The sequence below is a fragment of the Pseudomonas sp. F3-2 genome, from assembly GCF_038804275.1.
GTDB lineage: Bacteria > Pseudomonadota > Gammaproteobacteria > Pseudomonadales > Pseudomonadaceae > Aquipseudomonas.
On sequence record NZ_CP152388.1, the window covers coordinates 802,093 to 856,901 of the forward strand.

Sequence of the window (54,809 nt, forward strand, 5' to 3'; positions counted from 1 at the left end):
GATCGCGTTGCGCAGGCTTAGGTTTTCCGGATGCGGTTGCAGGTAAACCTGTAGCGCGATGTAAGGGTCCGGGTGTTGACGGAAATGGTGCTTGAGCAGTGTCAGTGGCACGACCAGAGGCACGATCCCCTGGTGGTACTGGTTGATGACGGCTTGGATTTCTTTCTTGTCCGAGGCGCTGATAGTCTGGCGCAGGTACCCGCACAAATGCTGCAACACGTTGGTATGAGTGCGACGTGTGGCGGGCTTTTTCAGAGCGGCCATCAACTGAGAGAAATAACGCGGCGCGATTTCGCTGGGATCGTTACGGCCCATGTTGCCCAACAGGTTGCCCAGCACTTTGTACTGGATAGGGTCGTTGGCCATGAGCTGGTATTTGTAGCGCGAGTGGAACTCGGTGAGCGCGCGTCGCGTGATGCCGCCCTTGAGCACCTGTTGCCAGGCGGCGTAGGCAAACACGCGCGTAATGAAGTTCTCGCGCAGCACCGGGTCGTTGAGTCGGCCATCTTCCTCGACCGGCAGATCCGGATGTCGGGCACAAAACGCATGAGCGTAAATACCGCGTCCGCCTGCGTCGAAGGGTGCACCGTTGTCGCGGTAGACCTTCACCCTTTCCAGGCCGCAAGACGGAGATTTCTGCATGAAAATGTACCCGCAGATATCATCCATTTCCTGCGCCATGTGTTCGCCGTAATCGGCCAGCGCCTGGGTGACATTCATATCGGTGTGAACGGTGCCAACGGCTTGCGGGTTTTCCGGATCGCCGACCAGGCGAATGGCTTCGCGGGGGATTCCCATGCCGATGGCCACCTCAGGACATGCCGGAACGAAGTCGAAATGTTCACTGAGCGCGCGCGTCAGCAGGTGGGATTCTTTATGCCCGCCGTTATACCGGACTTCGACGCCCATCAGGCAGGCACTGACGCCGAGCTTGGGCTTGGATGCATGTTCCGGTAATGGATCGGATACAGCAGACATGGCAAAACCTCGATAAGCGACTTGTACAGAAAGTAATGCCTGTACAATATTTGTTCATCATAGGTTTGCGGTTGTACAAGTCAAATCATTTGTACAAGGTTGAAGCTACTTCCATCCCATTCGCCAGCTCTGATCGTGGGTCAACGCCTGCCATGCCATTCGTTCGCCGCGTTTGGTCAGCACGGCCTGCAGTTCGATCTCAAGCACGGTGCCTTCTTCGTCACGGAACAGTTCAGTGACCAGGAAGTGCTTTTCGCGGTTCTGGGGATGGGCTGCTGTCCATTTCGACAGCAGCAGCTTTTGCGGATTCAGGCGATTCACTTCAGGTGTTCAAGCAAGCGACGGGCTGCTTCCTGACCGCTGAGCCATGCGCCTTCGACGCGGCCCGACAAGCACCAGTCGCCACACACATAAAGGCCCAGATCAGGATCGGACAGCGCGCCGACTTCGCGCCCTCCGGCAGGTCGCGCGTAGAGCCAGCGATGCGCCAGCGTGAAAGCCGGGGCCGGGACCGCGCAGTTGATCAGCTCGGCGAACGCGCCGTGCAGATGGTCGATGACCTCTTCTTTCGGCATGTCCAGATGCTGACGGCTCCAGGCGCTGGTCGCATGCAGAATCCAGGTGTCCAGCTTATTGTCGCGCCCCGGTTTGCTGCGATTACGGGCGAGCCAGTCGATCGGGCTGTCCTGCACGAAACAGCCTTCCAGCGGGGTATCCAGCGGCGTGTCGAACGCCAGCGCCACCGCCCATGTCGGCTCCATCTTCACACCGGCCACCACGCTTGCCAGCTTTGGCGCGGCAGCCAACAGCGTGGTTGCCTGGGGTGCTGGAATGGCAATCACCACCTGGCTGAACGGGCCGTGACTGCGGCCATCGGCATCCAGCAGGTTCCAGTGCTGCTCGCCATGAAAGACTTCAGTGATACGGCAGGAAAACGTGACCGGCATGTCGCCGAGCATGGCCCGCGTGATCGCGCTCATGCGCGGCGTGCCCACCCAGCGCACTTGCTCGTCGGGCGACAGGCTCAGTTTTGCGCCGTGATAGTTGTAGAGCACAGGTGCCCATTCGGCGACGTGGCCTTGCGCCTGCCATTGCTGAACGGCGGCGGCGAAGCGGCGGTCGCGTGCGGTGAAGTACTGCGCGCCCATGTCCAGCGCGCCTGCATCGCTGCGCTTGCTGGACATCCTTCCGCCGCTGCCGCGGCTCTTTTCGAAAAGGTGGATGGCATGCCCGGCGGCTTGCAATGCGCGGGCAGCAGAGAGTCCGGCGATACCGGTACCGATGATTGCGATAGGTACAGTCATAGGGGCCTCGTTACCTTGTCTGCACAGACTACGCCGTAGTTAAAACCTGTACAATGCTGTTTTTCGGTATAACTTGTCGTCCTTCGACGTTCAGGACGATGGCCTTGCTCAAGCCTCAATGTTGAGGCTGACGCTTCACCCGAATCGTTCAACCCTCCGAACGGATAAATCGAACCGCGTCAGCAAGACCGTTCTCTATAGCGTGGCCTATGGTTCAACTGTTCGCTTCGTTCACAAGCGCGTTGTTTGTGAAGAAATAGACTACCGATTTGCGACGAACGCCACGCGAGGAACTCACTCATGCACATCTTGCTGACCGGCGGTACAGGGTTGATAGGTCGTCGTCTGTGTCGACACTGGCTTGATCTGGGCCACCAATTGACGGTGTGGAGCCGCAGGCCCGATGAGGTGCCAAGGCTGTGCGGGGCTGGTGTGCGAGGCATTGCCCATCCGGACGATCTGGGCGCGCAGCAGGTCGATGCCGTGGTCAATCTGGCGGGCGCGCCGATCGCCGACAGGCCCTGGACCCGCAAACGCAAAATGCTCCTCTGGGACAGCCGGATCACGTTGACCGAACAGCTCGTGACCTGGCTCGAGCGGCGTGAGCAAAAACCTGCGGTGCTGATTTCCGGCTCGGCAGTGGGCTGGTACGGCGATGGTGGCGAACGCGAGCTGGACGAAACGTGCGCGCCGGTCAGCGAGGATTTCGCCAGCCGACTGTGCATTGCCTGGGAAGAAACCGCCCAGCGTGCCGAAGCGATGGGCATTCGCGTCGTACTGCTGCGCACCGGTCTGGTCCTGGCCAGCGAGGGCGGCATGCTGCAGCGGCTTCTGCCGCCGTTCAAACTGGGCATGGGCGGCCCGATCGGGAACGGACGGCAATGGATGCCGTGGGTTCATATCGACGATCAAATCGCGGCGATTGATTTTCTGTTGAACCGGGACGACGCCCAAGGTCCTTATAATGCCTGTGCGCCATCACCGGTGCGCAATCGCGATTTCGCCAAGACACTGGCGGCGATTCTGCACCGCCCGGCCTTCATGCCTATGCCCGCGGTTGCGTTACGCCTGCTGCTGGGCGAGTTGTCGATATTGCTCCTGGGTGGCCAGCGTGCCCGCCCCGGTCGCCTGCTACAAGCAGGTTTCACTTTCCGATTCACCGATCTGCGCGCGGCCCTCGAACAACTTTCAGGCCGCCACTGACATCAAGGTGTTGCATGACCGATCACGCATTATTGCTGGTAAATCTGGGTTCTCCTGCGTCTACCGAAGTCGCCGATGTGCGTCGCTATCTCAATCAGTTCCTGATGGACCCTTACGTGATCGATCTGCCGTGGCCGGTGCGCCGCTTGCTCGTCTCGCTGATTCTCATCAAGCGTCCGGAGCAGTCGGCTCACGCTTACGCTTCGATCTGGTGGGAAGAGGGCTCGCCGCTGGTGGTGCTGAGCAAGCGCCTGCAACAGGCGATGACCCGGGAGTGGACTCAGGGCCCGGTCGAGCTGGCCATGCGTTACGGCGAGCCATCGATCGGCACTGTGCTGACCCGGCTGGCCTCTCAGGGCATCAGGAAAGTCACCCTTGCGCCCCTTTATCCACAGTTCGCGGACAGCACGGTCACGACCGTGGTCGAGGAAGCCCGGCGAGTCATTCGCGAGCAGAAACTCGATTTCGAACTCGCGCTCTTGCCGCCGTTTTTCAATCAGCCCGAGTACCTCGATGCGCTGGTCGAAAGCGTGAGGCCGCATCTGACGCAGGATTACGATCATCTGCTGCTGAGCTTTCATGGCCTGCCTGAGCGGCACATCACCAAGCTCGACCCGACGGGCAATCACTGTTTCAAGAACGGCAACTGCTGTGAGAACGCGACACCAGAGGTTCTCGCAGTCTGCTATCGCGCGCAGTGCATGCGTTCGTCAGCCGAGTTCGCCAAGCGAATGGGCATCCCGGATGGCAAATGGTCGGTGTCGTTTCAATCGCGTCTGGGCCGGGCCAAGTGGATCGAACCTTACACCGAGGCGCACTTGGCCGAGTTGGCAGGGCAGGGCGTCAAGAAGCTGCTGGTGATGTGCCCGGCGTTCGTGGCGGACTGCATCGAAACGCTGGAAGAGATCGGCGATCGCGGCGCCGAACAGTTCAAGGAGGCCGGAGGCGAGGAGCTGGTGCTGATCCCTTGCCTCAACGACGACCCGAACTGGGCCAAGGCTCTGAATACGTTGTGTGAGCGGGCGCCGGCGATGATTGTCTAGGCTTGCGTGCAGGCAGTGCGCGGGCTCGCGATGAGCAAGCGTAGTGGCGCGGGGAGCAGCAATCGGGCATAAAAAAACGGCGCGCCAGTGAATGGCGCGCCGTTTTTCTTTTGCCGGCCGACGCTACGGCAACTGGTCATCCAGATGCTCGTTCTTCCAGCCGTCGTTGCCCGGCAGAATCAGGTTCAGCAGGATCGCCGTGACGGCGCACAGCGCGATGCCTTTCATGCCGAAATCGTCGGGGCCGTTGCCGGTGCCGATCAGCACGCCGCCGATACCGAACACCAGTGTCACCGACACGATCACCAGATTGCGCGCTTCGGCCAGGTCGACCTTGTGGCGGATCAGCGTATTCATGCCGACCGCTGCGATGGAACCGAACAGCAGGCACAGAATCCCGCCCATCACCGGCACCGGGATGCTCTGCAGCAGAGCCCCGAACTTGCCGATGAACGCCAGGGAGATGGCGAAGATCGCCGCCCAGGTCATGATTTTCGGGTTGTAGTTCTTGGTCAGCATCACTGCGCCCGTCACTTCGGCGTACGTCGTGTTGGGCGGGCCGCCGAACGCACCGGCGACCGTCGTTGCGATGCCGTCGCCGAGCAGGGTGCGATGCAGGCCTGGCTTCTTCAGGTAGTCGCGGCCCGTCACGCTGCCCACGGCGATCACGCCACCGATGTGCTCGATGGCCGGCGCCAGCGCCACCGGAACGATGAACAGGATCGCTTGCCAGTTGAACTCAGGCGCCGTGAAGTGCGGGATGTCCAGCCATGGCGCCGCAGCGATTTTCGCCACGTCCACCACGCCGAAGTAGAACGACAGCGCAAAGCCCACCAGTACGCCTGAAATAATCGGCACCAGCCGGAAAATGCCTTTGCCGAACACCGCGACGATCAAAGTGGTCAGCAGCGCAGCCATCGAAATGATGATCGCAGTGTGATACGGAATCAGCTCGGCGGCGCCATCGCCGGTACGGCCCATGGCCATGTTGGCGGCAATGGGTGCCATCGCCAGGCCGATCGAGATGACCACCGGGCCAATGACCACCGGCGGCAGCAAGCGATCGATGAAACCGGTGCCTTTGATTTTTACCGCAAGGCCCAGGAAGGTGTAGACGAAACCGGCCGCCATCACGCCGCCCATGGTCGCGGCCAGACCGAATTGACCCTTGGCAAGAATGATCGGGGTGATGAATGCAAAGCTCGACGCCAGAAACACGGGCACCTGACGGCCAGTCACCAGCTGAAAGCACAGCGTGCCAAGGCCTGCGGTGAACAGCGCGACGTTGGGATCGAGCCCGGTGATCAGCGGCATCAGCACCAGCGCGCCGAACGCCACGAAGAGCATTTGGGCGCCCGACAGTACGGTACGCCACAGTGGATCGTTGAACTCATCCTGCTTCATCAGGCGTCCTTTTGCTTGGTGCCGAAAATCTTGTCGCCGGCATCGCCCAGACCCGGAATGATGTAACCGTGTTCGTTGAGGCGTTGATCGATGGAGGCGGTGTAAATGTTCACGTCGGGATGAGCCTTCTCGACGATGGCGATGCCTTCCGGCGCGGCGACCAGGACCATGGCGCGGATATCGCGGCAGCCGGCTTTTTTCAGCAGATCGATGGTGGCGACCATCGATCCGCCGGTCGCCAGCATCGGGTCGATGATCAGCGCCAGGCGCTGGTCGATTTCAGGGGCAAGCTTTTCCAGATAGGTGTGCGCTTCGAGGGTTTCCTCGTTGCGTGCGACGCCCACTGCACTGACCTTGGCGCCAGGAATGAGGCTGAGCACGCCTTCCAGCATGCCGATGCCCGCGCGCAGAATCGGCACGACGGTGATTTTCTTGCCTGCGATCTTTTCGACCTGAACGGTGCCGGCCCAACCCTGAATGTCGTAGGTTTCCAGCGGCAAGTCCTTGGTCGCTTCGTAGGTCAGCAATGCGCCGACTTCCTGAGCCAGTTCACGAAAGTTCTTGGTGCTGATATCGGCACGGCGCATAAGGCCGAGCTTGTGACGGATCAGCGGGTGGCGGATCTCACGAATGGGCATAAGGGGAAGGCTCCAGCGGGCGGGCAAAAAAAACGGCTTAGATTAATCTATTCAGCTGTAACTTGTCTCAGGGTCTGCTTCTGTCTCATCGCGGGCCGGGCAGGACCTTGATGAAACGGGAGCAGACCCTTTGGTCAAGTCAGGTTTCGTACATTAATGGGACGCTTGTGCAACGTTAGTCCAGAAAAGCTTGCCCTGGACTTGGCTCATGCGTACCTTTGCCCGCTTTTCCTTACACTGCCCCCCTGGAGAGCGTCATGTCCGCTGATCTCGAGCATATCCGTCAAGTCATGCACGAGGCTGACTGCCTGTACACGAACGACGAAGTCGAGGCGTCCATCGCTCGCGTTGGTGAGCAAATCAACAGCGTGCTGGCCGATCGCAATCCGGTCGTCTTCTGCGTGATGAACGGCGGTCTGATTTTCGCTGGCAAATTGCTGACGCATCTGAACTTCCCGCTGGAAGCGTCCTACCTGCACGCCACGCGTTATCGCAACGAGACCAGCGGCGGCGAGCTGTTCTGGAAGGCCAAGCCTGAAGTCTCCTTCATTGATCGCGACGTGCTGATCATCGACGACATTCTCGACGAAGGTCACACCCTGGGCGCGATCATCGACTTCTGCAAACACGCCGGCGCCCGCGCTGTGCACACCGCCGTGTTGATCGACAAGGATCACGACCGCAAGGCGCGACCTGACCTGAAGGCCGATTTTGTCGGCTTGCCATGCATCGACCGCTACATCTTCGGCTACGGCATGGACTACAAAGGCTACTGGCGCAACGCCGCCGGGATCTACGCCGTGAAGGGTATGTAAGCAGCGTTTGCCTTTTCTGTAGGCGTGAGCTTGCTCGCGATGACGTTGGTACATCCGACACACTCGTATCGTCTGGCGGATTATCGCGAGCAAGCTCACTCCTACACGATTTCTGCGGCGTCGCCTGGTATTGGGTCAAGCACAAAGCCTGTGGGAGCGCGCTTGCCCGCGAAGGCTTGATGCACTACCCGTAGGAGCGTGGCTTGCCCCGCGATCGGCGACGAAGTCGTCGTAAAGCCCGGCCATGCACTCTGCCTGACATACCCCGTCCGATGCTGCTGCCGCTGCGCGCCAGATCGCGGGCAAGCGCGCTCCTACAAGGGATTTGTGGGGTTGCCAGGTGTGTGGAGCAGGCGATATCTCTCCGGCGAACATATTGGCCTCATCGTGAGCAAGCTCACTCCCACAGGGATCTCCGGGCATTCCCGATTCTCCTCCCAGACACGAATCCTGTGGGAGCGCGCTTGCCCGCGAAGACTGAATTCCAGACGCTGCATCTGCACGGCATGCACCGGCCTCTTGCCGGCTGAAGCCGGTCCTGCAGACGCTGCACGTTTTCCGTAGGACCGGCTTTAGCCGGGAAGGCGCTAGGTATTACGCCGTTGATCGAAGGGGCGTTAAAGACAGTTGGCTCACTCCTACAGGTCCCGGTTTCGCCCATGTTAGAGTGCTTGCCACTTTTTCGGGAGGCGCCCATGACGTTATCGTTTCGTAGCAAGACTGCGTTGTTGTTGCTCTTGATCCTGCCACTTCCCGCCCTCGCAGAACCCATGCATGCCCAATATCTGCCGCCTGACGAGCTGTCGGTGCGCGAAGGTGAGCCCGAGCAGCAGCAATTGCTGCAGGTCACGGAGTATTCAGTCGTGGCCGGGAGTCAGCGCCAATCCAATCAGACGCCGATCCCGGTGACGTCGCCGCTGGTGCTGCGTCTGAAAGGCAAACCGATGAACAAGGGCGCAACCATTTCTCAGGTGCTGGTCCATTTCGACGGTGAAAGCAAAAGCCTGAAGAAGCCGGCCTATGACGAGCCATCCCGGACGCTGACGCTTTATTACCCTGCAACGCAATACCGCGTATTGGTGGATCTGCTGCGCAACGAGAAGGTTTACTGTCAGTTTCTCAGCTACGCCAATGGCCACGTCTGGGCCGATCTGCACACCGGTAGCGTACGCGCGCGTTGAGCACGCGGCCGGGCGGGGGGTAAACTGCCCGCCCGTGAAATGTCCCCGCAAGTCAGTTGGAGTCAGCAATGCGTAAAGATAAGAAGCAGGTGATTGGCGATGAAATCGGCGACGCCCAGATCAAACTCTTCCTGGATTTCGAGCCGGTCGATGCCACTTCCCCTTCGCTGCACAAGCTGATCAAGGCCTACCGCGGTCTGCGTGTCGACGATTTCGAACGCTTCCTGGTGTTTTTCAAAGAAGCCGGCTACGACCTGGATGGCAAGGATGAGCACGGCAACGACTTCATTGGACTGATCAAGGATCAGCGCAACGCAGAGGAATACATCGAGTTGATCGAAAAAGCCCGGTCCTGAATCGCCCTCCGCGCGTCAGTATTTTCGGCTGACGCACTGTAACCGCGAGAAACTTCATCAGCGGATCTCGCGGTTTCGCTACCTCCCTGCAAGATGTCTCCTACTGCTTGACTCCGCTTCTTCCTCTTTCTGAATCACTCTGTATCGCCATACTTGAAGTCGTGAAATCACTCACAACATTGTCGGGCAGGACGCTCGATATGCCTTCAGGAAATGGAGTTCAGACATGCACAGCAAAATCAGGATCTCTGTCAAAGCGATGACCGCGACGGCCCTGCTGTCGGCGGCTACGGGCGCCAGCGCCGCCTACCCGAAGAGCATGGAGGTCGGCATTGAACTGTGGAATCACGCCAATACAGAACTCGCGCTGGCGTCGGCAAGCTGGATGCCGAAAAACGCTGATTTGAGTGTTTATACCGTGCCTGCCAATGTGCGCACCTCGGCTGCTCAAATCGTGCTGAACAATGCCAGGAACGACTCGGCGACGTTTCGCCTGCGCGGGGGAGACAAGACCTGTGAGTTCAAACTGGCTCACGAAGTGACGTTCAGCTGGATTTCCATCAACCCCGCGCCGCAGAAGTCAGCAAGTGCTGCATCGGTAGGGAAAGTGGCGGCTGAATGTGGCGCGTCCGTTGTCAGCGGAGCGGATTCGATGAAGACGTATACGGTCAGGTTTGTAATGAAGTGATCGGGCACATCGATTCAAAACTGAAAACCCCGCTGCGTGGGCGGGGCTTTCAGTGATCTCACTGATTCAGGGCAAGCCCTGGATCAAGCGAAGCTTGCCGCCTGGCTGCTTGGGACCAGGTCCAGGCTTTCGTCGCTCTGGGCACTGATGCGCTGATACAGCTGCGCATCGGTTTCCAGGGCTTTTTCACGAGCCGGGAAGATCTCATTCAGCTTGGCGGCCCATTCGGTGCGAGCCTTGTCCGGGAAGCAGCGTTCGATCAGGTCGAGCATGATCGACACCGTCACCGAGGCGCCCGGCGAAGCGCCGAGCAGTGCTGCGAGGGAACCGTCTTTGGCCGAAACCAATTCGGTGCCGAACTGCAGAACGCCGCCTTTCTTCGGGTCCTTCTTGATGATCTGCACGCGCTGACCGGCCACTTCCAGGCGCCAGTCCTCGGCCTTGGCCTCTGGATAGAAACGACGCAATGCTTCCAGACGCTGCTCCATGGATTGACGCACTTCGCTGATCAGGTACTTGGTCAGGTCCATGTTGTCCCGGGCCACCGCCAGCATCGGCGCAATGTTGGCTGCGCGGATCGACAGCGGCAGGTCCATCAGCGAACCGTGCTTGAGGAATTTGGTGGTGAAGCCGGCATAAGGGCCGAACAGCAGGGACGTCTTGCCGTCAACGACGCGGGTGTCCAGATGCGGCACCGACATCGGTGGCGAGCCGACCGCGGCCTGGCTGTACACCTTGGCCTGATGGCGTTTGACGACTTCGGGGTTATCGCAGCGCAACCATTGACCACTGACCGGGAAGCCGCCGAAACCCTTGCCTTCCTCGATGCCGGACATCTGCAGCAACGGCAGTGCCGCGCCGCCTGCGCCGAGGAACACGAATTTCGCGTCGATTTCGCGGGTGCTGCCGCTGTTGACGTCCTTGATGGTCACGCTCCAGCCGTCGCCCTTGCGGGTCAGGCCAGTGACGCGTTTGCAGTATTTGACCTGCGCATCAGGTGCGCTCGACAGGTGCTTGAGCAACTGGTTGGTCAGGTTGCCGAAGTTGACGTCGGTACCGTGCATGACGCGGGTTGCCGCGATGGGCTCATCGGCCGGGCGGCCAGGCATCATCAACGGCATCCATTCAGCCAGCGTGGCTTTGTCTTCGGTGTATTCCATCGAAGAAAACGCGTGGTGCTTGCGCAGCGCCTCATAACGTTTCTTCAGGTACGCCATGCCTTTTTCGCCCTGTACGAAACTCAGGTGCGGCACCGGCGTGATGAACGAGCGCGACGAACCGAACGTGCCTTTGCGCGCCAGGTAAGCCCAGAACTGCTTCGACACTTCGAACTGCGTGTTGATGTGAATGGCTTTTTTGGTCTCGATCGAGCCATCGGCGGCCTCGGGCGTGTAGTTCAGCTCACACAGCCCGGCGTGACCGGTGCCGGCGTTGTTCCATGGGTTGGAACTCTCCGCCGCACCGGAATCCATCAGCTCGACGACCTCAAGCTTGAGGCCAGGGTCGAGCTCTTTGAGCAGTACCGCGAGGGTGGCACTCATGATGCCGGCCCCGACAAGTACTACATCGACTGCTTCGTTATGCGCCATTAACGCGTCTCCAAAATCTGCAGCACCAAATTGACGGCATGGGTTCCCGTGGTCAGTTGCCAGGTGCGGGCGGCGCTTGAGTCGCGCATTGCCTCGAACACCCCGGCCGGGATCGTCATGTCCGATTCTTCGCAATTTTTTGCATTTCAGCGCACGCCTCGAACGGGCCTGGTTGATGCTTTTGTAAGGCAAGCATGAACGCATTTTCTGGCCCGGAGAGCCATTCGACTATCGTCAAGGCATCCGGTCGTGCGGCCAAATCCGTCGTGGACAGGCATCAGACTCCGGTCAGGGAGACTGCGCTGCAATGGGTCCTTTGCAAGGGGGCTGGGTCAGACGCTAACGGTGCATGTACAAACGCGTAACTATTCATTTGCTCGCCACACTCTTGTGAAGTTGTGAAAACCCGTTTTTTTCACGCTCTTTTGGAGACGCGAACCTCAAAAAGGGCTGCGCGATGGCAGCTCTGCAGATCAGGTTCAATCACGATGTGGGGCAAGGGCATGCGCAAAAGGTTCGAAACAATCAATCGATCTGCGCCTGCACAGCGATCACATCGCGCTGCACATGTCTGTGTGGAAGGCTCTCTGTGGGCGATACGGAGGAGTCGGCAATGCTGTCGACGATGCTGCGAGGCCCGATCAGGAGACGTCCTTATAATCGGGGGGAGATTATAGCGATGAAACGCGCAGAATTGATCCAGAAAAAATGACTTTTATTCGCCGTTCGGTCAGATGCTGAGCAATTGTCGGGCGGTAATCGCACGTTCACGTGACGCAACCCGGGCGCTGGCGGGCAGGGGCTGATGCAGCCAGCAGAGTTTGGGTTCGTGAACCTGGACCCAGTCCTGGCCCTGAGGCGGCGTGGCGCAGTGTCTGAAGGCCAGGCAAACGCCGGATTGATCGACTCGAGCGTAATGGCGGTACCGGCGGCGCAGGGCGAACAACGACCAAAGAAAATCCATGACAGGACTCCTGGCTGGGAAGTTGTGAAAAGTATGTCGAGGGGCGATGACAGTGCAGTGACGCTGACGTTGCGCAATTGTGTTCGGGAGGGCGAGCGGCGGAACCGGGGCAATGGCACTTTGTCGTATCTTTACGCTAGTGAGCGACCTCGCGAGGTCGTTATACTGCCGCACAATTTGTGCCTTGGCCCATGGAGAGATGAGCATGTTGCGTCGCGTTTTGTTCGGTTTGCTTGCTGTAGGCAGTCTGACGCTGGTGGGCTGTGCTCACAGTCCGCAATCCCTTAACCCGCAACCGAAGTTGAACAGCCAGCTGGCGCCGGTCGGGCATGGTCAGCAAGTGGTTGTCCGGGTCGTCGACGGACGTCCTTCGCAGACGCTCGGCACGCGGGGTGGTCTGTACCCTGAAACCAGTTCGATTTCCGTCAATGGCCAGCAACTGGTGCCGCAATTGCAGGCACAGGCTGAAGCAGCCGTGCGTTTGATGGGTTTCACGCCTGTGCAGGGCGGCAACGGCCCGCAACTGACCGTCACGCTGGCGGACCTCAAATACCAGTCGCCCAAAGAAGGGCTGTATGTGACCGAAGCCAACATCAGCTCCACGTTCCGCGCTGACGTGCAGAACAACGGTCGCAGCTACAGCGGTCGTTATGCAGCCTCCCTGGACCAGCGTTTCGGCATGGCGCCGAACGAGGAAACCAACACCAAACTGATCAGCGACGTACTCAGCGATGCGCTGACCCGCCTGTTCCAGGATCAGACAATCGGTCGTCTGCTCGGCCAATAATCCTGGCGGCATGACGAAAAGCCCCCGGTTTCGCGAGAAACCGGGGGCTTTTGTTTTTCAGGTCGATTTCGGTTGCGGGGTGCTGGTTCAAGCCGCCTGATAGAAATCCAGAAAACTGTACCCCGTCACCAGATCCACTTCCGGCAGGTCGTTGTGGGCATGCCCGCCCAACGCGCAGTACACCAGCCAGTGCCGGTCTTGAACATTGAACGCCAAGGCATCGATCAACGCTTCCTGCTCGTCGCTCGGCGCGATCAGGTAAAGGCGATCCTGGTTGTGGGCATGCAGCATGACGGGCTCTCTTTTCCGGGTGGTCAATTGAAGGGTGCTACACAGTGACCGGTTCAGGTGACGTTAAGGTGACACTCGTTACCTTTGCATCACCGCATTGCTCAGGTACACCGTGTTTAAACGGTAGGACCGGCTTTAACCGGGAAGGCGCAAGACTCACGCCGCGAGATTGGAGGCCGTTCGTTCAGGCCTCTTCCCGGCTGAAGCCGGTCCTACACCGGATTTTCCCGTGCGGCGCCGTCCGACCAGGCGCCATCGAGGCCTCATGTCGCTTATCCAGCATTCCCCTGGCGTGGTCATCAACCTGTTTGCACTGCTGGCGGCGAGTCCCGGCATCTGGTTGCTGCACACCACGCGCAGTCGCGAGCAGCGAGTGAACGCCCGTCTGCACAACCTTGCCGAAAACGCCCCGATTGACGAACCCATGCACTTGATGGATGGGCCAACCGTGCGCATGATCCGGCTGAGCTACCGCATCGGGGCGGCGTGTCTGGTGTTTGCGCTGTTGCTGTCGTGGGTGAGCACGAAACTCTGACCGGCCGCGCACCTTCGGGCCATGCACGCCCATCGGGTGGTGTTTCTGGGGCTGTAAGCGTCATGCAAAAAAAACGGCGCCTTGTGAGCGCCGTTTTTGCTGAGTGCCTTAAAGCGGCAACCCGGCCTTGACCCGGTACTGGTTGCGCACCGGCGTGGCGTATTGCAGAACCAGATAAGGACGATGTTCTTCAGGGCAACCGTCGAGGCGGCGCTGCCATTCTTCCTGCGCACGCTCCAGTTCGTCAGCCGCGAACACCTCCGCGGCAGTGGGCACATTCAGGCTCGGGTCGGCATCGGCCCACTGTGCGTACGCCAGGTAATGCACGGGGAACAGGCGATAGCCACCCAGAATCTGCTTGTCCATCTCGATCGCCAGCTGCTTGGTGTCCTCGAACAGCCCGGTGACCGGTGGCGCGAAGTTGACGTGCACACGCCCTTTGTAGCCGGTGATGCCCAGCGCAATGCTGACATCGTCCTCACCCGGCGCCTTGGTGTAGCTGCCGGTCGTGGCGCGAATGTACAGCTCTCGCGCCTTGGCGTGGTCGCACGGATCGTATTCATAGCTGATCGACACGGGCGTCAGGTTCAGCGACTGAATGACCTCGCCGAATGGCTCGTCCTTGCGGCTCATGTGAAACATCTTGAGGATGGCCGACTCGGTGCGATCGTCGCCGTCTTTGGCGCGGCCTTCGGCCTGGGCGATCCAGATTGAGGCGCAGTCATTGCGGATCGAGTGATTGATGTACGCCGACAGCAGCTGATACGCCGCCATTTTCTCCCGACGCCCGGTGATCGAGCGGTGGACGATGAAGCTCTTGTTCAGGCGCATCAGGTCGCTGACGAAGGGCTTTTGCAGCAGGTTGTCGCCGATGGCGATACGTGGCGTCGGCAACCCGGCGTGATAGACCGCGTAGTTGACGAACGCCGGGTCCATGACGATATCGCGGTGATTGGCCAGAAACAGATAGGCCACCCCGGACTTGAACTGCTCGACGCCGGTATAGGTCACACCATCGGTGGCACGCTCGATCGTATGATCGACGTAATGCTCGACTTTGTCCTGCAGGGCCGCGACCGAATCGATACCGGCGAACTGACGGCGCAGCTTGCGCGCGATGGCAGGCTGAAGGATCCAGCCCAACGAGCCGGCCAGACGTGGAAAACGGAAATGCGTGAGGATCGCGAGGAACGCCTTGTCACCGAGCAGCCGGTTGAGTACGGCTTTTACTTCGGAGTCGTTGTAAGGTCGGATGGCATCGAATTCGCCCATCATGCTCTCTTGTTGGAAACGGCTAGGGTAAAGGTAGGTCGAGTCCGGCGTGGCGCCCGGATGTCGAGAAATAAAGCTCGACCCGCAAACAAGTCGGCGATTATACGCAAAACTGCTCTCGGAGACTGTGATGCACGAAATACAACCTGCAGCCCCTTATGAGTGCCCTTATTGCGGCGAACCGGGAGAAACCGTCCTGGACCTGTCTGAAGGCGATCACAACTTCATCGAGGATTGCCACGTCTGCTGTCGGCCCATCGAGTTTCATCTCGAAACCGACGGCGAGCAATGGGACCTCGAGGTCCGTGCCGAGAACGATTGATGCGCAAAATCTATGAGCCGGAAAACATGATGGAAGGCGAGTTGTTGCAGTCCATGCTCGCCAGTGAGGGCATCGAGGCGCATATCACCGGGCGCCATCTGCTCGGCGGCATCGGTGAGCTGCCGGTCTCCGGCCTGCTAGGGCTTGCGGTCGAGGACCATCAGGCGGAGCGGGCGCGGCAGCTGATCACTGAGTACAATGGTGCCTTTCCGTTGTCGGGCGATGAGCCTGACAGTTACCCCGACGTGTTGTTGTGCTGAACGCCGTTCAGCCCCGCCTCATCCGCTTTCCAGAAGAGTTGCCCCAAGCCCATGTGTGGACGTTATGCGCTGTTTCGTTGGACGCCCGCCTTCGCGGCCCTGCCCGGATTCCCGACCGATCAGCAAGCGCAATGGAACATCTCCCCGGCCGATGCAGTGCTGATGCTGAGGGCGGGGCAGGGCGCGGACGGCGGACGAGAAGTGGCCAGAGCCCGCTGGGGCCTGACGCCGCCCTGGCTGACCGATATGTCACGCACGCCAGCCCATGCACGGGCCGAGACCCTGGCCGAGCAACCGATGTTTCGTCAGGCGTTTCGGGAACGGCGGTGCCTGCTGCCGGCGAACGGGTTTTACGAATGGCGCGGTTCGGTGCGCAAGCGGCCTTTCTGGCTCACGCCCGCTGAAGGGTCGACCCTGTTTTTCGCAGCCATCTGGGAAGCCTATCCCGTAGAAGGCCACACCTACCTCAGCGTGGCGGTGGTCACGCAGGCGGCGATGGGGCAGCGCCGGCCACTGATTCTCGATGAGCAAGGTCAGGCGCAGTGGCTCGACCCGGAAAGCTCGCCGGTCACGCTGCAATCATTGCTGGCCGCACCGCAGATGCAATTGCGCGAGCGTCCTCTGGCCAATCTGGTCAACGACCCGAAACTCAACGCGCCGGAATGCCTGACGCCGCTCTGATGCTCCGCCTGCGCGCCTATAGGCCAGCATTGAGCGCGTGGCGTGTCAGGCACATGCGCTCGCCTCTTCAAACCCTGAACTGATTGATCAAGCGGCGCTGTTGTTCCGCCAGCTTGGTCAGTTCGGCACTGGCCTGGCTCGACTCGTCGGCGCCACCAGCCACCTCGTTGGCGACCTGACCGATGTTGATCACGTTGCGGTTGATGTCGTCGGCGACCGCGCTTTGCTCCTCGGCAGCGCTGGCGATCTGGTTGTTCATGTCGTTGATCACCGACACCGCTTTGGTGATGCTTTCCAGTGCCTGCGCTGCCTCGGCGGCATGGCCCACGCTCTCGTCGGTCTTGCTCTGGCTGTCTTCCATCACTTTGACCACCTGACGCGTGCCGTTCTGCAGCTGCTGAATCATGTTCTGAATTTCTTCGGTGGCCTGTTGGGTCTTCTGCGCCAGGTTGCGCACCTCGTCGGCCACCACGGCGAAGCCGCGGCCCTGTTCACCGGCACGCGCCGCTTCGATGGCAGCGTTAAGGGCCAGAAGGTTGGTCTGCTCGGCGATGCCACGAATGGCAGTCAGGATGGCGTTGATGTTTTCGCTGTCCTTGGCCAGGGCTTGCACCACGCCGACGGCGCGGCCGATTTCCACCGCCAGTTCGCTGATCGAATTGGACGTGTTGTGGACGATGCGCATGCCTTGGCTGGCCGCGTCGTCTGCATGGTTCGCCGCTTGCGCGGCCTGCGTCGCGTTGCGGGCGACGTCCTGCGCGGTCGCGGTCATTTCGTGCACGGCGGTGGCGACCAGATCGATTTCGGCCATCTGCTTGTGCACGCCTTTGTTGGTGCGAATGGCAATGTCTGCGGTGTGTTCGGACGAGTCGCTGACCTTCTGCACTGAGGTCACCACTTGGCTGATCATCACCTGCAGCTTGCTCAGGAACGTGTTGAAACCGCTGGCGATCGAGCCCAGTTCGTCAGCGCGATCGCTGGTGAGGCGGCGCGTGAGATCGCCTTCACCCTTGGCGATGTCGTCGAGCATGGCGACCATTTGCTTGAGCGGGCGGGCGATGCCTCGGCCGACGAACCAGACGATCAACAGCCCCAGCGCGGCGATCAGCAGACCGACCACCATCATGCCGAAGATATCGGCCTCGCGTTGATGCTTGAGGTCTTTCTGCAACTGCTGAAGGTCGGCCATGACCGCGTCGACAGGCATGCGCATCATCAGGGTCCAGCGTGCGTCGGTGTTGCCGATGCCGAAAGGCAGGTACAGCTCGATGTGGCCGTGAGCCTTGTCGATGTCGTAACGCACTTCGCCTTTGGTGATCGTGCTCAGGTTGGCGACTTCGTTGGCATCGAGGATGTCGCTGGCCTTTTCGCCGAGCTTGCTCGTGTCCTTGGTGTAGGCGACCAGGCGGCCGTTGGTGGCGATCAGGGCCATATCGCCAGCGCCGTCGTACAGCTTTTTGTCAGCGTTCTCGAGCATGTCCTGAATGAAGTTCACCGACAGGTCGGCGCCGACGATCCCCTGGAACTGGCCGTTGAGCATGATGGGTTCGATGAACGAAGACAGCATGACCATCTTGTCGCCGACCTTGTAGGGCGCCGGGTCGATCACACAAGCCTTGCGCGTCTCCCGCGAGCACAAGTAGTACTCGCTGGAGCGGATGCCGGTCGACAGGATTTTCTGATCCTCAAGGCTGGCCAGCTTTTCCAGATTGAACGTGCCGTCCGGCTTGCGATACCACCAGGCCATCATGCGGCCATCTTTTGGATCGACGCCGATCATCGACGAGCCGACGTAGGCCGCGTCGTTACGGTCCAGCGCGTCGTGTTCCCAGCCGATGTAGGAGCCGAGGATCTTCGGGTTACGGACGACGGTTTCGTGCAGCACATTGAGCAGTTGCTCACGGCTGAGGGTCAGCGACGGCTCACCTTTGGCGTCCTTCATGCCCAGCAAGGCGTTGGTCGTGGCCAGCGCGGCGGCGGTCTGCAGCGGCGCTTCGAGTTCGCGCTGGATTTCACTGGCCTGCGTGCGCGCAATGGCGCTCAGGCGCTGCTCGACCGCTTGCTCGAACTGCGACGTCGTGCGCTGCTCAACCATGTCCTGAGTGCGCGCGCCTGAAAACAGGGCAAACAGTACCAGAGCAACCACGACGCTGAGGACGATGGCGCCCGCCAGAGCGGCAACGGAAAACTGGATCGACTTGAACTTCATAGGAACTCCGGACGTGGAATTACGCCTGAAGTGGATATCGCCTTGGGGCCGCGAAGCATGAGATGGATCCGACGAAATGGGCGTTTTTGAACGGGTTTCGTCGTTGCTGGATAAGTCGAGCGCGCGCCCCGGATATAAAGGGCTGCAGCGGTCCTGCGAGGGATCGGAGTTGTGTTTCGAATCTGTTACGAATGTGTGTTTATTTAGTGTTGCGGCACATGGCAAACGGCTGGCATCTGGTGCTCCGGCCGCGCAGCCCCTAGGATGAGCGCCATTGTTTCAATGGAGATACGTGATGCGTAGGACTTTTGCCCTTTGTGCCGTCGCAGCAGCCCTGCTGGTTGCAGGATGTCAGGCGGTCAACACCACCAGCGGCGACTCGGTCGGTGTCGAGCGCAAGCAATACATGTTCAGCATGCTGTCGACCGATGAGGTCAACCAGATGTATGCCCAGTCTTACCAACAGACGGTCAGCGAGGCGTCGTCCAAAGGTGTGCTGGATAACAGCAGCGCAGAGGCCAAGCGTGTTCAGGCCGTGGCGAAGCGGTTGATCGCTCAAGCCCCGAAACTGCGACCTGATGCAGCGCAGTGGCAATGGGACGTGAACCTGATCAAGAGCGATGAGCTCAACGCCAACTGTGGTCCGGGTGGCAAGATCATCGTCTACAGCGGACTGATCGATACGCTCAAGCTGAGCGACGACGAGCTGGCGGCGGTCATGGGGCATGAAATTGCTCACGCTCTGCGCGAGCACGGACGTGAAGCCATGTCCAAGGCGTACGGCATTCAAATGGCCAAACAGGGCGCCGGTACGCTGCTGGGATTGGGCCAGGACAGCCTGGCGCTGGCCGACACGGTCGTCAATTACAGCCTGACCCTGCCGAACAGCCGCGCCAACGAAAACGAAGCCGACCTGCTGGGGCTGGAGCTTTCAGCCCGTGCCGGTTACAACCCCAACGCCGCGATCACCTTGTGGCAGAAGATGCAGTCCCAGGCCGGGGCTTCCCAGCCTGAGTTCATGAGCACGCACCCGGCATCGACCAACCGGATCGCGTCGCTGCAAGCGGCGATCCCCAAGGTCATGCCGCTGTATCAGCAGGCGCCGAAGTCTTGATTCAGCGCTGATCGGGCACACTCTCGCAGGGATGCGGCGTTCGGGTTACACCCAGCCGCTGACCTGCATCGCTTTGTACACCGCCACGATGGCCAGAATGAAGAACGCGCCCGCCGCCAGGCGACGGATCAGGGTCAGCGGCAACTTCTCTGCGGCGAAGTTACCGGCCAGCACCACCGGCACGTTGGCCAGCAGCATGCCCAGCGTGGTGCCCAGAATCACCAGCCACAGATAAGAATATTGCGCCGCCAGCATCACCGTGGCGATCTGCGTCTTATCACCGATCTCAGCCAGGAAGAACGCGATCAGGGTGGTCATGAACGGGCCGAACTTGCGTGCGGTGTTCGCTTCGTCGTCGTCCATCTTGTCCGGCACCAGCGTCCACAGCGCGGTGGCGGTGAAGCTTGCAGCCAGCACCCAGTGCAGCATCGCGTCCGAAAAGAAGCTGCTGAACCAGGCGCCGACGGCACCTGCGGCAGCATGGTTTGCCAGCGTGGCCGCGACGATACCGCCGATGATGGGCCAGGGCTTGCGAAAGCGTGCAGCGAGAATGAGCGCGAGGAGTTGGGTCTTGTCACCGATTTCGGCCAATGCGACGACGGCGGTGGGGACCAACAGGGATTCCAGCATCAGGGGTTTCCTAAGGGGCGGGTCGACACGGCTATGACACGTACAGCCTCCCCGCCCCGGGTCAGGATGTTCGTGTCATAGGTCTTGTCAAACCACCGATCCGTCTGGGGCGGATCTGGGGTCGCACGCACCATGGTCTGTGGACCAAGTATGTTGATGCGCGCCGGACGAGCATGGCGCTCGCGGGAGACTACTCCCCTAGGACGGTGCGGATTCTGCCTACACGCCTTGCGTTCGGCAAGCGGTAATTTTCACGCACGTTTGGCGCGGTAAATCCGGAAACCCTGACCCTCCGACATGATTGCACACGGTCCGAGATGGGCTTCGATAATCGGCTGATAGCGCAGGAAACTGTTGGCTACCAGACGCAGTTCGCCCCCTTTTTTCAGATGTTCGCGCGCTTTTCGCAACAGGTTTTCGGTTGCCGCGTAGTCGGTGTGAACCCCGGTGTGGAAGGGTGGGTTGGTCAGAATTGCATCAAGATGTGCAGGCGCTGCATCAATGCCATCGCCGGTCAGCACCTCAGCTTCAAGGCCATTGGCGGCGAGCGTCAGGCGGCTGCTGGCGGTGGCGAACGCGTCGACGTCGAGCATCGTGACGGTCATGTCCGGATTGCGACGTTTCACCGCAGCCCCCAGTACGCCGGCGCCGCAGCCGAAATCGAGCAAGTGGCCGCTCGGCAGACGGTCGATGTTTTCCAGCAACAGCGCAGAGCCACGGTCCAGTCGCCCATGGCTGAACACGCCGGGCAGGCTGACGACTTTCAGGGGGCCGCCGTCCAGGTCGATGTCGAAGTGCTTCGCCAGGCTGTCGAGCGCAACAGCCTGCGGCGCGTTTTCCACGGTGACCTGCCACAGTTGGCAATGACGAGCGCTGTCGAGCTTGCGCGCCCGCCCGTACGGACTCAATTGCCGGGCTGCCGCTTCGATGCCCGCGCGCTTTTCGCCAACCAGAAACAGCTCGCGACCTTGCAATCTGGACGCCAGTGCGTTGAGTAGATAGTCAGTCAGGTCCTTGGCTTTGGGCAGAAACAGCACAGCGGCTTCGAAAGGTTCGACGGGTGCCTCGGTGCCGAAGTGCGTGCGCCCGGGGAATCGGGTATCCAGCGCCGCAAAATCTCCGGCATGCCAGCTCCAGCCCCGAGCGTTGGGGAGCCTGCCCGGCAGATCATCGGCGGGCAAGCCGGTCAGCAACAAGGAGCCCTGAAACAAATCGGCCTGACGGAGTAACACTTCACTGCGCGGATCCATCTTCGGCTCCTCGAAAAAAGGGCGAAGTTTATCAGGAGAACGCAGCGAAGACAGTGAGCGCCCAGTGAACGGGCAAGTGCGCGCTGCGCGAGGCTGCACGCTCGCGAAGGTGACGTGCCACGTTCAAACCATCAGCCTCGTCGCGATGAAGCTCGCTGCGCCCTGAACGGTGGTGGTCCTCAGCTGACCACACGCAGGGGCTGTCCGGCATAGAACGCCTGAGCGTTTTCATTCACTTGCCCGACGATTCGCTGCCGCGCTTCCTGGCTGCCCCAGGCGCTGTGCGGCGTGATGATCAGCCGTGGAATATCGCCGGACAACAGCGGATTACCATTGACCGGAGGCTCGACGGTCAGCACGTCGGTGGCTGCGCCGCCCAGATGACCGTTGCGCAGGGCGTCGGCCAGCGCCTGCTCGTTGATCAGGCCGCCGCGCGCGGTATTGACGATGAACGCCTTCGGTTTCAGCAGGCTGAGTTCATGGGCGCCAATCATGTCGCGGGTGTGTTCGTTGAGCGGGCAGTGCAGCGTCAGCGCATCCACCTGCGGCAGCAACTCATGCAGCGGCACGCGATCCGGCCGGGCAGGGCGGCCGGGAATCTGTCCCAGGACGACGCGCATCCCGAAGGCTTCCGCCAGTTTCGCCACCGCCCCGCCGAGCTCGCCGTGCCCCAGCAGGCCCAGGGTTTTGCCCTCCAGTTCGACGATCGGGAAATCCAGCAGGCAGAACTGTTTCGATTTCTGCCACTGCCCCTGATGAATCGCTTGTTGGTAATCCGGCAGACGCGTCGCCAGCGCCAGCAGCAACATCAACGTGTGCTGTGCCACCGACGGCGTGCCGTAACCCTGACAATTGCTCACCACGACGCCATGTTCGCGCGCGGCCTGCAGGTCGACATTGTTCACGCCCGTCGCGGTCACCAGCACCAGTTTCAGATCCGGGCACGCGGCAAAGGTCGCGGCGTCGATCATGATCTTGTTGGAAATCGCGACCTGCGCGCCCTGTAACCGCTCGATGACCTGCTCGGGTGTCGTGCTGGCATGCAGTACCAGTTCGCCAAAGGTCTCACGCCAGGGAGTAAGGTCCAGATCGCCCAGATCCAGAGAGGTATGGTCCAGGAAAACTGCTCTACGTTGACTCGACATCAGCTGTACCTTTTTCTGGGTTGACAGGAGGCGTAAGGTAGCGAGCCTACCAGAGCCTGCCGCTCACCAAAACGCCTGGAGCCCTTCATGTACTGGACGGAATTTCTCACCGTTGCGCTGATTCACCTGCTCGCTGTCGCCAGTCCCGGCCCGGATTTCGCCGTGGTGGTGCGCGAAAGCGTGACCCACGGGCGCAAAGCCGGCACCTACACAGCCATGGGCGTGGGCACCGCGATTTTCCTGCACGTGGGGTATTCGTTGCTGGGGATCGGCCTGATCGTTTCGCAGTCCATCGTGCTGTTCAATGCGCTGAAATGGGCAGCTGCGGCATACCTGCTGTATATCGGCTTCAAGGCCCTGCGCGCCAGACCTGCCGGCTCCTCCGACGCGCCTGTCGATATCGCCAAGGGCGAGCGGACGGCGCGCGGAGCCTACACGGCAGGGTTCGTGACCAATGGCCTGAACCCGAAAGCCACGCTGTTTTTCCTGTCTTTGTTCACTGTGGTGATCAATCCGCATACGCCGATGCCGGTTCAGGCCGGGTACGGTGTGTATCTGGCGTTCGCTACAGGCGTCTGGTTCTGTCTGGTGGCGCGTCTGTTCAGCCAACCTCGCGTGCGCGCCGGGTTTGCCCGTATGGGGCACTGGTTCGACCGCGCCATGGGCGGGGTGCTGGTGGCGCTGGGTGTAAAACTGGCGCTGACCGAGATGCACTGATCGTGCAGCGGGAGTGAGTGCGCTCACTCCCGCTGTGCCATATGCACCATTTGCAATCACTCGATTTCCTCCTTCTGCCGATTCCTGCAGGCCGTTTCACGACCGATTTGCCCTTTCAAATGGCGTTATGCCTGTAGGGTCATTCGTCCACAGAATCATCCCTTTGGCTGATTTGACTGGCGAGCGAAGGCCCTAGAGTGCATATTTTCAGCACCGCCTATGCATCTTGAAAAGGGATTCCTATGCTGCAGACTCGCGTGATTCAGCCCGCCGATGGCGCGTACCAATATCCGCTGTTGATCAAACGTCTGCTGATGTCCGGCGGGCGCTATGAAAAGACACGGGAAATCGTCTACCGGGATCACTCGCGCTATTCGTATCTGACGCTCAACGAGCGGATCTGTCGGCTGGCGAATGTGCTGACCGAGGCGGGGGTGAAAGCGGGCGATACAGTGGCGGTCATGGATTGGGACAGCCATCGGTATCTGGAATGCATGTTCGCGATCCCCATGATCGGCGCGGTGATCCACACCATCAACGTGCGCCTGTCTCCGGATCAGATCCTCTTCACCATGAACCACGCCGAAGACAAGTTCGTGCTGGTCAACAAAGAATTCCTGCCGCTCTATAAGTGCTTCGAGAGCAAGCTGACCACGGTCGAAAAGACCTTGCTCATCACCGACACGCAAGACACCAGCGCCGACTTGCCCAACCTTGTGGGTGAATACGAAACGCTGCTGGCGGCTGCCAGCCCGACGTATCAGTTCGAGGATTTCGACGAGAACTCGGTGGCCACCACTTTCTACACGACCGGCACCACCGGCAACCCGAAGGGCGTGTATTTCACCCATCGTCAGTTGGTCCTGCATACGATGGCGGTGGCGACCATCATGGGCAGCGTCGAGGGCATGCTCGGTGGGGACAAGGTCTACATGCCCATCACGCCGATGTTTCACGTTCATGCCTGGGGCGTGCCGTACGCGGCCACGATGCTGGGCGCAAAGCAGGTTTATCCCGGGCGCTATGATCCCGAATTACTCGTGGAGCTGTGGCGCAAGGAGAAGGTGACGTTCTCGCATTGCGTGCCGACCATCATGCAAATGGTGCTCAACGCCAAAGCGGCCAAGGACGTCGACTTCACCGGCTGGAACATCATCATCGGCGGCAGTTCGCTCAACCGTTCCCTGTATGAAGCCGCCAAGGCGCGTGGCATTCAGCTGACGGCTGCGTACGGAATGTCCGAGACCGGCCCGCTGGTATCCGTCGCGCACCTGAATGACGAACTGATGGCGGGCAGCGAGGACGAACGCACGACGTATCGCATCAAGGCTGGCGCGCCCGGCGTGCTGGTCGAGGCGGCAATCGTCGATGCCGAGGGCAATTTCCTGCCCTCCGATGGCGAAACTCAGGGCGAACTGGTGCTGCGTGCGCCGTGGCTCACCGAAGGGTATTACCGCGAGCCGGAAAAGGGCGCCGAGCTCTGGGCCGGTGGCTGGCTGCACACTGGCGATGTCGCGACGCTGGACAGCATGGGCGGCATCGACATACGCGACCGCATCAAGGATGTGATCAAGACCGGCGGCGAGTGGGTGTCGTCGCTGGAGCTGGAAGACCTCTGCAGTCGTCATCCGGGAGTGCGCGAAGTGGCAGTGGTGGGCATCGCCGATCCACAGTGGGGCGAGCGGCCTTTCGCACTGCTGGTTGCCCATGAAGGCCACGTCATCGATGCCAAGGCACTGAAAGAACATCTCAAGCCATTCGTGGAGCAGGGCCACATCAACAAATGGGCCATTCCGAGCCAGATCGCCCTTGTTACCGAAATTCCCAAGACCAGCGTTGGCAAGCTCGACAAGAAGCGCATCCGCTTGGACATCGTCGAATGGCAAAGCACCAACAGCGCTTTCCTCTCCACCCTCTGAGCTGATTTTTGCACGGACATTGTCAGGGTTTTCGGCCCTGACAATGTGCCGCGAAGGCTCTCGCCCGCCGTCTTGCTTGCCAAATTCTCAAATTCAGCCATCCTCCCCCTGCCGCTGAGCCGGTACGCCGAAATCGGCGTGTTAGAGGCTTCGACGCTGCAAATCACACTTTAGAGGGATCAAGTCGTCCCACCTGCTGGATATAGTCGGCAGTAGGTTGAAACCGGAGAAAAACGCCGGATCGTTTCGCAGCTTTACATGGGCTGCCCGATCAGCGTTGACAACCAGGCACTGCGGACACATCCGCCTGAGTCGTTTCTGGAAGCACCCACTGCCAAAAAAAATAAAAGCACATGGAGTAGCGTCGATGACATCAGCAAACCTGTTCTGGCGCCGGGCAAAACTGCCTCTGGCCGTCAGCCTCGCTTCCACGCTCGCCGGCCCTGCATTCGGCGTCAGTTTCAACATCGGTGAAATCGAAGGTAACTTCGACTCGTCGCTCTCCATCGGCGCCAGCTGGTCCACCGAGAATGCCAACAAGAACCTGATCGGTTCCAATAACGGCGGTCATGGCCTGTCGCAGACGTCCGACGATGGCCACCTGAACTTCAAAAGCGGCGAGACGTTTTCGAAGATTTTCAAGGGTATCCACGATCTGGAGCTCAAGTACGGCGACACCGGCGTGTTCCTGCGGGGCAAGTACTGGTATGACTTCGAGCTCAAGGATGAAGGCCGCGACTTCAAGGACATCAGTGATTCGGGCCGAAAAGAGGGCGCCAAGTCGTCAGGTTTCGAGCTGCTCGACGCGTTCGTCTATCACAACTACTCCATTGCCGATGAGCCGGGTTCGGTGCGTCTGGGCAAGCAAGTGGTCAACTGGGGTGAAAGCACCTTCATCCAGGGCGGCATCAACAGCATCAACCCGGTGGACGTCTCTGCGTTCCGCCGGCCTGGCTCGGAAATCAAGGAAGGCCTGATTCCGGTCAACATGTTCTACCTGTCCCAGAGCCTGACCGAAAACCTCTCTGCCGAGGGTTTCTATCAGCTGGAATGGGACCAGACGGTCGTCGATAACTGCGGCACCTTCTTCTCCCAGCCTGACGTGATTGCCGACGGTTGCTCCAACAACCTGGCGGTGTTGCGCAGTCAGGCCGGCCTGAACACCGCGCTGACCAATGCCGGTCTGCCGGCACCTTTGCGCGGCGCGGTATTCAACACGCTGGGCCAGCAGGGCGTGAACTTCGGCAACCCGGATGAGGGCGCCGTCGTGCGTCGCGGCCCTGACCGGGATGCTCGCGACAGCGGCCAGTATGGCTTCGCCATGCACTACAACTTCGAGCCGCTGGACACCGAGTTCGGCGCCTATTACATGAACTACCACAGCCGCCTGCCGATCTTCAGCGGCAAGGGCGCGCCTGCCGGTGCCTACAGCCCTGCAGCGCTGGCCGCCGCGCTCGCGGGCAATGGCGTGCCGGGTATCGCCATTCCGGGGCTGGTCACTCAGTTGCTGCCAGTGGTGGTCGCCGCCAACTCCAGCTACTACGTCGAATACCCTGAAGACATCCACCTGTTCGGTCTGAGCTTCTCCACCACGTTGCCAACCGGCACAGCGTGGAGCGGCGAAATCAGCTACCGTCCAAACGCGCCCGTCCAGCTCAACACCACCGACATCCTGTACTCAGGGCTGTCGCCGCTGAACCCGAACGTCTCGCTGTTGCAGGGCACGCCAGGCCAGGATCAGAAGGGCTATCGCCGCAAAGAGATCAGTCAGGCGCAGACCACCTTCACGCACTTCTTCGACCAAGTGATGGGCGCCGAACGTCTCACGGTCGTTGGCGAAGTGGGCTGGACGCACGTCGGTGGCCTGGAAAGCACATCCAAACTGCGTTACGGCCGAGACCCGAGCTACGGCCCCGGCCCGCTGCCTAACGGCCAGTGCCAGACCCTCAACGCTGGTACGCTGGCAGGCGCTGCGCTGAACAACCTTAGCCGTTACTGCGAGAACGACGGGTTCACCACTACCGATTCGTGGGGCTACCGCGCCCGCGCCATCTGGGACTACAACAACGTGTTCGCCGGTGTGAACCTCAAGCCGAGCGTGGCCTGGTCTCACGACGTCGACGGTTACTCGCCAGGGCCTGGCGGTAACTTCGAAGAAGGCCGCAAAGCGGTCAGCCTGGGTCTGGAAGCGGAATATCAGAACACCTACACCGCCAACCTTTCCTACACCAACTTCTTCGACGGCAAGTACACCACGGTGGATGACCGCGATTTCGTGGCGCTCAGCTTCGGTATGAACTTCTAAGGACAATTATGAAAATGAAAATCTCGAAGGGTCTGTTGCACGTCGGCGTACTGGGTCTGTCCCTGCTGGCGACCGGGGTGATGGCAGCCGTTTCCGAATCCGATGCTGCCAAGCTGGGCACGACACTGACCCCAATGGGCGCCGAAAAGGCAGGCAACGCGGCGAACACCATTCCGGCCTGGAGCCCGATGCCGACCAACGCGGGCGCTGTGGACGACAAGGGCTTCCTGGCCAACCCTTACGCCAGCGAAAAACCGCTGTTCACCATCACCGGCCAGAACGTGGAGCAATACAAGAACAACCTCGCCCCGGGCCAGTACGCGATGTTCAAGCGCTACCCGGAAACCTTCAAGATGCCGGTCTATCCGTCACACCGTGGCGCGACCGTTCCGGCCGATGTGTTTGCCGCCATCAAGAAAAACGCCACCAATACCAAGCTGGTTTCCGGCGGTAACGGTCTGGAAAACTTCGAAACCGCCGTGCCGTTTCCGATTCCCAAGGACGGCCTGGAGGTGATCTGGAACCACATCACCCGATATCGCGGCGGCAGCGTCAAGCGGCTGGTGGTTCAGGCCACACCGCAGACCAACGGGTCTTTCAGCCCGGTGTACTTCCAGGACCAGTTCGTGTTCCGCGACAAGATGAAGGATTTCGATCCGAAGAATCCGGGCAACGTGCTGTTCTACTTCAAGCAGGAAGTCACCGCACCGGCGCGTCTGGCCGGAACGGTGCTGCTGGTGCACGAAACCCTCGATCAGGTGAAGGAGCCGCGTTCTGCGTGGGTGTACAACGCCGGTCAGCGTCGCGTGCGTCGCGCCCCGCAAGTGTCCTATGACGGACCGGGTACCGCCGCCGATGGTCTGCGCACGTCCGACAACCTGGACATGTACAACGGCGCGCCGGACCGTTACGACTGGAAACTCATCGGCAAACAGGAAATGTACATCGCGGCCGACAGCTACAAGCTCGACGATCCGAAGCTCAAATATGCCGACATCATCAAGGCCGGACACATCAACCAGGACCTGGCGCGCTATGAGCTGCGTCGCGTCTGGCACGTGACCGCAACGCTGAAGGAAGGTCAACGTCACATCTACGCCAAGCGTGATTTCTTCATCGACGAAGACACCTGGCAGGCAGCGGTGATCGACCATTACGACGGTCGTGGTCAACTGTGGCGCGTGGCCGAAGCGCACGCCGAGAACTACTACGACAAGCAAGTGCCCTGGTATGCACTTGAAACGATCTATGACCTGCAGTCGGGACGTTATCTGGCACTGGGCATGAAAAACGAAGAGAAGCGAGCCTACGACTTCGGTTTCACCGCCACCACCAGCGACTTCCAGCCCAACGCGCTTCGCCAGGAAGGCGTGCGTTAAGGTCTGAACGAACAGGCGCAGAGTCGTGCAACGTTGATCACAGCTACAGCGCACCGTGGTCCTGCGCCGCTTTGAAATGAAACGCCCCGATCCGTCGGGGTGTTTCGAGCGGGCCGTGACGTCGCTAGGGTCAGTGACCTCATCGGCGAACCATCGCCCGGTCCAGCCAGACGTACAATTGGCACCCTCCATTCGCGAATGAATCGCCTCCCGTCGCGTTCATTGGCACCTCAGCGTCATCTCCGCCAAAACATATGAAGCGACATTCGCGGTGTTGATTGGATATGTTTTCTTACAGTCTTTCGTCGAACAATCTTCAAAAGCCATCACATAGCCGCTAGTCTCCCGACATCTGAACGCCGAATAACAAGCACTTCTACAAGAGCCGGCCATGACTGATCTGTCGCGTTTGCAAGGATTCGCAAATCACGCAGTCACTGCATTGGAGGGACGTTTCTACCGCCCGCCACTGCCTGACGGCTACGTCGCGCGCCCCCGTCTGTGTGAGCGATTGAGCGCCGGTCTGTCCGGACGACTGCTGCTCGTCTGCGCGCCAGCCGGGTTTGGAAAGAGCTCCCTGGCGGTCGAATTCTGCGAAAACCTGCCGGATCAATGGCAAAACCTGTGGCTGGGATTGAGTCATCGAGACAGCGATCCAGGCCGCTTCCTCGAGCGTCTTCTCTCCGGCCTTCAGCAATATTTCCCTCAATTGGGCGGCCAGGCGCTGGGGCTGCTCAAAATGCGTCAGCGTCATCAGCCGTTTGCCTTCGAGGAGTGGCTGGACGGGCTGCTCGACGAACTCGCCATGCACCTGATGTTGAGCAAACCGCTGCTGCTGGTGCTCGATGATTATCATCTGGTCCAGGGCCCGGTGCTCGACCGTTGCCTGCAGTTTCTTCTGAATCATCTTCCCGCCGGCCTCGTCGTGATGGTCACCAGCCGCCAGCGCCCTGACTGGCATCTGGCGCGCCTGCGGCTGTCCCGGCAACTGCTGGAGTTGTCCGAGCACGACCTGCGTCTGACTGACGACGAATCCCTTGCCGTGCTTGATCAGCAGCGTAATTCGCTGTCCGAGGATGCCCTGCGCAGCCTGTTGCAGCGCAGTGAAGGCTGGGTCGCCGGCTTGCGCTTCTGGTTGCTGGCGGCGAGCGAGGCTGGCAGCAACACGTTGACCCAGGGACTCAACGGCGGCGAAGGCCTGATTCGCGACTACTTGCTCGAAGAGGTCATCGACTGTCTGCCCGCCGACGTTCAGACCTTCCTTTATGAAACCGCGTGCCTTGAGCGATTCAGCAGTGCGCTGTGCAACGCGGCACGTGACAGCCATGACAGCGCCGAAATGCTCGGTTACCTGCAAGCCCATCAGGTGTTTCTGGTGCCGCTGGATGAAAACGGGCGCTGGTTTCGTTATCACCACCTGTTTTCCGACCTGCTGCGTGCACGCGCCGGCACCAGTCTTGCGCCCCAGCAACGACGGCTTCACCTCAACGCTTGTCGCTGGTTCAGCGAGCAGGGGCTGCTCGACGAGGCGATTGAGCAAGCACTGCGAGCGGGGCATCTGGACGTTGCCGCCAATCTGGTGCAGAACCTTTCCGAGGAACAACTGCTCGCCGAGCAGAACGTCGGCATGCTCCTGCGCTGGAAGATGGACCTGCCAGACAGCCTGCTGGTCAGCACCCCACGCCTGATCGTGCTGTACGCGTGGGCCTTGGGGCTGGCATGCCAGCTTGATGCTGCCGAAGAACTCGGCAATCAGCTCAGTCGGTTCCTGCCGGCGCCCTCGGCCACGGCGCAGAACTCCATGCTGGCCCAATGGCTGGCGCTCAGCGGCATCATCGCGCGCGGGCGCGGCGACAGCGACACCGCCCAGCGTTATTGCACCGAGGCGCTGGCGACGTTGCCCCACAAACGGTATGGACAAAGGTTGGTGTGCCTGTCGACGCTGGCGAATCTGGCGATCACCGGAGGCGATTTGTGGCGAGCGCGGGCCTTGAATCGCGACGCCCTGGAGCTGGCGCAGCGAGTTGCCAATCCGTTGTTTGAGGCGCTGGCGCACTATGACCGCGCGCGTACATTGCAGGCCCGCGGCGAAGCGCTTCGTTCGATGGAAGAAGTGCGCCAGGGGCTGCGGCGGCTGAGCGGGTTGTCTTCGCAACGACTGTACGCCGTGCGTGCCCGGCTGACGCTGTACGAAGGCTATCTGCTGGTGCAGTTCCTTCAGCCGCAAGCGGGAAGGGAGCGCCTGAACGCTGGCCTGACCGAAGCGCGCGCCTGTCGCGACATCAGCGTATTGATCGGGCACTGCGTGATCGCCGGAATGGAAGGGCGGGAAGGGCGTTTTGCCGAAGCGTTCGCCGAGCTGGCTGAGGCCGAGCGACTGATGCATATCTGGGATGTGCCGCCGGTTTATTACCTGGCGATGATCACGTTGACCAAATGCGAACTGTGGCTGGCGCAAGGTCGTATCGATCTGGCCGACGCCTGGTTGCTGCGCCTGGGCCAGACCTATGGCGGCGATCAGCCGGCGGCTGCGCCGGAATGCATGCCGCAGATGCCTCAGCAGATCGCGCTGTTGCAGGCGTCCCTCGACGTCATTCAGGGCCGCCCCGAGCGATCGGCCGAGCGGCTGCGAGACTTGAAAGCCCAGGCGGATCAGGTCGGTGCGGGGCTGGTCGGGTTATACGCGGCAAGCCAGCATTGCCTGCTGTCACTCGAGACCGACGATCAGCCTCAGGCTGCGAAGCTGCTGGGCCAGAGCCTGGAGCTGGCGAGCGGGGGCGCGGTGTTGCCGCTTCACGGCGTGATCCGAAAATATCCCGACTGGCTGCGCGAGCAGTTATCCAGGCGCCCGTCGTGCCGGCTGGTCGATTATCTGCTCACGCAACTGCCGCACTCTAGCCCCGGCAAGGAGCTTCCCTGCGCGCGTGTCATCAGTGAGCCTGCGGCCTGCAGCGGGCCCGATTACCTCAGCGCAAGGGAACTGAGCGTGCTGCAGCTCATCGCTCAGGGCTGTTCGAATCAGGAAATCAGCGACCGGTTGTTCATCTCTCTGCACACCGTCAAGACCCACGCCAGCCACATCAACAGCAAGCTCGGCGTAGAGCGCCGCACGCAAGCGGTGGCACGCGCGCAGGAGTTGGGCCTGCTGGGTTAGATCAGGCAGCGGCCGTGCGCGGGCCGTCGGCTATCCCGCAGGACAGCCCGCCCACATTTCATCGACGTTGTGCACGCCCCAATCCTCCGCCAGTTCGAACTTGACGATGGCGTCCTGCTCCTGCGCACAGGCGAGGTTGATGACTTCGGGCGTGAACGTGATGCGGGTCTTGGCCGACATGAATATTTTCACTTTGGGGTGCAGCAGCGATTTTTCACCCTGTTCGATGACAATGCCCAGCCGCTCGCTCTTTAGGCGCACCAGCGCGCCCACCGGATAAATACCGACTGTCTTGACGAAGTGTTGGAAGATTTTCTCGTCGAAATGCCCTTTCCAGGATGCCATCTCCCGGACCGACCTGGCTGCGTCCCAGCCTTTCTTGTAGGGCCGGTCTGACGTCACGGCGTCATAGACATCGCAGATTGCACCCATACGAGCCAGCTGACTGATCTGCTCGCCCTTCAAACCATGGGGATAGCCACTGCCGTCGACCTTTTCATGATGATGCAGGCACACATCCATGACTGCGTGGGTCACTTGCTGACAACCCTGAAGAATTTCGAGTCCTGCCTGGGGGTGATGCTTCATCGCTTCGAATTCATCGAAGGTCAGGCGATCGGGTTTATTGAGGATGGTGTTGGGGATCATCATCTTGCCAACGTCGTGCATCAGCCCGGCGACGCCGGCCTCGCGCACTTGCTCCTCATCCAGATTCATCTGCCGCGCAAGCGCAACCATCAGCGCGCACACCGCCACTGAATGCATGTAGGTGTATTCATCGGACGTTTTAAGACGGGACAGACTGATCAGCGCGTGAGGATGGCGCATCACTGACGTCGAAATTTCTTCGACCAGCAGATCGACGTCTTCGGTGTTCATCGAGCGACCCATGCGTGCGTCGCTGAACATGGTCATGACGGCCGCTTTGGCCCGGCCGCAAATCAGTCTGGCGCGAGCCAGTTCCTGTTCCATGCTGGCTGGCGACGTATCGGAATCGCTCTCGCTGTCGCAGGCCGTTGTCGGGCCCGAGGCCAGAATGCTGCTCTGTTCGGCAGGGCTTTTGCCCAGTCGGGTGTCAATCCACACCTCACGCGTGGAGGCCTGAATCTGGCGCAACACCGCCTCGTCTCGCAACTCGCGCTCCACGTGGGAGGTCCAGAAGGGGTCGTTGATCCGGGGGCGGCAGAATTCGTGGATGTACATGCCCAGAGTAAGGTCGGAAACCGCGATTTTTCTTAGCATGAAAGCCTGCTCTACGCTGTTGCTGAGCTGCCTTGCGGGTGCATTGAGTCGACGTCTTATCACCTCAAATGACGCACTATCCGTGTAGTCGCGCAATGCCAGTATATGAGCGCGTTAGTGAAAAATATATCGCGACAGCGAAAATATCTTTATTCGCTTTAATTGAAAATTAATGAATAAAATCAGTAACTTGCGGAATTTTTTTCTGAGCTGTCCGGATGAGTTACAAAAGATTTTTAGCGTTGAACTAAAAGGTCATACTATTCAAGTTCATCCCGCATTAGTTCTCATGCAAATAGTTGGCGTCGCAACTAATTGCCCTTCGGTCTGGCGCTGCGGGCTGACGAGTTTCCCCGGCTGCGTCAGAATGCGTCATCCCTTTCACAGGAATCACCATGGAAGCCGCCAAGCCTCAGTTGATCCGCGAAACCTTCCCCGTCGGGCCGTTGCAGTGCAACTGCACGATCATCGGCGATCCCGTCACCCGGCAGGCCATTGTCGTAGATCCGGGCGGCAACCATGAGCTGATTCTCGCCAGGCTTGAAGCACACGGGTTGAAGGTCGTGAGCATCATTCACACTCACGCGCATCTGGACCATTTCCTGGCGTCGGGGCAATTGAAGGAGAAGACCGGCGCAACCTTGCACCTGCACAAAGAGGATCAGTTTCTGTGGGATAACCTCGAAACCCAGTGTCAGGTGTTTCGCGTGCCGTACGTTCCTGTCCCTGCGCCGGATCGTTGGCTGGCGGACGACGAAGAGCTCGCTTGCGGCTGCGGCGTGGCGCTGCACACGCCAGGGCATACACCCGGCTCGATGAGTTTCTGGTTTGCGGATGCCAAGTTGCTGATCGCTGGCGATACGCTGTTCAAGCGCGGTGTGGGCCGAACCGATCTATGGGGCGGCGACCAGGCCACGATCGTGCGCTCTATCAAGCAGCGCTTGTACACGCTCGATGAGGACGCGGTTGTGGTGACCGGGCACGGGCCGGACACGCGACTGGGTGACGAAATGCGTGAGAATCCTTTCGTCAGAGCGTAGGACTGTTCAGGCCCGGTTAAGGAATTTTTGACGGCGGCCGTGCTCTAATCGCGCAAATCGTCCGGTCTTTTTTGATGGCCGTAGAAAAGCAAAACAGGAGCTCTCCTTGATGTTGACCTTTCGCCGTTTGACCATCGCTGCCACTGCGCTGGCCATGTTGTCTGGCTGCGCTTCGCAGAATCCGTATGACAATCAGGGGCAGGCACAAAATTCGGGCGGCGTGAGCAAAACCGCCAAATACGGCGGCCTTGGCGCACTGGCCGGTGCCGTCGCCGGTGCCGCCATCGACCACAACAACCGCGGTAAAGGCGCCTTGATCGGCGCGGCGCTGGTCGGTGCAGGCGCAGCGGGTTATGGCTACTACGCGGACAAACAGGAAGCCGCCCTGCGCGCCAGCATGGCCAATACCGGCGTGGAAGTTCAGCGTGAAGGCGACAACATCAAGCTGGTCATGCCAGGCAACATCACGTTCGCGACCGACTCCTCGGCCATCGCCAGCAGCTTCTACTCGCCTTTGAACAACCTGGCGGGTTCGCTGAAGCAGTACAACCAGAACATGATCGAGATCGTCGGTTACACCGACAGCACGGGCAGCCGTCAGCACAACATGGACCTGTCCCAGCAGCGCGCGCAGAGCGTTGCGACCTACCTGACGTCCCAGGGCGTGGATGCCGCTCACCTGTCGGTGCGCGGTGCTGGGCCTGATCAGCCGATCGCGAGCAACGCCGACGTCAACGGTCGCGCTCAGAACCGTCGCGTCGAGGTCAACCTCAAGCCTATTCCAGGCCAGCAGTACCAACAGCAGCAGTAAGCTGTCGACGCCACGCTAAAAACCCCGGCCTGAGTGCCGGGGTTTTTTATGGGCGGTCGGTATGTGCCCAGCGTTTACTCAGGCGAGGTGAACGGCCCGTGGGCTGGTCAGCCCGGATGCTGCTCATGCATCTGTGCCAGCAACGCATCCTTGTTTTCCCACATGCGGTTGATCCACTGCTGGAATTCCAGACGGTAGGCGTCATTCTGGTCGTAGCTTTTGCCAATGAATTGCGGCGGGATCTGCACTTCTTCGAAATGCGCGACCACTTCGCGCACGTTCCCGCACAGCAGATCCCAATAACCGGGCTGGCCCGCTGGGTAATGAATGGTGACGTTGACGATCGATTCCAGCTGCTCGCCCATGGCATCGAGCACGAACGCGATGCCGCCGGCCTTGGGCTTGAGCAGATAGCGGAACGGGGAGTTCTGTTGCGCGTGCTTGGCCTGGGTAAAGCGCGTGCCTTCGACGAAATTGAAGATGCCGACCGGGTTGTTTCGAAATTTCGCGCAGGTGCGGCGGGTCGTCTCCAGGTCCTTGCCTTTCTTTTCCGGATGTTTGGCCAGATAGGCTTTGCTGTAACGCTTCATGAACGGAAAGCCCAGCGCCCACCACGCCAGCCCGATCACGGGCACCCAGATCAGCTCTTGTTTGAGGAAGAATTTCAGCGGGCGGATGCGCCGGTTAAGCACGTACTGCAGCACCATGATGTCGACCCAGCTCTGGTGATTGCTGGTCACCAGATAAGAGTGCTGATAATCCAGGCCTTCCAGACCGCTCAGGTGCCAGCGGGTATGACCCAGCAGGTTCATCCAGGCATTGTTGTTGCTGATCCAGGCTTCATGAATGTGGCTCATGAGCCAGTCAGTGACCTTTTGCGCGGCAGTGAAAGGCAGGCACAGCTTGAAGATCGCGACGACGAACAACGGCGTGCAGCAGACGATGGTGTTGAGCGCCAACAGCAGCGAGGCGATGACGCCACGCAAGGGGGCGGGCAAGAAATCCATGAGGGATCGAACTCCGAGGCAAGACAGCCGCCGGTGGGTTCCGGCGGCGTTATTGTGATTGAAGGATATTGCAGGCCGACGTTATTGAGGCAACGTCGCCGCCTGAATCGCAGTCAGGGCGATGGTATACACGATGTCATCGACCTGCGCGCCCCGCGGAAGGTCGTTCACCGGTTTGCGCAAGCCTTGCAGCATCGGGCCCAGGCTGACGCAGTCCGCACTGCGCTGCACCGCCTTGTACGTGGTGTTGCCCGTGTTCAGGTCAGGAAAGACGAACACGTTGGCGCGGCCGGCCACCGGGCTGTCCGGCGCCAGTTGGCGGGCGACGTTTTCGTTGGCAGCGGCGTCATATTGCAGCGGTCCGTCGATGAGCAGGCCGCGCTGCGTCTCCCGAGCCAGCTGCGTGGCTTCGCGGACCTTTTCCACTTCCTCGCCGCTGGCCGAGTTACCGCTTGAGTAGCTGATCATCGCGACGCGCGGGGACAGGCCGAATGCCACGGCAGAGTCAGCACTCTGCACGGCGATCTCGGCCAGCTCACTGGCGGTCGGGTGCGGGTTCATGATGCAGTCGCCGTACACCAGCACCTGCTCAGGGAACAGCATGAAGAACACCGATGACACCAGGGTGCAGCCCGGCGCGGTCTTGATCAGTTGCAGGGCAGGCCGGATGGTGTTGGCGGTGGAGTGAATCACGCCGGAAACCAGGCCGTCGACCTCATCGAGCGCCAGCATCATGGTGCCGATCACCACTGGATCCTCCAGCTGTTGCTCGGCCATCGGCGCGTTGAGCGCCTTGTTCCTGCGCAGGTCGACCATCGGCGCCACATAGCGCTCGCGCACTTCGTCCGGATCGAGAATTTCCAGCCCCGGCGGCAACTCGATGCCCTGGGCGCGCGCGACCGCGTGCACTTCTTCGGGTTTGGCCAGCAGCACGCAGCGGGCGATACCGCGCGCCTGGCAAATGGCGGCAGCCTGCACGGTGAGGGGCTCGGCGCCTTCGGGCAAGACAATGCGCTTGTTCGCCGCTTGAGCGCGCTGAATCAGTTGGTACCGGAAGACGGCGGGCGACAGGCGCATCTCCCGTGGAGTGCCACAGCGCTGATGCAGCCAGTTGGCGTCCAGATGGCTGGCGACGAAGTCAGTGATGATCTCCGCGCGCTCGCGGTCGTCGATGGGGATTTCCTTATTCAGCTGGTTAAGCTGGTTGGCGGTGTCATACGATCCCGTGCTCACTGACAACACCGGCAGACCCGCCTGCAACGCGCCTCGGCACAGGTCCATGATGCGCGGGTCGGGCAGGGTATCGCTGGTCAGCAGCAGTCCGGCGAGCGGCACGCCATTGAGCGTCGCAAGGCTCACGGCCAGGATGATGTCGTCGCGATCGCCCGGCGTCACCACCAGCACGCCCGGCTTGAGCAGTTGCAGCGTGTTGAGCACGGTTCGCGCGCAGATGATGATTTTCGACATGCGCCGTTGTTCGTAGTCGCCGGCGTTGATCACCTGCGCGCCCAGCAGGTCGGCCACGTCACGGGTGCGAGGGGCGTTGAGATCGGCCTGGAACGGGATGCAGCCCAGCAGGCGGAAATCGCCGCTGCGCAACAATGGGGAATGCTCTTTGAGGCGCGCCGAAAACGCCTCCATGCTCTCATCGGTGCGCACCTTGTTGAGGATCACGCCCAGCACTTTCGGGTCCTTGGGGCCGCCAAACATCTGGGCCTGAAGCTCCACGCGGCCCGACAATTCGGTCAGGACCTCGTTTTCCGGCGCCGAGACCAGAATCACCTCTGCGTCCAGCGCCTTGGCCATGTGCAGATTGACCCGGGCGGCGTAGCTGGCGCTGCGGGTCGGCACCATGCCTTCGACGATCAGCACGTCGCGGCCGACCGAGGCCTGCTGATAAAGACTGATGATTTCTTCGAGTAACTCATCGAGCTGGCCCTCGCCAAGCATGCGCTCGACGTGCGCCAGGCCAAGCGGCTTGGGCGGTTTGAGGCCATGGGTGCGGGCGACCAGCTCGGTCGAGCGCTCCGGGCCCAGATCGCCAGGATGCGGCTGGGCGATGGGCTTGAAAAAACCGACTTTGAGTCCGGCGCGCTCCAGGGTGCGCACCAGTCCAAGGCTGATGGACGTCAAACCCACGCCAAAATCAGTGGGCGCGATAAAGAAAGTCTGCATGCGGGCTTCTCGAAAGTGAGCGTGCAAAGGTCCCGGCGTGGCTATGTACGAATTCAGGCTGCGCTCGCCGACGTTTCGTACAGACCCGAGTCCGCCAATGGACCGAATAAAACCGGACGCTGTTCAGTCGCAGCGTCTCAACGGGGGACAAGGTTATCGTTATCTGCCCCTTGCGCGCACCAGCCGCAGCGAAAGGATTGTCCTGTTTTTTCTTGTCGCAAGGCTGCATCGAGCACCCACGGCCGGGACTGCCACGGTGGCTGGTGACGTAAATGCTGGGTGTGTCCGCAGGACAGTTCGACGATCCAGTGGCCGTCTTCATCTTGATGAAAGCCAGTAATCTTCGGGTCGTTTTCCGGCAATGGGAGGTCGTGCAATCGGGGCCGTCCGTCTGAGTTGCGTTCGCTTTCGCGCGAGTGCTTGGTTAGACTTGGTCGCTCATATCTATTTGCAAAAGGTCTCGCCCCATGCCGATCGCCGCCAACAAGGCTGTCTCCATTGACTATACCCTGACCAACGACGCTGGTGAGGTCATCGACAGTTCTGCCGGCGGCGCGCCGCTGGTTTACCTGCAAGGCGCAGGTAACATTATCCCGGGTCTGGAAAAGGCACTGGAAGGCAAGGACATCGGTGACGAGCTCAAAGTCTCCATCGAGCCTGAAGACGCCTACGGCGAATACTCGGCCGAACTGGTCAGCACCCTGAACCGCAGCATGTTCGAAGGCGTTGACGAGCTGGAAGTCGGCATGCAGTTTCATGCTTCCGCTCCGGACGGCCAGATGCAGATCGTGACCATTCGCGACCTGGACGGCGACGACGTCACTGTCGACGGCAACCATCCTCTGGCCGGTCAGCGTCTGAATTTCCAGGTCAAGGTCGTCGCGATCCGTGATGCCAGCCAGGAAGAGCTCGCCCACGGTCACGTCCACGGTGAAGGCGGTCATCACCACTGATTTGTCCTGCTAAGCTCATTTAGCTGGCCAGGCGTCCTCGCGGGTTTGCGAAAACAGTTCGGTTTTCGCGACTTGGGAGGGCGCCTTTTTCGGCCAAGGGTTTTATGTATGGTGAGCAGGGGAGTTCGTCATGAGTGTATTTCACGACCTGAAATTGAAAGCTCTGGATGGCCAGGAACTGCCCCTCGCGCCGCTCAAGGGCAAAGTGGTTCTGGTGGTCAACGTGGCATCCAAGTGTGGCCTCACGCCGCAATATGCCGCGCTGGAAAACCTCTATCAAAAGTACAAGGACCGCGGCTTCAGCGTGCTGGGCCTGCCTTGTAATCAGTTCGCCGGACAGGAGCCCGGGACTCAGGAAGAAATTCAAGAGTTCTGCTCGCTCAACTATGGCGTGACCTTTCCGCTGGGCGACAAGCTGGAAGTGAACGGCCCTCATCGTCATCGTCTCTATCAGATGCTGGCGGGCGAAGGCGCCGAATTTCCAGGGGATATCACCTGGAACTTCGAAAAGTTTCTGGTGGGGCAAGATGGCCGCGTGCTGGCGCGTTTCTCGCCGCGCACCACGCCGGATGATCCTGCTGTCATCCAGGCCATTGAAAAAGCGCTTCATTGATCGTCAACGCACGCTTTGCAGGCAAACTGCTTGCGCTGCGTTGATTCATCCCAATCAGTAACGCCCTTCAGATCGCGATCACGAGCAAGCTCGATCCTGCAGTGGTTTGCGTCAATCTTTCTGTACCTTAATCACTCCAATCAATAGTGCTGGGCACGATGCGCCGTTCGGCTCATTCTGTATGACCTTCATAATATTTCCTTACGCCGAGGACGCCCGCATGCCAGTCAAAGCCTTGTTCAAACCTTTCCACCTGGGCAGCCTGGCGCTACCGACGCGGGTGGTGATGGCGCCAATGACCCGATCGTTCTCGCCGGGTGGCGTGCCTAATTCCAAAGTCATCGAGTACTACCGCCGCCGTGCCGCTGCCGGCGTCGGCCTGATCATCACCGAAGGCACCACAGTTGGGCACAAGGCCTCAAACGGCTATCCGAACGTGCCGCAATTCTTCGGCGAAGCCCCGCTGGCCGGTTGGAAGAAAGTGGTTGAAGCGGTGCATGCGGAAGGCGGCAAGATCGTGCCTCAGCTCTGGCACGTTGGCGCTGTTCGCCGTCTGGGCACCGAGCCGGACGGCGCTGTTCCGGCGTATGGGCCGACCGAGAAGCTCAAAGACGGCAACGTCGTGGTTCATGGCATGACCCGGCAAGACATTCAGGACGTCATCGGCGCTTTCGCTCAAGCGGCGAAGGACGCCAAAGAGATCGGCATGGATGGCGTTGAGATCCATGGCGCTCATGGCTATCTGGTCGATCAGTTCTTCTGGGAAGGCACGAACCAGCGTAGCGATGAATATGGCGGCGATCTGGCCCATCGGTCGCGCTTTGCGATCGAGCTGGTCAAGGCTGTGCGCGCTGCGGTTGGCCCGGATTACCCGATCATCTTTCGTTACTCGCAGTGGAAACAGCAGGACTACACCGCGCGCCTGGTGCAGACGCCCGAGGAGCTGGGCGCCTTCCTCCAGCCCCTTTCCGACGCCGGCGTGGACATTTTCCACTGTTCGACGCGGCGTTTCTGGGAGCCTGAGTTCGAGGGCTCTGACCTGAACCTGGCAGGCTGGACACGCAAACTGACCGGCAAGCCTACGATTACCGTCGGCAGCGTCGGCCTGGACGGCGAATTCCTGCAGTTCATGGTGAACACCGATAAAGTCGCCCAGCCTGCAAGCCTGGAAAATCTGCTCAAGCGTCTGGGCGATGATGAGTTCGACCTCGTCGCCGTTGGCCGCGCGCTGCTCGTCGACCCCGACTGGGCGGTGAAAGTGCGCGACGGCCGCGAAGAAGACATCCTGCCGTTCAGTCGCGATGCGTTGGGCAAGCTGGAGTAAGGCATCCACGATTACTTGTAGGAGCGCGCTTGCTCGCGAATCGGTGGTTCAGTCGCTGAAGGTGTGGCGCCAGTACCGGCCTCTTCGTGAGCAAGCTCACTCCCACAGGTTCAGCGTTGACTGTGGCGATCCAGACCGCCCACCTTGTAGGAGCGTGCTTGCTCGCGATGGCTGATTTCCAGACGCTGCAACTCCACAGCCTGAATCGGCCTTTTCCCGGCTGAAGCCGGTCCTACAGACGCTGCAGGTTTTTCGTAGGACCGGCTTTAGCCGGGAAGGCGTCGGGTGTTGTGCCGTTGATCGCAGGTGGTTTATAGACAGCTGGCTCACTCCCACAGGTTCTGCGTTGACCGTGGCGATCCAGACCGCACACCTTTTAGGAGCGTGCTTGCTCGCGAAAAGTCGGACCATCCATCGCCCACGCTACATCCCCACCACAACCCCTTCCTGCGTTTCGCTCGCCACGCGCAGGTAGCATTCGAACGCCTCGATGACGCCCGCCCAGCCTTGCCGGCTGGCGTGTTGCCGGGCGTTCAATCGCACGCGTCGCAGTGTCTCGTCGTCTTCGAGCATCCATCGTGCGGCGTCGATAAAACCTTCTTCGTCGCCCGGCATGGCGACGGCGCCGTTGTGTCCGTGACGGATATGCTGGGCCGCTGCGGCTTCGTCGTAGGCAACGACGCCAAGCCCAGAGGCCAAGGCTTCCAGCACCACGTTGCCGAACGTCTCGGTCAGGCTGGGGAACAGAAACAGGTCTCCGGACGCATAAAGCGTCGCCAACGCTTCACCGCGCTGGGCCCCGCAGAAAATCGCATCCGGCATTTGCTCCTGCAATGTCGCGCGCACCGGGCCGTCGCCGACAATCACCAGCTTCAGGTTTTTCTCGGGATATTCGCTGACAAGCGAGTCGAACGTGGTCTTCAGCAAGCCCAGATTCTTTTCCAGTGCCAGTCGGCCGACATGCAGAACCGCGGTGTCGCCGGGTTCCAGCCCCCAGGATTCACGCAAGGAGGTGGAGCGCCTGGACGGATGAAACAGCTGGCAATCCACGCCTCGCGACAGCAATTCCAGGCGCTCGAAGCCGCGCCGCTCGAGCTCGTTTTTCTGAGTGACACTGGGCACCAGCGTGGCAGCGGAGCGGTTATGAAACCAGCGCAGATACGAGGTCAGCAGGCGAGTAATGAAACCCAGCCCATACTGCCGCGTGTACTGCTGAAAGTTGGTGTGGAAACCGCTGACGATCGCAATCCGCAAACGGCGCGCCGCCCGCAGGGCAGAAAGGCCCAAGGGACCTTCGGTAGCGATGTAAAGCACATCGGGACGATTGCGCCGCCAGCGCCGCAGCAGCTTGTGCATCGACGACTGCCCCCACTGCAACCCCGGATAGCCCGGAATCGGCCAGCCGCGGCACAGCATCAGATCATCCCCGGCAGCGCGCGAAGGATCGTCCGTCTGCCGAGGCCTGATCACCTCGACCCGATGCCCCCGCGTGCGCAAACCTTCACACAAGCGGCTGAGCGTGTTCGCCACGCCATTGATCTCAGGCGCGTAGGTTTCAGTAATCAGGGTGATATGCAGGGATTTACTCATGACAGCCAGTCTCTGAGCCCCGCATTGCGCTTGCATGGCGGTTGAGTGATGGATTTGTGACATGTTCAAACTTTCTACGCGCGCGGATTAACGAATCACAGTTTGGCCCACTCTTACGTTGGCCTGTACGTCTCTGAGGGGGGTGTAAGAAGTTTCTGAAAGTCGGTTGTTTTCGTGTTCTTCCATTGACTCTGATTTGCTTCTGAATAACGTCGGATTATCAGTTTTTGTCTCGCTAGCGAGAACGTTGCTGACATAACTTTTTAAGCCCTACGTGGCGAAAGTATTCACCTACTCAGGACCAAATGATGAGAAACCTCAAAAGGTGGAGCGGTAGCGCTCTGCGTGCTGGAATGATAAGCGGATTTTTTTGTATGGCGCCATGTGCGTTTGCAGGAACCTATACATCTACGGTTAAGTTGCCAACTTTGCATTCTAAAAATTATGTTTACACCGCTCATGTGCCTATCCCTGCTAGAGTGGGAGAAGGATTCATTAAAAACATAAGCTGGAACTGGAACGTGCATGGGTGGCCGAGGGGGCTACAAGTTTATCTGTGTCAGACCTTGACACGTTGTATTGATATTTCTCGACAGCGCGTAGGTTCCAGGGCAATCTTCACTCAGTTCCTTTCAACGGAGCCATTCTTTTTCGAGCTTAAGTTATCCGATCCTGGTAGAACGCCAGTCGCAGGCCAGGCAGGTCGACTTACTGTCAATTGGTAGATGGAGTCAGTAGGTCCCCGCCGTGATAGGCGGGGACGCTTAGATCAAATACCGAGCATGTCTCTGAATTTTGGCGGCAACGTATCGTGAAGGCTGAAGATCTTTTCAAGGATTGTTATGGCAGGTGTTCCTTTCGCTGTCTCTTGCTGATAAAGCGTTTCGCATTGTCTTTGCATCGCTTGGCTGATTTGCTGAAAGTATTGACTTGATTTTGAGGTCACTGGTTCGCCAGTCAGAGAATAACGAATATTAGTTCGGTCGGACAGATCCAGCAATGGCGATCCCAGAGCGTTGTGGGCGTAGTCGTTCGCGAGCTTCATCGCTGTTTTGGAGTTGATACTTGCTGCGTGTAATATCTCCCGCCGGGATCGCGCTAATTCGACGTTTCGCGTGGTCAGGTCCGACTTCGGTCGGAACGTTTGACTTAAAATGTCCGAGAATTTTCCGTTTTTACTGCGAATATCGTTGTCGTTTTTTACGGAGCTGCCAACGCTATCGATTGTTCGGCTACTTAGCTCAATATGCATGTTCACATCCTCGACGTAAAAGTGCGTAAACGGCGGTTGTCAACATAGTCAACCGGCTGGGAACGGAACAACTCTGGACGCGCCTACTCGCTCTAGTGCTGCCGCTTCAGGTGCGTAGTGCGTTTGTACCGGGTTAAGACTGACCAAATTCAAATGGCAACGAGGTTTGATATGTCGCGTGAGTGCGGCAGGCTCGGCTATCAGCGTCTTAGAAGTGACCCTTTCCACGGCTTGTGCCAGCGCTTGCATGAATTTCGGGGCGTTGGGCTCTGGCTTGGGTTTCGCTTTCAGCGGAGCGGAAACGAATTCGCGTGAAGCATCGATTGGATTAATTTCCATGGACGTGGTTTCCCGGTTATTGAACGCCGAAATGGGCGAGTCCATGGTCAAATAGATCGGGTGTGGGATGTCGTGAAGACTGTTGTAGGACCGCTCCTGATTTTTGATCGAAGGAAGTGCCCGGATGTTTTCACCGCAGTGGCAACGCAAAAAAAGCCTCTTTCGAGGCCTTTCTGGTGTTACCGAATCCGCTCTGCCAGTGTCTCCGCCCCGCGCTCCCTTACCCAGAACAGCGTCGCGCCGGCCACGGCTGCTGGCATCATCAGGAGGTTGACCACCGGGATCAGCAGCACCAGGTACACGATCCCGCCGAAGCTCATGCTTTGCCAGCGTTTGGCGCGCAGCCAGGCGAGCATATCTTGCCAGCTCATCTTGTGGTTGTCGGCGGGGTAGTCGATGTACTGGATAGCCATCATCCACACGCCGAACAGCAGCCATAACGGCGCGGCGATGATGTTGACGACGGGTATCCACGAAAGGATGAACAGGCCGATGGCCCGTGGCAGAAAATAGCCGAGTTTGCGCATCTCGCGGCTCAGGGTGCGCGGGACCATTTCGATGAGTTCGGCCCAGCTGAAGGCGGGGAAGTCGTCCTTGCCCCGGAGCACCACTTCGACTTTTTCAGCAAGAAATCCGTTGAACGGTGCCGCGATGATATTGGCGATCATGGTGAAGGTGAAGAACACCATCAATACGACCAGCACTACGAACAACGGCCACAGGATGTAATTGAGGAAGCTCAGCCAGCTCGGCAGCGAGGGCATGAAGGAATCGACCCACAGGCTGAATTCGTGACCTGCGAAGTAGATCAGGGCGCTGAACAGCACCAGGTTGATGGCCAGGGGTAATAGAACGAACAGGCGAAGCCCGGGGCTGAGGACCAGTTTAAGGCCTTCGCGCAGGTATTGCGGACCGGACAGGGCGGGTGCAGGCATGGTGGCCTCCAGGGGTTGAAGTCGCGCCGACCTTACCGGCTTTGTCGCGGGCGCGGAAGCTGGACGGGCGTCATGACATTCGCCGAAACAATCTCTGGCCGAGAAAGTCTATCGACAGAACCGTGTGGCATCCGATCGGGGATAGGTGGGGTCTATGAGCTGGATTGTGAATCGATATTTCCTTAATCTCTGCCGCCCCGATAAGCTTGCGGGCAACTTTTAGACCTTTTCCCATTCACTTTGAACCTCGAAGGAGTATTGATGAGCGTTCTGGTAAACAAACAAGCCCCTGATTTCGATGCTGCGGCCGTACTGGGTGACGGTTCGATCGTCGACAGCTTCAAGCTGTCGTCCTTGAAAGGCAAATACGTTGTGCTGTTTTTCTGGCCACTGGACTTCACGTTCGTGTGCCCGTCGGAGATCATTGCCCACAACAACCGCATCGGTAAATTCCGTGAGCTGGGCGTTGAAGTCGTCGGCGTGTCCGTCGACTCGCACTTCACCCACGCTGCATGGCGCAACACGCCGGTGGAGAAGGGCGGTATCGGTGAAGTCGAATTCACCATGGTTGCCGACATCAAGCACGAGATCACTCGCGCTTACGGTATCGAACACGACGACGGCGTCGCGCTGCGCGGTTCGTTCCTGATCGACAAGGCTGGCGTCGTTCAGCATCAGGTGGTGAACAACCTGCCGCTGGGCCGCGACGTGGACGACATGGTGCGTCTGGTCGAGGCACTGCAGTTCACCGAAGAGCACGGCGAAGTCTGCCCTGCTGGCTGGCGTCCAGGCCAGAAAGGCATGAAAGCCGACGCTTCGGGCGTTGCTGATTACCTGGCTGCAAACGCTACCAGCTTGTAATACCGTCGCTGCGGCCAAGGTCGCAGCGTCACGATTTCAGGATTGGCGAACGGGTAAACCAAACGGCTTTCATGCTGGCGCCGATCCTTTTTATTCCAGCCGGTGCGCCGGCTTAGACCACAGTGACTCCGACCACACGTGAACGATGGCCGGTCAATAGGAGTGTGTCATGTCTGATGTACGTCATTCCCGAGTGATTATTCTCGGCTCCGGCCCTGCCGGTTACAGCGCTGCGGTCTATGCGGCACGCGCCAACCTCAAGCCGCTGCTGATCACCGGCATGCAGTCCGGTGGTCAGCTGACCACCACCACCGAAGTCGACAACTGGCCGGGCGATCCCCATGGCCTGACCGGCCCGGCGCTCATGGACCGCATGCGTGAGCACGCTGAGCGTTTCGAGACCGAGATCGTGTTCGACCACATCAACGCCGTCGATCTGGCTGGCAAGCCGTTCAGCCTGAAGGGCGACAGCGGGACCTACACCTGCGACGCACTGATCATCGCCACTGGCGCCAGCGCTCGCTACCTGGGCCTGCCGTCCGAAGAGACGTTCATGGGCAAGGGTGTTTCGGCCTGCGCAACTTGCGACGGATTCTTCTATCGCAACAAACCTGTGGCGGTCGTCGGTGGTGGTAACACTGCCGTTGAGGAAGCGCTTTACCTGGCCAATATCGCCAGCAAAGTGACTCTGGTGCACCGTCGCGAGACGTTCCGCGCCGAGAAAATCCTGATCGACAAGCTGCATGCACGTGTGGCGGAAGGCAAGATCGAACTCAAGCTGAACTCGACGCTCGACGAAGTGCTGGGTGACGACATGGGTGTAACCGGTGCGCGCCTGAAGAACAACGACGGCAGCTTCTCGGAGCTGAAAGTCGATGGCGTCTTCATCGCAATCGGTCACACGCCGAACACGTCGCTGTTCGAAGGCCAACTGGCGTTGAAGGACGGCTACATGGTCGTGCAAGGCGGTCGCGAAGGTAATGCGACGGCCACCAGCGTTGAAGGTGTGTTCGCGGCCGGTGACGTGGCTGACCACGTGTACCGCCAGGCAATTACCTCGGCTGGCGCAGGCTGCATGGCGGCACTGGACGTCGAGCGCTACCTGGACGGCCTGGCGAACGCCTCGTTCTGATCCAACGCTTCAAAACAAAAAAAACCGGCCCAAGGGCCGGTTTTTTTGTGTCTGATGATCGCCTTCATAGTAGGAGCGTGGCTTGTCCCGCGATCGGCTGCGCAGCAGTCGTAAAGTCAGCTCCATCGTTGCATCTGGCACGCCGCGTACACCGAATTCACGACGACTGCGTCGCCGATCGCGGGACAAGCCACGCTCCTACATAGGCGAAGGTGGCGTTACGCCTTGCGAGTCAGCGGCGGTGCGCTGAATTTCACGCCCGCCAGCCCGTTGGCAATCAATGCGCGGATGTTGCCGTGATCGGTGCCTTCGGGCGTTGCAATCACGGAGCGATAGTGTTCGCCGAAGGCCAGTAAAGTCAGCTCCATCGTTGCATCTGGCACACCGCGTACACCGAATTCACGACGACTGCGTCGCCGATCGCGGGACAAGCCACGCTCCTACATAGGCGAAGGTGGCGTTACGCCTTGCGAGTCAGCGGCTGTGCGCTGAATTCCACGCCCGCCAGCCCATCGGCGATCAATGCGCGGATGTTGCCGTGATCGGTGCCTTCAGGCGTTGCAATCACGGAGCGATAGTGTTCGCCGAAGGCCAGTAGCGCTTCTTCGTCACTCAGCCCTTCCAGCAATGCCAGGCCCAACGTCTTGCACGACCCCTCGTTCTGACCCGCTGCGTTTTCTACCGCACCGTTGCTGAACGCCTGAGGCTGGTAGTCATAATGAGCAGCCACAAAAGCCAGTGTGTCAGCGAAGACGTGCTCGCCGCTTTTCAGGCTGCTGCGCAGGGTGTTCAGGTCAGTCATGTTTCTGTTCCTTGGCGAACGCCGCTTGCTGGTCGGCGCTGGCTTCTTTCTGGTATCTGGATTTCCACTCGCTGTACGGCATGCCGTAGACCACTTCGCGGGCGTCATCGAGGCTGATGTCGATGTGCTTCTCGTCAGCTTCGGCCTTGTACCACTTCGACAGGCAGTTGCGGCAGAAGCCAGCGAGGTTCATCAGGTCGATGTTCTGGACGTCCTTGCGGCTGTCCAGATGCGCGACCAGACGGCGAAAGGCGGCGGCTTCGAGTTCCAGGCGTTGTTGCTCGGTCATGATGGACTCTGTGCGAATGAAGGTGGGGCGGATGATAAGAGTGCGGGGCAGGGTGGGCAATGGTATTCGTCGACCGGATGCATGGGCTGTGGGCGCGGATGAATGCGCGCCCACCGAGGCAAATGCCCGAATCGGGAATACCCGCGCGCGATGCTCAGCGCCTGATGCTCAGCGTTCCGCGGCGAGGGTAATGGACACCGATTCAGCGAAGCGCAGTGCGTGGGGCTTGTCGACTTCCACCTCGGCGTACTGCACCGCCTGGTGGCTCATCACCAGGTCCAGCACTTCCTGAGTCAGGCGTTCGAGCAGGGCAAAGCGGTTGCTTTCCACGTGCTGAATGATCGCCTTGGTGATCGTGCGGTAATTGAGGGCGTGATCGATATCGTTATCGCGCACCGCTTCCTGAGCCGCATACAGGATCGTCAGATTGATCAGAACGTCCTGTTTGTTGAGGATCTCATCCTCATTGATGCCGATATAAGTGCGCAGGCACAGGTCTTTGACCCGAATGCGTGCGGTGCCTGGTTCAAGTCTTGCCATGGACTACTTGCTCCGTCCGATCAATTGCAGAAATTCCATGCGCGTCGTGGTGGATTCGCGGAAGGCGCCGAGCATCACCGAGGTGTTCATGGTCGAGTTCTGCTTTTCGACGCCGCGCATCATCATGCACATGTGTTGGGCTTCGATGACTACCGCCACGCCCGCAGCGCGGGTCACGCCCTGGATCGCATCGGCAATCTGCCGCGTGAGGTTTTCCTGGATCTGCAGGCGCCGGGCGAACATGTCGACGATCCGGGCGATCTTCGAAAGCCCCAGAACCTTGCCGGTCGGAATGTAAGCCACGTGCGCCTTGCCGATGAAGGGCAGCAGGTGGTGCTCGCACAGCGAATACAACTCGATGTCCTTGACGATCACCATTTCGTCGTTGTCGGACGCAAACAGCGCGCCGTTGACGATTTCCTCAAGCGTCTGATCATAGCCATGACACAGATACTGCATCGCCTTGGCCGCGCGCTTGGGCGTGTCCAGCAACCCTTCGCGCTCGGGATCTTCACCCAGACCAACGAGGATTTCGCGGTAGTGCTGTGGCAGTGACAAAGTCATTAAGTGGGTCCTCGGGGCGGCTTACTTGACGTGCCGTCCGCCGTTCAGGGTCAGAGTGGTGCCGGTAACGTACGGGTTATCCATCAGATAGCGAAGGCTCTGGTAGATCACCTCGGCGCCGGGTTCGATGCCCAGCGCGGATTTGGCCAGCGTTCTTGCGCGATACGCCGCGTCGTCGTCGGGTTGGAACATCAGCATGGCCGGGGCGATGCCATTGACCTTGATATGGGGCGCGAATCTGGCGGCGAACGACAGCGTCAGATTCTCCAGCCCCGCTTTGCTTGCACTGTAGGCGATATGTTTGCTGCTGCCTTTGCGCGTGACGTCATCGCCAATGTGAACGATGTCGGCCACTTCGCTGCGCTGCAACAGCTCGGCGCAGTGCAGATTGATCAGGTACGGCGCCAGCATGTGGACGCTGAACAGGCGAGTGAACACTTCGGCCTCGTCGCCTGGCGTCTCGGCGAGCCAGTCCGACGCGTTGTGCACGATCGCGCGCAGGCTGTCGGTCTGCGCTTTGAGCTGCGCGATGAAATTCATCACGCTTTCTTGCGATGAAAAATCGGCCTGAATCACCACCGCGCCCAGCTCTTTCAGGCGCTGCACACCCGGTCGCTCGCTGCGATAGCTGATGATCACCGGCTGGCCTTCGTGCAGCAGGCGTTCGGCGCAGTGAAGACCGACGCGCTGACTGGCGCCCGTGATCAGGACTGGGGCAGGAGAGGAAGCCATGGCTGCTCACGTGGTCATCAAGGAAGAAGAGAGACGGCGGCCAGTCGAATTCGAGTCTGCGGCGAGCTGCTTTCATTGCGCCATCAGAGAATGACCGTCCGGGGCAAAGTTAACCCAATGGTCAGTGGTGTACAACTGTAGGGTATGAGCGCGGGGCCGGTATGCGCGGTGATCGCGGGAAAGCCGCCAATGGGCTCCCGCGAAAACCGCGGCGTGAGGTCAGCGGGTCGAGGCCGACTCTGCGGCGGCGGTGGGCACCTGAACATGGTTGTTCAGCCAGCCCGACAAAAGATGGGTCGACAGAGGGATGAACCAGAACACCATCAACGGCGTCAGGATCAGGGTGCTGATCATGATGCGCGGCAGCAATTCCAGCTGACCCAGCAAAGGGCCCAGCACGTAGTTGAAGATCAGCGAGACCGGGAAGAATGCCAGCCAGATCGCGACGGCCTGTTTCCAGCGCGGCGGGCGCTGACCAACGGTACCGAACCAGCCGTCCATGCCTCGTACGCGATGCACGGAATTCTTGGCAAACAGGCCGCTGCCGCGCACCAACCACGAGCGTCGGGACGCAGAATGCTCCCAGGCGTGCATCGTGGCCTCATCGGCAAAGCGGAAAATAATCTGGAATTCGTCATCTCCCGGAGGCGGCGCAAGCACGCCAGAGCCAAGGTAGCCGGGAAAGTCTGTAGCGAGCTGTTCGCCTTCATGCAGCCAGGCAATCAGTTCCTGATAGCGGCCATGGGCGACGCGACGGGCAACCATCAGCGTGACGGGTGAGGTAGACATTGTGTATCTCCGATAACGAGTGAGCTTCCCGGGTAGGGAAATCACATGACGCAGTGCCGGGGTGGTGGCGTCGCGTCAGCTTCACTGGAAAAGCAAGCAAGGATTATTCCTGATTCCCTGAATAAAGCCATCTGTCTTCGTCGGACAACGCGCCTTTTTGCCACTCAGCGCCGCTACAATGCGGCCGAATCCTACGAAGATCTGGCCCGCCATGACTCAAATGCTTTCTGACTCGCGCGGCATCGACGAGCTCAAAAACACCGAGCTGTTTCCGATCCGCGAAGTGTCGCGTCTGACTGGCGTCAATCCGGTCACGCTGCGGGCGTGGGAGCGTCGCTACGGCCTGATTTCGCCTACCCGCACTGAAAGCGGCCATCGGCTTTATTCCCAGGCCGATATCGACAACATCCGCACCATCACCGACTGGATCGAGCGCGGCGTGTCGGTGAGCAAAGTCGGCAAGATCCTCGCCGGCATCGGCGGGCTGGGGGCTCCAGAGCGAGCGCTGCACAGCGTGATCGATGCCGCCGAACAGCACAGCTGGCAAGCTCAGGTGCGTCAGGCGGTCAACGAATTCGACGAGAACCGCCTGGACCAACTTTATGGTCAGATATTTTCGACGTACCCGTTGCCGGTCGTGTTTCAGGAATTATTGATGCCGGTGTGGCGCGAGTTCGCTGCGCGGCATGACGGTTTTGGGCAGATCAGCGAATGGCTGTTTCTGGACAGCTTCCTGCGGGCGCGCACCCTGCAGCGGGTGCAACTGACGCGAGGTTCGGCCAGTCAGCGCGTGTTGTTGGCGTCGATGCCAGGCGGGTGCCGTGAGCTGGAGTTGTGGGTGGCGGGCATTCTGATGAGCACCAGCGACGTGGCTGTCAGCGTGCTTGCTCCCGGGCAGCCCCTTGAAGAGCTGAGCCTGGTTTGCAGCAAAATGCGGCCGCAGGCGCTGGTGCTCTTCTCAAACTCGCTGCCGACTGCCGACACGCCAAAGAAGCTGGTTCGTCTGGGTCTGAGCCTGAACTGCCCGTTGCTGCTGGCCGGGGAAATCGCCGACATGGCCCTGGACAGTCTCAACGGCACTGCCATCGGCTGCCTCGGCAGCGAAGGCCAATTGATGCAGCGACGCTTGCAGTTATTTCTGGCCGGACGACTGGATACGTGAAGGCACGCTGAGCGCTGCGCGGCCAATGCCGAATTCGGCCAGCCGCCTGCGACGTGTTACGTCACAGGTGCATCGAGGGATGGATCTTGCGATGCTGCTGGAGGATGTACTGGCGCAGGCGCTCAGTGTCTTCCTTGCTGTTCTGGCTCAATCGATAAGCCGCCAGGCCTTGCTCGGTCAGGCGTTCGAACGTACCGCGCAGCGCGATGGGCGCATAGCCGGGCGGTGTGAACCACGCTGAGAAATACTTGGGCGGTTTGGTCTGCTTGCGGTTTTCAAGCAGGATGCCCTTGAACGAAATCTCATGAACCCAAAGCGCTGTGAGCGAGCCTTTTTCGGTCTCGAGTGCCATCGGTTCCGGCAGCGTCAGGCGCCATGGACGAATACGCGGGCCTTCTTCAAAAATGCTCGGCGCGCCGAGCTCAAGGTGTAGCGCGTGGAATTCGTCTTCGACCAGATGCAGCGGGAAGGTCATCTGTTGGTTGTCGAACTGGGCCTGGATGGTCACCTGCTCATGTGCGGCCAGGCGCGTCAGCAGATCCTGAATCTGCACGCCGCCGTTAACCACCAGGCTGCGGGACTTGTCACGCAGGTTCAGCTTGGGGTTGCGCTGCATGTTCTGGATGAAGTCCAGCTCATCCTGCGTGAGGATATTGTCGCGCTGCATGTTCGAGCTCGATTTACCGGTTATTGAGAAAGCAGACCAAAAATTCGCTGTTTTGTTGCTGCCGTTCGTCAGTTACAGGACGTTACCGTTTCAGCGCTTCAATCTCTGCACGAGCTTGCGCCAGTTCCGCCTGCAATTCGACAACTTTCTGTTGCGCCAGCACGTGCTCGGTCACGTCCTTCTGGATGCCGATGTAATACATCAGCTTTTCCGCATCGTTGAACACTGGCGTGATCGACAGCTCATTCCAGAAGGACGTGCCATCCTTGCGATAGTTGCGCAGGATCTGACGACAGGGCTGACCTTTGGCAAGCGCCTGACGAATGACCTTTCTGGCCAGCTGATTGCGCTCGTCACCCTGAAGAAAACGGCAGTCCTTATAAAGGATGTCCTGCGCGCTGTAACCGGTCAGGCGCTCGAAGGCTTTGTTGACGTAGATGAGAATGTCGTCATCGCCTTCGTGCTCGGCTACCACGATTCCGTCGTTGGACTCGTCGACGACCAGTTGCAGCAGTTTTGCGTTGATCACTGAATGCTCCTCCCTGGCATTACGAAGGCGGCATTCTAAGACATTGCGCCGCTCTGGGGCATAATGCCGCACGATTTTACTCAGTCACAGGATCGCACAATGAAAGTCGCCATTGTTTCAGGCTCGGTGTACGGCTCGGCCGAAGAAGTCGCCCGTCACGCCCAAGACATCATCAAGGACGCCGGCCATGAGGTCTTCTTCAACCCGCGCGCAACGCTGGCCGATCTGCAGGCGTTTGCTCCGCAGGCCTTGCTGGCCGTGACTTCGACCACCGGGCTGGGCGAGCTGCCGGACAACATCCTCCCGCTGTACAGCCAGTTGCGCGACACGTTGCCGGCGGCATGGCGCGGTCTGCCGGGCGGTGTGATCGCTCTGGGGGATGCCAGCTATGGCGACACGTTCTGCGGCGGTGGCGAGCAGATGCGTGAGCTGTTCATGGAGCTGGGTGTTCGCGAAGTGCAGGAGATGCTGCGTCTGGACGCCAGCGAATCGGTGACCCCGGAGAGCGATGCCGAGCCTTGGCTGGCCGGGTTCGTCAGTCAGTTACAGGCGTAAATAAGCCATTGGGCGCCGCCCGCTCACGCAGCAGCGCCAGCCAGGCCTGAGCGGCTTTGGACAGATACGCACCCTTGCGCCAGATGAAGGCAATGTCCCATCGCAAGGTCGGCGGCGCCTTGAGCGTCACGTGCACGACGCCAGGGCGGACCAGCGCACGCGCCACGACTTGCGGCAGCAGCACCACGCCTTGGCCGGCAGCCACCAGCGCCGCCAGGAAATCCGCCTGACCACTGCGCCCGCCTTCTTTGGGCGTGAAGCCAACCTGCTGGCACGCCTGCAGCAGACGATCGTTGAGCACGAAGCTGCGCTGATACAGCAGAAACGGCGTATCCGCCAGCTGGCTCAGTTCGATCTCACTCAGGTTCGCCAGCGGATGACGGGCGGGCAGCAGGGCATCCAGCGGCTCGTCGCAGAAAGGTTGCCAGGCGAAAGCGGGATCGTCGGGCGTCAGGCTGCCGCCCAATTCAAGCTCGCCGCTCATCACGGCCTGCTCGATGGCCCGACTGCCGCCTTCGATCAGGTGAATCGTCACGTTCGGGTAACGCCGCCTGTACTCAGCAAACGTCTCGGCGAACAGCGTGTCACTGCCCAGCATCGGCAGCCCCAGATTCAGTTCTCCGCGGGCCAGATGGCTCAGGTCATCCAGCTCTCGCAGCAGGCCGTTGCGCAGCACGAGCATTTCTTCCGCACGGTTGAGCACGATTCTCCCCGCAGCCGTCAGGCTGACTTGCGATCCATGACGATCGAGCAGGGTGACGCCAAGGCTCTCC

The 54,809-nt window shown here is 60.0% G+C and carries 56 protein-coding genes, 2 pseudogenes and 1 riboswitch (2 of these 59 only partly in view); of the genes and pseudogenes, 27 read left to right on the top strand and 31 right to left on the bottom strand.

Features of this window, described 5'->3' with window-relative positions; all coding sequences use genetic code 11:
* From AAGQ88_RS03655 to AAGQ88_RS03665, 3 genes are all read right to left on the bottom strand, one after another.
* Positions 1–978 carry the 5' portion of a DUF523 and DUF1722 domain-containing protein gene (locus AAGQ88_RS03655; RefSeq protein ID WP_342654466.1) on the bottom strand. 3 nt of this gene lie to the left of the window's left edge, so only the first 978 of its 981 coding nucleotides appear in the window; its start codon is at positions 976–978; its stop codon lies off the left edge, out of view.
* A gap of 105 nt (positions 979–1,083) precedes the next feature.
* Positions 1,084–1,299: a TIGR02450 family Trp-rich protein gene (locus AAGQ88_RS03660; RefSeq protein ID WP_342654467.1), complete on the bottom strand. Its 216-nt coding sequence runs from the start codon at positions 1,297–1,299 to the stop codon at positions 1,084–1,086.
* Positions 1,296–2,282 (bottom strand): NAD(P)/FAD-dependent oxidoreductase, encoded by a 987-nt coding sequence (locus tag AAGQ88_RS03665; RefSeq protein WP_342654468.1) that lies wholly within the window; start codon positions 2,280–2,282, stop codon positions 1,296–1,298. The genes AAGQ88_RS03660 and AAGQ88_RS03665 overlap by 4 nt, the downstream gene beginning before the upstream one ends.
* Positions 2,283–2,582: 300 nt before the next feature.
* On the opposite strand from AAGQ88_RS03665, the gene AAGQ88_RS03670 reads away from it, so the two are divergent.
* Both AAGQ88_RS03670 and hemH read left to right on the top strand, forming a co-directional pair.
* Positions 2,583–3,485 carry a TIGR01777 family oxidoreductase gene (locus AAGQ88_RS03670; protein ID WP_342654469.1) on the top strand — a complete coding sequence of 301 codons (903 nt, stop codon included), beginning with the start codon at positions 2,583–2,585 and terminating at the stop codon, positions 3,483–3,485.
* A 14-nt stretch (positions 3,486–3,499) separates the two neighbouring features.
* Positions 3,500–4,528 (top strand): ferrochelatase, encoded by a 1,029-nt coding sequence (gene hemH, locus AAGQ88_RS03675; RefSeq protein ID WP_342654470.1) that lies wholly within the window; start codon positions 3,500–3,502, stop codon positions 4,526–4,528.
* A gap of 123 nt (positions 4,529–4,651) precedes the next feature.
* Here hemH and AAGQ88_RS03680 read toward each other — a convergent pair whose 3' ends face one another.
* The gene (locus tag AAGQ88_RS03680; RefSeq protein WP_342654471.1) at positions 4,652–5,932 is read right to left on the bottom strand and encodes a uracil-xanthine permease family protein; all 1,281 of its coding nucleotides are present in this window, start codon (positions 5,930–5,932) and stop codon (positions 4,652–4,654) included.
* Complete coding sequence (gene upp / locus AAGQ88_RS03685) at positions 5,932–6,570, bottom strand: uracil phosphoribosyltransferase (protein ID WP_081565524.1); 639 nt, start codon at positions 6,568–6,570, stop codon at positions 5,932–5,934. Before upp ends, AAGQ88_RS03680 begins: the two co-directional genes overlap by 1 nt.
* A gap of 257 nt (positions 6,571–6,827) precedes the next feature.
* Here upp and AAGQ88_RS03690 point away from each other — a divergent pair, with 257 nt between their 5' ends.
* The 4 genes from AAGQ88_RS03690 (at position 6,828) to AAGQ88_RS03705 (ending at position 9,610) form a co-directional block, all read left to right on the top strand.
* Positions 6,828–7,385 (top strand): hypoxanthine-guanine phosphoribosyltransferase, encoded by a 558-nt coding sequence (locus AAGQ88_RS03690; RefSeq protein WP_285425591.1) that lies wholly within the window; start codon positions 6,828–6,830, stop codon positions 7,383–7,385.
* Between the two features lie 695 nt (positions 7,386–8,080).
* Positions 8,081–8,566: a hypothetical protein gene (locus tag AAGQ88_RS03695; protein ID WP_342654472.1), complete on the top strand. Its 486-nt coding sequence runs from the start codon at positions 8,081–8,083 to the stop codon at positions 8,564–8,566.
* 68 nt (positions 8,567–8,634) lie between these two features.
* Positions 8,635–8,922, top strand: a complete 288-nt coding sequence (locus AAGQ88_RS03700) for a PA4642 family protein (protein WP_342654473.1) — start codon at positions 8,635–8,637, stop codon at positions 8,920–8,922.
* A 226-nt stretch (positions 8,923–9,148) separates the two neighbouring features.
* Positions 9,149–9,610, top strand: coding sequence for a hypothetical protein (locus AAGQ88_RS03705; protein ID WP_342654474.1), 462 nt, complete (start codon positions 9,149–9,151; stop codon positions 9,608–9,610).
* 83 nt (positions 9,611–9,693) lie between these two features.
* On the opposite strand, the gene mqo is transcribed toward AAGQ88_RS03705, so the two are convergent.
* The gene (gene mqo / locus AAGQ88_RS03710) at positions 9,694–11,199 is read right to left on the bottom strand and encodes a malate dehydrogenase (quinone) (RefSeq protein WP_285425594.1); all 1,506 of its coding nucleotides are present in this window, start codon (positions 11,197–11,199) and stop codon (positions 9,694–9,696) included.
* 730 nt (positions 11,200–11,929) lie between these two features.
* Entirely contained in the window at positions 11,930–12,163 is a 234-nt protein-coding gene (locus AAGQ88_RS03715; RefSeq protein WP_285425595.1) for a hypothetical protein, read from the bottom strand.
* A 205-nt stretch (positions 12,164–12,368) separates the two neighbouring features.
* Between AAGQ88_RS03715 and AAGQ88_RS03720 the strand changes: the two genes are divergently transcribed.
* Positions 12,369–12,950 carry a YajG family lipoprotein gene (locus AAGQ88_RS03720; protein ID WP_093462331.1) on the top strand — a complete coding sequence of 194 codons (582 nt, stop codon included), beginning with the start codon at positions 12,369–12,371 and terminating at the stop codon, positions 12,948–12,950.
* Positions 12,951–13,037: 87 nt separating this feature from the next.
* Here the strand turns inward: AAGQ88_RS03720 and AAGQ88_RS03725 are convergent, their stop codons facing one another.
* On the bottom strand, positions 13,038–13,241 hold the full coding sequence (locus tag AAGQ88_RS03725; RefSeq protein ID WP_093462328.1) for a hypothetical protein: 204 nt from the start codon (positions 13,239–13,241) through the stop codon (positions 13,038–13,040).
* Between the two features lie 265 nt (positions 13,242–13,506).
* Here AAGQ88_RS03725 and AAGQ88_RS03730 point away from each other — a divergent pair, with 265 nt between their 5' ends.
* The gene (locus tag AAGQ88_RS03730) at positions 13,507–13,776 is read left to right on the top strand and encodes a hypothetical protein (protein ID WP_285425596.1); all 270 of its coding nucleotides are present in this window, start codon (positions 13,507–13,509) and stop codon (positions 13,774–13,776) included.
* Between the two features lie 108 nt (positions 13,777–13,884).
* Here AAGQ88_RS03730 and AAGQ88_RS03735 read toward each other — a convergent pair whose 3' ends face one another.
* Positions 13,885–15,048, bottom strand: a complete 1,164-nt coding sequence (locus AAGQ88_RS03735; RefSeq protein ID WP_342655732.1) for a 1-acyl-sn-glycerol-3-phosphate acyltransferase — start codon at positions 15,046–15,048, stop codon at positions 13,885–13,887.
* A 130-nt stretch (positions 15,049–15,178) separates the two neighbouring features.
* Between AAGQ88_RS03735 and AAGQ88_RS03740 the strand changes: the two genes are divergently transcribed.
* From AAGQ88_RS03740 to AAGQ88_RS03750, 3 genes are read left to right on the top strand one after another with little or no spacing between them, the layout of a single operon-like run.
* On the top strand, positions 15,179–15,370 hold the full coding sequence (locus tag AAGQ88_RS03740) for a CPXCG motif-containing cysteine-rich protein (protein WP_093462322.1): 192 nt from the start codon (positions 15,179–15,181) through the stop codon (positions 15,368–15,370).
* Complete coding sequence (locus AAGQ88_RS03745; protein ID WP_342654475.1) at positions 15,370–15,630, top strand: DUF2007 domain-containing protein; 261 nt, start codon at positions 15,370–15,372, stop codon at positions 15,628–15,630. Before AAGQ88_RS03740 ends, AAGQ88_RS03745 begins: the two co-directional genes overlap by 1 nt.
* A 51-nt stretch (positions 15,631–15,681) precedes the next feature.
* Positions 15,682–16,311, top strand: a complete 630-nt coding sequence (locus AAGQ88_RS03750) for an SOS response-associated peptidase (RefSeq protein WP_342654476.1) — start codon at positions 15,682–15,684, stop codon at positions 16,309–16,311.
* Positions 16,312–16,378: 67 nt separating this feature from the next.
* Here the strand turns inward: AAGQ88_RS03750 and AAGQ88_RS03755 are convergent, their stop codons facing one another.
* A complete protein-coding gene (locus tag AAGQ88_RS03755; protein WP_342654477.1) occupies positions 16,379–18,520 on the bottom strand; it encodes a methyl-accepting chemotaxis protein in 2,142 nt (713 codons plus the stop codon).
* Positions 18,521–18,815: 295 nt separating this feature from the next.
* On the opposite strand from AAGQ88_RS03755, the gene AAGQ88_RS03760 reads away from it, so the two are divergent.
* Positions 18,816–19,634, top strand: a complete 819-nt coding sequence (locus AAGQ88_RS03760; protein ID WP_285425601.1) for a M48 family metallopeptidase — start codon at positions 18,816–18,818, stop codon at positions 19,632–19,634.
* A gap of 45 nt (positions 19,635–19,679) precedes the next feature.
* Here AAGQ88_RS03760 and AAGQ88_RS03765 read toward each other — a convergent pair whose 3' ends face one another.
* The 3 genes from AAGQ88_RS03765 to AAGQ88_RS03775 form a co-directional block, all read right to left on the bottom strand.
* Positions 19,680–20,264 carry a TMEM165/GDT1 family protein gene (locus tag AAGQ88_RS03765; RefSeq protein ID WP_285425603.1) on the bottom strand — a complete coding sequence of 195 codons (585 nt, stop codon included), beginning with the start codon at positions 20,262–20,264 and terminating at the stop codon, positions 19,680–19,682.
* 90 nt (positions 20,265–20,354) lie between these two features.
* Positions 20,355–20,475, bottom strand: a riboswitch (yybP-ykoY riboswitch).
* A 40-nt stretch (positions 20,476–20,515) separates the two neighbouring features.
* Positions 20,516–21,514: a class I SAM-dependent methyltransferase gene (locus tag AAGQ88_RS03770; RefSeq protein WP_342654478.1), complete on the bottom strand. Its 999-nt coding sequence runs from the start codon at positions 21,512–21,514 to the stop codon at positions 20,516–20,518.
* Between the two features lie 179 nt (positions 21,515–21,693).
* Positions 21,694–22,659 (bottom strand): 2-hydroxyacid dehydrogenase, encoded by a 966-nt coding sequence (locus tag AAGQ88_RS03775; RefSeq protein ID WP_342654479.1) that lies wholly within the window; start codon positions 22,657–22,659, stop codon positions 21,694–21,696.
* An 87-nt stretch (positions 22,660–22,746) separates the two neighbouring features.
* Here AAGQ88_RS03775 and AAGQ88_RS03780 point away from each other — a divergent pair, with 87 nt between their 5' ends.
* From AAGQ88_RS03780 to AAGQ88_RS03800, 5 genes are all read left to right on the top strand, one after another.
* Positions 22,747–23,376 carry a LysE family transporter gene (locus tag AAGQ88_RS03780; protein ID WP_342654480.1) on the top strand — a complete coding sequence of 210 codons (630 nt, stop codon included), beginning with the start codon at positions 22,747–22,749 and terminating at the stop codon, positions 23,374–23,376.
* 242 nt (positions 23,377–23,618) lie between these two features.
* Positions 23,619–25,295 (top strand): fatty acid--CoA ligase, encoded by a 1,677-nt coding sequence (locus AAGQ88_RS03785; RefSeq protein WP_285425607.1) that lies wholly within the window; start codon positions 23,619–23,621, stop codon positions 25,293–25,295.
* A 367-nt stretch (positions 25,296–25,662) separates the two neighbouring features.
* On the top strand, positions 25,663–27,600 hold the full coding sequence (locus AAGQ88_RS03790; protein WP_285425608.1) for a DUF1302 domain-containing protein: 1,938 nt from the start codon (positions 25,663–25,665) through the stop codon (positions 27,598–27,600).
* 14 nt (positions 27,601–27,614) lie between these two features.
* Positions 27,615–28,979, top strand: coding sequence for a DUF1329 domain-containing protein (locus AAGQ88_RS03795; RefSeq protein WP_285425609.1), 1,365 nt, complete (start codon positions 27,615–27,617; stop codon positions 28,977–28,979).
* Positions 28,980–29,370: 391 nt separating this feature from the next.
* Positions 29,371–32,133: a LuxR C-terminal-related transcriptional regulator gene (locus tag AAGQ88_RS03800; RefSeq protein ID WP_342654481.1), complete on the top strand. Its 2,763-nt coding sequence runs from the start codon at positions 29,371–29,373 to the stop codon at positions 32,131–32,133.
* 30 nt (positions 32,134–32,163) lie between these two features.
* On the opposite strand, the gene AAGQ88_RS03805 is transcribed toward AAGQ88_RS03800, so the two are convergent.
* On the bottom strand, positions 32,164–33,375 hold the full coding sequence (locus tag AAGQ88_RS03805) for an HD-GYP domain-containing protein (protein ID WP_342654482.1): 1,212 nt from the start codon (positions 33,373–33,375) through the stop codon (positions 32,164–32,166).
* Between the two features lie 395 nt (positions 33,376–33,770).
* Between AAGQ88_RS03805 and AAGQ88_RS03810 the strand changes: the two genes are divergently transcribed.
* Together AAGQ88_RS03810 and AAGQ88_RS03815 are read left to right on the top strand one after the other, a co-directional pair.
* Entirely contained in the window at positions 33,771–34,415 is a 645-nt protein-coding gene (locus tag AAGQ88_RS03810) for an MBL fold metallo-hydrolase (protein ID WP_342654483.1), read from the top strand.
* Positions 34,416–34,524: 109 nt separating this feature from the next.
* Complete coding sequence (locus AAGQ88_RS03815; RefSeq protein WP_285425613.1) at positions 34,525–35,226, top strand: OmpA family protein; 702 nt, start codon at positions 34,525–34,527, stop codon at positions 35,224–35,226.
* A gap of 107 nt (positions 35,227–35,333) precedes the next feature.
* On the opposite strand, the gene AAGQ88_RS03820 is transcribed toward AAGQ88_RS03815, so the two are convergent.
* The 3 genes and pseudogenes from AAGQ88_RS03820 to AAGQ88_RS03830 all read right to left on the bottom strand — a co-directional run bounded on the left by AAGQ88_RS03820 (position 35,334) and on the right by AAGQ88_RS03830 (position 38,907).
* Positions 35,334–36,233, bottom strand: coding sequence for an acyltransferase (locus AAGQ88_RS03820; RefSeq protein ID WP_342654484.1), 900 nt, complete (start codon positions 36,231–36,233; stop codon positions 35,334–35,336).
* A gap of 81 nt (positions 36,234–36,314) precedes the next feature.
* Positions 36,315–38,408, bottom strand: coding sequence for a phosphate acetyltransferase (gene pta / locus AAGQ88_RS03825; protein WP_285425615.1), 2,094 nt, complete (start codon positions 38,406–38,408; stop codon positions 36,315–36,317).
* Positions 38,409–38,545: 137 nt separating this feature from the next.
* Positions 38,546–38,907, bottom strand: a pseudogene (locus AAGQ88_RS03830) (DUF3565 domain-containing protein).
* On the opposite strand from AAGQ88_RS03830, the gene AAGQ88_RS03835 reads away from it, so the two are divergent.
* From AAGQ88_RS03835 to AAGQ88_RS03845, 3 genes are all read left to right on the top strand, one after another.
* Positions 38,876–39,361, top strand: coding sequence for a peptidylprolyl isomerase (locus AAGQ88_RS03835; RefSeq protein WP_285425616.1), 486 nt, complete (start codon positions 38,876–38,878; stop codon positions 39,359–39,361). The pseudogene AAGQ88_RS03830 and the gene AAGQ88_RS03835 overlap by 32 nt on opposite strands.
* A 130-nt stretch (positions 39,362–39,491) precedes the next feature.
* The gene (locus tag AAGQ88_RS03840) at positions 39,492–39,974 is read left to right on the top strand and encodes a glutathione peroxidase (protein ID WP_285425617.1); all 483 of its coding nucleotides are present in this window, start codon (positions 39,492–39,494) and stop codon (positions 39,972–39,974) included.
* Positions 39,975–40,194: 220 nt separating this feature from the next.
* Positions 40,195–41,298, top strand: a complete 1,104-nt coding sequence (locus AAGQ88_RS03845; RefSeq protein ID WP_342654485.1) for an NADH:flavin oxidoreductase — start codon at positions 40,195–40,197, stop codon at positions 41,296–41,298.
* A gap of 423 nt (positions 41,299–41,721) precedes the next feature.
* Here the strand turns inward: AAGQ88_RS03845 and AAGQ88_RS03850 are convergent, their stop codons facing one another.
* Complete coding sequence (locus AAGQ88_RS03850; protein WP_342654486.1) at positions 41,722–42,888, bottom strand: glycosyltransferase family 1 protein; 1,167 nt, start codon at positions 42,886–42,888, stop codon at positions 41,722–41,724.
* Positions 42,889–43,262: 374 nt separating this feature from the next.
* Between AAGQ88_RS03850 and AAGQ88_RS03855 the strand changes: the two genes are divergently transcribed.
* Positions 43,263–43,613 (top strand): flagellar protein FlhE, encoded by a 351-nt coding sequence (locus AAGQ88_RS03855; protein WP_342655733.1) that lies wholly within the window; start codon positions 43,263–43,265, stop codon positions 43,611–43,613.
* 44 nt (positions 43,614–43,657) lie between these two features.
* Here the strand turns inward: AAGQ88_RS03855 and AAGQ88_RS03860 are convergent, their stop codons facing one another.
* The 3 genes from AAGQ88_RS03860 to cysZ all read right to left on the bottom strand — a co-directional run bounded on the left by AAGQ88_RS03860 (position 43,658) and on the right by cysZ (position 45,414).
* The gene (locus AAGQ88_RS03860) at positions 43,658–44,140 is read right to left on the bottom strand and encodes a hypothetical protein (RefSeq protein WP_342654487.1); all 483 of its coding nucleotides are present in this window, start codon (positions 44,138–44,140) and stop codon (positions 43,658–43,660) included.
* Positions 44,141–44,188: 48 nt separating this feature from the next.
* Positions 44,189–44,479 carry a hypothetical protein gene (locus AAGQ88_RS03865; RefSeq protein WP_342654488.1) on the bottom strand — a complete coding sequence of 97 codons (291 nt, stop codon included), beginning with the start codon at positions 44,477–44,479 and terminating at the stop codon, positions 44,189–44,191.
* Between the two features lie 179 nt (positions 44,480–44,658).
* A complete protein-coding gene (gene cysZ / locus AAGQ88_RS03870) occupies positions 44,659–45,414 on the bottom strand; it encodes a sulfate transporter CysZ (protein ID WP_285426449.1) in 756 nt (251 codons plus the stop codon).
* A gap of 261 nt (positions 45,415–45,675) precedes the next feature.
* Here cysZ and AAGQ88_RS03875 point away from each other — a divergent pair, with 261 nt between their 5' ends.
* Both AAGQ88_RS03875 and trxB read left to right on the top strand, forming a co-directional pair.
* Positions 45,676–46,275 (top strand): peroxiredoxin, encoded by a 600-nt coding sequence (locus AAGQ88_RS03875; protein WP_342654489.1) that lies wholly within the window; start codon positions 45,676–45,678, stop codon positions 46,273–46,275.
* 169 nt (positions 46,276–46,444) lie between these two features.
* On the top strand, positions 46,445–47,407 hold the full coding sequence (gene trxB / locus AAGQ88_RS03880) for a thioredoxin-disulfide reductase (RefSeq protein WP_285426451.1): 963 nt from the start codon (positions 46,445–46,447) through the stop codon (positions 47,405–47,407).
* 218 nt (positions 47,408–47,625) lie between these two features.
* Here trxB and AAGQ88_RS03885 read toward each other — a convergent pair.
* From AAGQ88_RS03885 to AAGQ88_RS03915, 7 genes and pseudogenes are all read right to left on the bottom strand, one after another.
* Positions 47,626–47,763: pseudogene (locus AAGQ88_RS03885) on the bottom strand (HopJ type III effector protein); the annotation flags it as partial.
* 104 nt (positions 47,764–47,867) lie between these two features.
* Entirely contained in the window at positions 47,868–48,209 is a 342-nt protein-coding gene (locus tag AAGQ88_RS03890) for a HopJ type III effector protein (RefSeq protein ID WP_342654490.1), read from the bottom strand.
* Entirely contained in the window at positions 48,202–48,498 is a 297-nt protein-coding gene (locus tag AAGQ88_RS03895; protein ID WP_093462245.1) for a DUF1244 domain-containing protein, read from the bottom strand. Before AAGQ88_RS03895 ends, AAGQ88_RS03890 begins: the two co-directional genes overlap by 8 nt.
* 168 nt (positions 48,499–48,666) lie before the next feature.
* Complete coding sequence (gene folX, locus AAGQ88_RS03900) at positions 48,667–49,038, bottom strand: dihydroneopterin triphosphate 2'-epimerase (RefSeq protein ID WP_342654491.1); 372 nt, start codon at positions 49,036–49,038, stop codon at positions 48,667–48,669.
* 3 nt (positions 49,039–49,041) lie between these two features.
* Positions 49,042–49,602 (bottom strand): GTP cyclohydrolase I FolE, encoded by a 561-nt coding sequence (gene folE, locus AAGQ88_RS03905; protein WP_342654492.1) that lies wholly within the window; start codon positions 49,600–49,602, stop codon positions 49,042–49,044.
* Between the two features lie 21 nt (positions 49,603–49,623).
* Positions 49,624–50,334 carry a dihydromonapterin reductase gene (folM, locus tag AAGQ88_RS03910; protein WP_342654493.1) on the bottom strand — a complete coding sequence of 237 codons (711 nt, stop codon included), beginning with the start codon at positions 50,332–50,334 and terminating at the stop codon, positions 49,624–49,626.
* Positions 50,335–50,553: 219 nt separating this feature from the next.
* Complete coding sequence (locus AAGQ88_RS03915) at positions 50,554–51,123, bottom strand: antibiotic biosynthesis monooxygenase (protein ID WP_285426456.1); 570 nt, start codon at positions 51,121–51,123, stop codon at positions 50,554–50,556.
* Positions 51,124–51,334: 211 nt separating this feature from the next.
* On the opposite strand from AAGQ88_RS03915, the gene AAGQ88_RS03920 reads away from it, so the two are divergent.
* Positions 51,335–52,285 carry a MerR family transcriptional regulator gene (locus tag AAGQ88_RS03920; RefSeq protein ID WP_342654494.1) on the top strand — a complete coding sequence of 317 codons (951 nt, stop codon included), beginning with the start codon at positions 51,335–51,337 and terminating at the stop codon, positions 52,283–52,285.
* A 61-nt stretch (positions 52,286–52,346) separates the two neighbouring features.
* On the opposite strand, the gene AAGQ88_RS03925 is transcribed toward AAGQ88_RS03920, so the two are convergent.
* Both AAGQ88_RS03925 and AAGQ88_RS03930 read right to left on the bottom strand, forming a co-directional pair.
* Positions 52,347–52,952 carry a hypothetical protein gene (locus tag AAGQ88_RS03925; protein WP_342654495.1) on the bottom strand — a complete coding sequence of 202 codons (606 nt, stop codon included), beginning with the start codon at positions 52,950–52,952 and terminating at the stop codon, positions 52,347–52,349.
* An 82-nt stretch (positions 52,953–53,034) separates the two neighbouring features.
* Positions 53,035–53,481: a PAS domain-containing protein gene (locus AAGQ88_RS03930; protein WP_093462227.1), complete on the bottom strand. Its 447-nt coding sequence runs from the start codon at positions 53,479–53,481 to the stop codon at positions 53,035–53,037.
* A 99-nt stretch (positions 53,482–53,580) separates the two neighbouring features.
* On the opposite strand from AAGQ88_RS03930, the gene AAGQ88_RS03935 reads away from it, so the two are divergent.
* On the top strand, positions 53,581–54,036 hold the full coding sequence (locus tag AAGQ88_RS03935) for a flavodoxin (RefSeq protein ID WP_342654496.1): 456 nt from the start codon (positions 53,581–53,583) through the stop codon (positions 54,034–54,036).
* On the opposite strand, the gene AAGQ88_RS03940 is transcribed toward AAGQ88_RS03935, so the two are convergent.
* Positions 54,017–54,809 carry the 3' portion of a LysR family transcriptional regulator gene (locus tag AAGQ88_RS03940; RefSeq protein WP_342654497.1) on the bottom strand. It continues 119 nt past the right edge of the window, so the window shows 793 of its 912 coding nt (coding positions 120–912); the start codon falls outside the window, past its right edge — the gene reads right to left on this strand; its stop codon occupies positions 54,017–54,019. The genes AAGQ88_RS03935 and AAGQ88_RS03940 overlap by 20 nt on opposite strands.

Coding starts and splice junctions, on each gene's coding strand:
- cysZ (WP_285426449.1), bottom strand. CDS start 45,414: ATGCCTGCACCCGCCCTGTCCGGTCCGCAATACCTGCGCGAAGGCCTT.
- AAGQ88_RS03770 (WP_342654478.1), bottom strand. CDS start 21,514: ATGGATCCGCGCAGTGAAGTGTTACTCCGTCAGGCCGATTTGTTTCAG.
- AAGQ88_RS03715 (WP_285425595.1), bottom strand. CDS start 12,163: ATGGATTTTCTTTGGTCGTTGTTCGCCCTGCGCCGCCGGTACCGCCAT.
- folE (WP_342654492.1), bottom strand. CDS start 49,602: ATGACTTTGTCACTGCCACAGCACTACCGCGAAATCCTCGTTGGTCTG.
- mqo (WP_285425594.1), bottom strand. CDS start 11,199: ATGGCGCATAACGAAGCAGTCGATGTAGTACTTGTCGGGGCCGGCATC.
- AAGQ88_RS03725 (WP_093462328.1), bottom strand. CDS start 13,241: ATGCTGCATGCCCACAACCAGGATCGCCTTTACCTGATCGCGCCGAGC.
- AAGQ88_RS03795 (WP_285425609.1), top strand. CDS start 27,615: ATGAAAATCTCGAAGGGTCTGTTGCACGTCGGCGTACTGGGTCTGTCC.
- AAGQ88_RS03925 (WP_342654495.1), bottom strand. CDS start 52,952: ATGCAGCGCGACAATATCCTCACGCAGGATGAGCTGGACTTCATCCAG.
- AAGQ88_RS03745 (WP_342654475.1), top strand. CDS start 15,370: ATGCGCAAAATCTATGAGCCGGAAAACATGATGGAAGGCGAGTTGTTG.
- AAGQ88_RS03705 (WP_342654474.1), top strand. CDS start 9,149: ATGCACAGCAAAATCAGGATCTCTGTCAAAGCGATGACCGCGACGGCC.
- AAGQ88_RS03665 (WP_342654468.1), bottom strand. CDS start 2,282: ATGACTGTACCTATCGCAATCATCGGTACCGGTATCGCCGGACTCTCT.
- AAGQ88_RS03720 (WP_093462331.1), top strand. CDS start 12,369: ATGTTGCGTCGCGTTTTGTTCGGTTTGCTTGCTGTAGGCAGTCTGACG.
- trxB (WP_285426451.1), top strand. CDS start 46,445: ATGTCTGATGTACGTCATTCCCGAGTGATTATTCTCGGCTCCGGCCCT.
- AAGQ88_RS03865 (WP_342654488.1), bottom strand. CDS start 44,479: ATGGAAATTAATCCAATCGATGCTTCACGCGAATTCGTTTCCGCTCCG.
- AAGQ88_RS03690 (WP_285425591.1), top strand. CDS start 6,828: ATGTCCGCTGATCTCGAGCATATCCGTCAAGTCATGCACGAGGCTGAC.
- AAGQ88_RS03890 (WP_342654490.1), bottom strand. CDS start 48,209: ATGACTGACCTGAACACCCTGCGCAGCAGCCTGAAAAGCGGCGAGCAC.
- folM (WP_342654493.1), bottom strand. CDS start 50,334: ATGGCTTCCTCTCCTGCCCCAGTCCTGATCACGGGCGCCAGTCAGCGC.
- pta (WP_285425615.1), bottom strand. CDS start 38,408: ATGCAGACTTTCTTTATCGCGCCCACTGATTTTGGCGTGGGTTTGACG.
- AAGQ88_RS03915 (WP_285426456.1), bottom strand. CDS start 51,123: ATGTCTACCTCACCCGTCACGCTGATGGTTGCCCGTCGCGTCGCCCAT.
- AAGQ88_RS03815 (WP_285425613.1), top strand. CDS start 34,525: ATGTTGACCTTTCGCCGTTTGACCATCGCTGCCACTGCGCTGGCCATG.
- AAGQ88_RS03820 (WP_342654484.1), bottom strand. CDS start 36,233: ATGGATTTCTTGCCCGCCCCCTTGCGTGGCGTCATCGCCTCGCTGCTG.
- AAGQ88_RS03935 (WP_342654496.1), top strand. CDS start 53,581: ATGAAAGTCGCCATTGTTTCAGGCTCGGTGTACGGCTCGGCCGAAGAA.
- AAGQ88_RS03775 (WP_342654479.1), bottom strand. CDS start 22,659: ATGTCGAGTCAACGTAGAGCAGTTTTCCTGGACCATACCTCTCTGGAT.
- AAGQ88_RS03740 (WP_093462322.1), top strand. CDS start 15,179: ATGCACGAAATACAACCTGCAGCCCCTTATGAGTGCCCTTATTGCGGC.
- AAGQ88_RS03755 (WP_342654477.1), bottom strand. CDS start 18,520: ATGAAGTTCAAGTCGATCCAGTTTTCCGTTGCCGCTCTGGCGGGCGCC.
- AAGQ88_RS03760 (WP_285425601.1), top strand. CDS start 18,816: ATGCGTAGGACTTTTGCCCTTTGTGCCGTCGCAGCAGCCCTGCTGGTT.
- folX (WP_342654491.1), bottom strand. CDS start 49,038: ATGGCAAGACTTGAACCAGGCACCGCACGCATTCGGGTCAAAGACCTG.
- AAGQ88_RS03780 (WP_342654480.1), top strand. CDS start 22,747: ATGTACTGGACGGAATTTCTCACCGTTGCGCTGATTCACCTGCTCGCT.
- hemH (WP_342654470.1), top strand. CDS start 3,500: ATGACCGATCACGCATTATTGCTGGTAAATCTGGGTTCTCCTGCGTCT.
- AAGQ88_RS03680 (WP_342654471.1), bottom strand. CDS start 5,932: ATGAAGCAGGATGAGTTCAACGATCCACTGTGGCGTACCGTACTGTCG.
- AAGQ88_RS03920 (WP_342654494.1), top strand. CDS start 51,335: ATGACTCAAATGCTTTCTGACTCGCGCGGCATCGACGAGCTCAAAAAC.
- AAGQ88_RS03840 (WP_285425617.1), top strand. CDS start 39,492: ATGAGTGTATTTCACGACCTGAAATTGAAAGCTCTGGATGGCCAGGAA.
- AAGQ88_RS03785 (WP_285425607.1), top strand. CDS start 23,619: ATGCTGCAGACTCGCGTGATTCAGCCCGCCGATGGCGCGTACCAATAT.
- AAGQ88_RS03700 (WP_342654473.1), top strand. CDS start 8,635: ATGCGTAAAGATAAGAAGCAGGTGATTGGCGATGAAATCGGCGACGCC.
- AAGQ88_RS03735 (WP_342655732.1), bottom strand. CDS start 15,048: ATGGGCGAATTCGATGCCATCCGACCTTACAACGACTCCGAAGTAAAA.
- AAGQ88_RS03805 (WP_342654482.1), bottom strand. CDS start 33,375: ATGCTAAGAAAAATCGCGGTTTCCGACCTTACTCTGGGCATGTACATC.
- AAGQ88_RS03670 (WP_342654469.1), top strand. CDS start 2,583: ATGCACATCTTGCTGACCGGCGGTACAGGGTTGATAGGTCGTCGTCTG.
- AAGQ88_RS03850 (WP_342654486.1), bottom strand. CDS start 42,888: ATGAGTAAATCCCTGCATATCACCCTGATTACTGAAACCTACGCGCCT.
- upp (WP_081565524.1), bottom strand. CDS start 6,570: ATGCCCATTCGTGAGATCCGCCACCCGCTGATCCGTCACAAGCTCGGC.
- AAGQ88_RS03810 (WP_342654483.1), top strand. CDS start 33,771: ATGGAAGCCGCCAAGCCTCAGTTGATCCGCGAAACCTTCCCCGTCGGG.
- AAGQ88_RS03730 (WP_285425596.1), top strand. CDS start 13,507: ATGTCGCTTATCCAGCATTCCCCTGGCGTGGTCATCAACCTGTTTGCA.
- AAGQ88_RS03860 (WP_342654487.1), bottom strand. CDS start 44,140: ATGCATATTGAGCTAAGTAGCCGAACAATCGATAGCGTTGGCAGCTCC.
- AAGQ88_RS03845 (WP_342654485.1), top strand. CDS start 40,195: ATGCCAGTCAAAGCCTTGTTCAAACCTTTCCACCTGGGCAGCCTGGCG.
- AAGQ88_RS03765 (WP_285425603.1), bottom strand. CDS start 20,264: ATGCTGGAATCCCTGTTGGTCCCCACCGCCGTCGTCGCATTGGCCGAA.
- AAGQ88_RS03855 (WP_342655733.1), top strand. CDS start 43,263: ATGGCGCCATGTGCGTTTGCAGGAACCTATACATCTACGGTTAAGTTG.
- AAGQ88_RS03790 (WP_285425608.1), top strand. CDS start 25,663: ATGACATCAGCAAACCTGTTCTGGCGCCGGGCAAAACTGCCTCTGGCC.
- AAGQ88_RS03895 (WP_093462245.1), bottom strand. CDS start 48,498: ATGACCGAGCAACAACGCCTGGAACTCGAAGCCGCCGCCTTTCGCCGT.
- AAGQ88_RS03835 (WP_285425616.1), top strand. CDS start 38,876: ATGCCGATCGCCGCCAACAAGGCTGTCTCCATTGACTATACCCTGACC.
- AAGQ88_RS03750 (WP_342654476.1), top strand. CDS start 15,682: ATGTGTGGACGTTATGCGCTGTTTCGTTGGACGCCCGCCTTCGCGGCC.
- AAGQ88_RS03695 (WP_342654472.1), top strand. CDS start 8,081: ATGACGTTATCGTTTCGTAGCAAGACTGCGTTGTTGTTGCTCTTGATC.
- AAGQ88_RS03800 (WP_342654481.1), top strand. CDS start 29,371: ATGACTGATCTGTCGCGTTTGCAAGGATTCGCAAATCACGCAGTCACT.
- AAGQ88_RS03875 (WP_342654489.1), top strand. CDS start 45,676: ATGAGCGTTCTGGTAAACAAACAAGCCCCTGATTTCGATGCTGCGGCC.